The 57671-nt window shown below is 39.8% G+C and carries 56 protein-coding genes and 1 pseudogene (2 of these 57 cut by a window edge); 53 read left to right on the forward strand and 4 right to left on the reverse strand.

Going from position 1 to position 57671, the window contains the following annotated elements; genetic code table 11:
- From BLV53_RS08005 to BLV53_RS08115, 23 genes are all read left to right on the forward strand, one after another.
- Positions 1 to 167: the 3' portion of a flagellin N-terminal helical domain-containing protein gene (locus BLV53_RS08005; RefSeq protein WP_090299648.1), read on the forward strand. It extends 1474 nt beyond the left edge of the window; 167 of the gene's 1641 nt are visible here — the last part of the coding sequence; the start codon falls outside the window, past its left edge; it ends in the stop codon at positions 165 to 167.
- A 62-nt stretch (positions 168 to 229) separates the two neighbouring features.
- Positions 230 to 706 carry a flagellar protein FliS gene (locus tag BLV53_RS08010; RefSeq protein WP_090299652.1) on the forward strand — a complete coding sequence of 159 codons (477 nt, stop codon included), beginning with the start codon at positions 230 to 232 and terminating at the stop codon, positions 704 to 706.
- 265 nt (positions 707 to 971) lie between these two features.
- The gene (locus BLV53_RS08015) at positions 972 to 1397 is read left to right on the forward strand and encodes a prepilin peptidase (protein WP_090299655.1); all 426 of its coding nucleotides are present in this window, start codon (positions 972 to 974) and stop codon (positions 1395 to 1397) included.
- On the forward strand, positions 1394 to 2386 hold the full coding sequence (locus BLV53_RS08020; protein WP_090299658.1) for a hypothetical protein: 993 nt from the start codon (positions 1394 to 1396) through the stop codon (positions 2384 to 2386). The genes BLV53_RS08015 and BLV53_RS08020 overlap by 4 nt, the downstream gene beginning before the upstream one ends.
- A 28-nt stretch (positions 2387 to 2414) precedes the next feature.
- Positions 2415 to 3587, forward strand: a complete 1173-nt coding sequence (locus tag BLV53_RS08025) for a CpaF family protein (RefSeq protein ID WP_242879055.1) — start codon at positions 2415 to 2417, stop codon at positions 3585 to 3587.
- Between the two features lie 71 nt (positions 3588 to 3658).
- On the forward strand, positions 3659 to 4282 hold the full coding sequence (locus BLV53_RS08030) for a type II secretion system F family protein (protein WP_170830796.1): 624 nt from the start codon (positions 3659 to 3661) through the stop codon (positions 4280 to 4282).
- Positions 4283 to 4294: 12 nt separating this feature from the next.
- Positions 4295 to 5524 carry a type II secretion system F family protein gene (locus tag BLV53_RS08035; protein ID WP_090299668.1) on the forward strand — a complete coding sequence of 410 codons (1230 nt, stop codon included), beginning with the start codon at positions 4295 to 4297 and terminating at the stop codon, positions 5522 to 5524.
- Positions 5525 to 5551: 27 nt separating this feature from the next.
- On the forward strand, positions 5552 to 5731 hold the full coding sequence (locus BLV53_RS08040; protein ID WP_242879056.1) for a Flp1 family type IVb pilin: 180 nt from the start codon (positions 5552 to 5554) through the stop codon (positions 5729 to 5731).
- Entirely contained in the window at positions 5731 to 7224 is a 1494-nt protein-coding gene (locus BLV53_RS08045; protein WP_090299670.1) for a DUF5702 domain-containing protein, read from the forward strand. The genes BLV53_RS08040 and BLV53_RS08045 overlap by 1 nt, the downstream gene beginning before the upstream one ends.
- Before the next feature lie 22 nt (positions 7225 to 7246).
- Complete coding sequence (locus tag BLV53_RS08050; protein WP_090299673.1) at positions 7247 to 8206, forward strand: TadE/TadG family type IV pilus assembly protein; 960 nt, start codon at positions 7247 to 7249, stop codon at positions 8204 to 8206.
- A 27-nt stretch (positions 8207 to 8233) separates the two neighbouring features.
- The gene (locus tag BLV53_RS08055; protein WP_090299675.1) at positions 8234 to 8671 is read left to right on the forward strand and encodes a prepilin peptidase; all 438 of its coding nucleotides are present in this window, start codon (positions 8234 to 8236) and stop codon (positions 8669 to 8671) included.
- Positions 8668 to 8874, forward strand: coding sequence for a hypothetical protein (locus BLV53_RS08060; protein WP_090299677.1), 207 nt, complete (start codon positions 8668 to 8670; stop codon positions 8872 to 8874). Before BLV53_RS08055 ends, BLV53_RS08060 begins: the two co-directional genes overlap by 4 nt.
- Entirely contained in the window at positions 8874 to 10004 is a 1131-nt protein-coding gene (locus tag BLV53_RS08065) for a DUF6382 domain-containing protein (protein WP_090299680.1), read from the forward strand. Before BLV53_RS08060 ends, BLV53_RS08065 begins: the two co-directional genes overlap by 1 nt.
- Before the next feature lie 86 nt (positions 10005 to 10090).
- Positions 10091 to 12661, forward strand: a complete 2571-nt coding sequence (gene secA / locus BLV53_RS08070; RefSeq protein WP_090299683.1) for a preprotein translocase subunit SecA — start codon at positions 10091 to 10093, stop codon at positions 12659 to 12661.
- Positions 12662 to 12715: 54 nt separating this feature from the next.
- Complete coding sequence (locus BLV53_RS08075) at positions 12716 to 13516, forward strand: class I SAM-dependent methyltransferase (protein WP_090299685.1); 801 nt, start codon at positions 12716 to 12718, stop codon at positions 13514 to 13516.
- A 71-nt stretch (positions 13517 to 13587) separates the two neighbouring features.
- On the forward strand, positions 13588 to 13848 hold the full coding sequence (locus tag BLV53_RS08080) for a HicA (protein ID WP_090299688.1): 261 nt from the start codon (positions 13588 to 13590) through the stop codon (positions 13846 to 13848).
- 3 nt (positions 13849 to 13851) lie between these two features.
- The gene (locus BLV53_RS08085) at positions 13852 to 14208 is read left to right on the forward strand and encodes a type II toxin-antitoxin system HicB family antitoxin (RefSeq protein ID WP_207646226.1); all 357 of its coding nucleotides are present in this window, start codon (positions 13852 to 13854) and stop codon (positions 14206 to 14208) included.
- Positions 14209 to 14472: 264 nt separating this feature from the next.
- Positions 14473 to 14979: a QueT transporter family protein gene (locus BLV53_RS08090; protein ID WP_090299689.1), complete on the forward strand. Its 507-nt coding sequence runs from the start codon at positions 14473 to 14475 to the stop codon at positions 14977 to 14979.
- A gap of 160 nt (positions 14980 to 15139) precedes the next feature.
- Positions 15140 to 15631, forward strand: coding sequence for an RNA polymerase sigma factor (locus BLV53_RS08095; RefSeq protein WP_090299692.1), 492 nt, complete (start codon positions 15140 to 15142; stop codon positions 15629 to 15631).
- Positions 15624 to 15920: a zf-HC2 domain-containing protein gene (locus BLV53_RS08100; RefSeq protein ID WP_090299695.1), complete on the forward strand. Its 297-nt coding sequence runs from the start codon at positions 15624 to 15626 to the stop codon at positions 15918 to 15920. Before BLV53_RS08095 ends, BLV53_RS08100 begins: the two co-directional genes overlap by 8 nt.
- On the forward strand, positions 15920 to 16237 hold the full coding sequence (locus BLV53_RS08105) for a zf-HC2 domain-containing protein (RefSeq protein WP_090299698.1): 318 nt from the start codon (positions 15920 to 15922) through the stop codon (positions 16235 to 16237). Before BLV53_RS08100 ends, BLV53_RS08105 begins: the two co-directional genes overlap by 1 nt.
- A 12-nt stretch (positions 16238 to 16249) precedes the next feature.
- Positions 16250 to 17389 (forward strand): hypothetical protein, encoded by a 1140-nt coding sequence (locus BLV53_RS08110; protein ID WP_090299700.1) that lies wholly within the window; start codon positions 16250 to 16252, stop codon positions 17387 to 17389.
- Positions 17390 to 17540: 151 nt separating this feature from the next.
- A complete protein-coding gene (locus BLV53_RS08115; RefSeq protein ID WP_090299702.1) occupies positions 17541 to 18581 on the forward strand; it encodes a hypothetical protein in 1041 nt (346 codons plus the stop codon).
- A gap of 1 nt (position 18582) precedes the next feature.
- On the opposite strand, the gene BLV53_RS08120 is transcribed toward BLV53_RS08115, so the two are convergent.
- Positions 18583 to 19440 carry an AraC family transcriptional regulator gene (locus BLV53_RS08120; RefSeq protein WP_090299704.1) on the reverse strand — a complete coding sequence of 286 codons (858 nt, stop codon included), beginning with the start codon at positions 19438 to 19440 and terminating at the stop codon, positions 18583 to 18585.
- Between the two features lie 130 nt (positions 19441 to 19570).
- On the opposite strand from BLV53_RS08120, the gene dapF reads away from it, so the two are divergent.
- From dapF to BLV53_RS08150, 6 genes are read left to right on the forward strand one after another with little or no spacing between them, the layout of a single operon-like run.
- On the forward strand, positions 19571 to 20404 hold the full coding sequence (dapF, locus tag BLV53_RS08125) for a diaminopimelate epimerase (protein WP_090299707.1): 834 nt from the start codon (positions 19571 to 19573) through the stop codon (positions 20402 to 20404).
- A 2-nt stretch (positions 20405 to 20406) separates the two neighbouring features.
- On the forward strand, positions 20407 to 21879 hold the full coding sequence (locus tag BLV53_RS08130; RefSeq protein WP_090299709.1) for a UDP-N-acetylmuramoyl-L-alanyl-D-glutamate--2,6-diaminopimelate ligase: 1473 nt from the start codon (positions 20407 to 20409) through the stop codon (positions 21877 to 21879).
- The gene (gene dapA, locus BLV53_RS08135) at positions 21866 to 22759 is read left to right on the forward strand and encodes a 4-hydroxy-tetrahydrodipicolinate synthase (RefSeq protein ID WP_090299711.1); all 894 of its coding nucleotides are present in this window, start codon (positions 21866 to 21868) and stop codon (positions 22757 to 22759) included. The genes BLV53_RS08130 and dapA overlap by 14 nt, the downstream gene beginning before the upstream one ends.
- A gap of 1 nt (position 22760) precedes the next feature.
- Complete coding sequence (locus BLV53_RS08140) at positions 22761 to 23420, forward strand: rhomboid family intramembrane serine protease (protein ID WP_242879057.1); 660 nt, start codon at positions 22761 to 22763, stop codon at positions 23418 to 23420.
- Positions 23421 to 23471: 51 nt separating this feature from the next.
- A complete protein-coding gene (locus BLV53_RS08145; protein WP_090299713.1) occupies positions 23472 to 24467 on the forward strand; it encodes an SCP2 sterol-binding domain-containing protein in 996 nt (331 codons plus the stop codon).
- An 8-nt stretch (positions 24468 to 24475) separates the two neighbouring features.
- A complete protein-coding gene (locus BLV53_RS08150; protein ID WP_090299714.1) occupies positions 24476 to 24889 on the forward strand; it encodes an HIT family protein in 414 nt (137 codons plus the stop codon).
- Here the strand turns inward: BLV53_RS08150 and BLV53_RS08155 are convergent.
- Positions 24878 to 25936: an undecaprenyldiphospho-muramoylpentapeptide beta-N-acetylglucosaminyltransferase gene (locus tag BLV53_RS08155; protein ID WP_090299716.1), complete on the reverse strand. Its 1059-nt coding sequence runs from the start codon at positions 25934 to 25936 to the stop codon at positions 24878 to 24880. The genes BLV53_RS08150 and BLV53_RS08155 overlap by 12 nt on opposite strands.
- 180 nt (positions 25937 to 26116) lie before the next feature.
- On the opposite strand from BLV53_RS08155, the gene BLV53_RS08160 reads away from it, so the two are divergent.
- The 14 genes from BLV53_RS08160 (at position 26117) to BLV53_RS08225 (ending at position 41009) form a co-directional block, all read left to right on the forward strand.
- Positions 26117 to 27337, forward strand: coding sequence for an SH3 domain-containing protein (locus tag BLV53_RS08160; RefSeq protein WP_090299718.1), 1221 nt, complete (start codon positions 26117 to 26119; stop codon positions 27335 to 27337).
- Between the two features lie 121 nt (positions 27338 to 27458).
- A complete protein-coding gene (gene argF, locus BLV53_RS08165) occupies positions 27459 to 28451 on the forward strand; it encodes an ornithine carbamoyltransferase (RefSeq protein ID WP_090299721.1) in 993 nt (330 codons plus the stop codon).
- Positions 28444 to 29217 carry a biotin--[acetyl-CoA-carboxylase] ligase gene (locus BLV53_RS08170; RefSeq protein ID WP_090299722.1) on the forward strand — a complete coding sequence of 258 codons (774 nt, stop codon included), beginning with the start codon at positions 28444 to 28446 and terminating at the stop codon, positions 29215 to 29217. Before argF ends, BLV53_RS08170 begins: the two co-directional genes overlap by 8 nt.
- 16 nt (positions 29218 to 29233) lie before the next feature.
- Positions 29234 to 29560, forward strand: a complete 327-nt coding sequence (locus tag BLV53_RS08175; RefSeq protein WP_090299723.1) for a DUF6145 family protein — start codon at positions 29234 to 29236, stop codon at positions 29558 to 29560.
- 12 nt (positions 29561 to 29572) lie between these two features.
- Positions 29573 to 30343: a type III pantothenate kinase gene (locus BLV53_RS08180; RefSeq protein WP_090299724.1), complete on the forward strand. Its 771-nt coding sequence runs from the start codon at positions 29573 to 29575 to the stop codon at positions 30341 to 30343.
- A 14-nt stretch (positions 30344 to 30357) separates the two neighbouring features.
- The gene (gene dusB / locus BLV53_RS08185; protein WP_090299726.1) at positions 30358 to 31341 is read left to right on the forward strand and encodes a tRNA dihydrouridine synthase DusB; all 984 of its coding nucleotides are present in this window, start codon (positions 30358 to 30360) and stop codon (positions 31339 to 31341) included.
- Between the two features lie 113 nt (positions 31342 to 31454).
- Complete coding sequence (greA, locus tag BLV53_RS08190) at positions 31455 to 31934, forward strand: transcription elongation factor GreA (protein WP_090299728.1); 480 nt, start codon at positions 31455 to 31457, stop codon at positions 31932 to 31934.
- A 95-nt stretch (positions 31935 to 32029) separates the two neighbouring features.
- Positions 32030 to 33415 carry an MATE family efflux transporter gene (locus tag BLV53_RS08195; RefSeq protein ID WP_090299730.1) on the forward strand — a complete coding sequence of 462 codons (1386 nt, stop codon included), beginning with the start codon at positions 32030 to 32032 and terminating at the stop codon, positions 33413 to 33415.
- 110 nt (positions 33416 to 33525) lie between these two features.
- Positions 33526 to 35553, forward strand: coding sequence for a lysine--tRNA ligase (lysS, locus tag BLV53_RS08200; RefSeq protein WP_090299732.1), 2028 nt, complete (start codon positions 33526 to 33528; stop codon positions 35551 to 35553).
- Between the two features lie 624 nt (positions 35554 to 36177).
- Positions 36178 to 36462, forward strand: a complete 285-nt coding sequence (locus tag BLV53_RS08205; RefSeq protein WP_035764954.1) for a type II toxin-antitoxin system Phd/YefM family antitoxin — start codon at positions 36178 to 36180, stop codon at positions 36460 to 36462.
- Positions 36459 to 36776 (forward strand): type II toxin-antitoxin system RelE/ParE family toxin, encoded by a 318-nt coding sequence (locus tag BLV53_RS08210; protein WP_090299734.1) that lies wholly within the window; start codon positions 36459 to 36461, stop codon positions 36774 to 36776. Before BLV53_RS08205 ends, BLV53_RS08210 begins: the two co-directional genes overlap by 4 nt.
- Positions 36777 to 36990: 214 nt before the next feature.
- Positions 36991 to 37605: a TetR/AcrR family transcriptional regulator gene (locus tag BLV53_RS08215; protein ID WP_090299736.1), complete on the forward strand. Its 615-nt coding sequence runs from the start codon at positions 36991 to 36993 to the stop codon at positions 37603 to 37605.
- Between the two features lie 25 nt (positions 37606 to 37630).
- Positions 37631 to 38338, forward strand: coding sequence for an ABC transporter ATP-binding protein (locus tag BLV53_RS08220; RefSeq protein WP_090299739.1), 708 nt, complete (start codon positions 37631 to 37633; stop codon positions 38336 to 38338).
- A gap of 1 nt (position 38339) precedes the next feature.
- A complete protein-coding gene (locus BLV53_RS08225) occupies positions 38340 to 41009 on the forward strand; it encodes an ABC transporter permease (RefSeq protein ID WP_170830797.1) in 2670 nt (889 codons plus the stop codon).
- A gap of 85 nt (positions 41010 to 41094) precedes the next feature.
- Here the strand turns inward: BLV53_RS08225 and BLV53_RS08230 are convergent, their stop codons facing one another.
- Complete coding sequence (locus BLV53_RS08230) at positions 41095 to 41703, reverse strand: TetR/AcrR family transcriptional regulator (protein WP_090299743.1); 609 nt, start codon at positions 41701 to 41703, stop codon at positions 41095 to 41097.
- A gap of 206 nt (positions 41704 to 41909) precedes the next feature.
- Here BLV53_RS08230 and BLV53_RS08235 point away from each other — a divergent pair, with 206 nt between their 5' ends.
- The 9 genes and pseudogenes from BLV53_RS08235 to BLV53_RS08275 all read left to right on the forward strand — a co-directional run bounded on the left by BLV53_RS08235 (position 41910) and on the right by BLV53_RS08275 (position 49927).
- Positions 41910 to 43724, forward strand: a complete 1815-nt coding sequence (locus BLV53_RS08235) for a family 43 glycosylhydrolase (protein ID WP_090299745.1) — start codon at positions 41910 to 41912, stop codon at positions 43722 to 43724.
- 280 nt (positions 43725 to 44004) lie between these two features.
- Positions 44005 to 45063: a Fic family protein gene (locus tag BLV53_RS08240; protein ID WP_090299747.1), complete on the forward strand. Its 1059-nt coding sequence runs from the start codon at positions 44005 to 44007 to the stop codon at positions 45061 to 45063.
- A 270-nt stretch (positions 45064 to 45333) separates the two neighbouring features.
- A pseudogene (locus BLV53_RS08245) lies at positions 45334 to 45651 on the forward strand (ATP-binding protein); the annotation flags it as partial.
- A gap of 151 nt (positions 45652 to 45802) precedes the next feature.
- The gene (locus BLV53_RS08250) at positions 45803 to 45994 is read left to right on the forward strand and encodes a helix-turn-helix domain-containing protein (RefSeq protein WP_090299750.1); all 192 of its coding nucleotides are present in this window, start codon (positions 45803 to 45805) and stop codon (positions 45992 to 45994) included.
- A gap of 153 nt (positions 45995 to 46147) precedes the next feature.
- The gene (locus tag BLV53_RS08255; RefSeq protein ID WP_090299752.1) at positions 46148 to 47503 is read left to right on the forward strand and encodes an AAA family ATPase; all 1356 of its coding nucleotides are present in this window, start codon (positions 46148 to 46150) and stop codon (positions 47501 to 47503) included.
- Positions 47504 to 47505: 2 nt separating this feature from the next.
- Positions 47506 to 48207 (forward strand): RloB family protein, encoded by a 702-nt coding sequence (locus BLV53_RS08260; RefSeq protein WP_090299754.1) that lies wholly within the window; start codon positions 47506 to 47508, stop codon positions 48205 to 48207.
- Between the two features lie 127 nt (positions 48208 to 48334).
- Entirely contained in the window at positions 48335 to 48577 is a 243-nt protein-coding gene (locus BLV53_RS08265; RefSeq protein ID WP_090299756.1) for a type II toxin-antitoxin system Phd/YefM family antitoxin, read from the forward strand.
- Positions 48561 to 48986 carry a type II toxin-antitoxin system VapC family toxin gene (locus BLV53_RS08270; protein WP_090299758.1) on the forward strand — a complete coding sequence of 142 codons (426 nt, stop codon included), beginning with the start codon at positions 48561 to 48563 and terminating at the stop codon, positions 48984 to 48986. The genes BLV53_RS08265 and BLV53_RS08270 overlap by 17 nt, the downstream gene beginning before the upstream one ends.
- Before the next feature lie 14 nt (positions 48987 to 49000).
- The gene (locus tag BLV53_RS08275) at positions 49001 to 49927 is read left to right on the forward strand and encodes a glycoside hydrolase family 25 protein (RefSeq protein ID WP_090299761.1); all 927 of its coding nucleotides are present in this window, start codon (positions 49001 to 49003) and stop codon (positions 49925 to 49927) included.
- 60 nt (positions 49928 to 49987) lie between these two features.
- Here BLV53_RS08275 and BLV53_RS08280 read toward each other — a convergent pair whose 3' ends face one another.
- Complete coding sequence (locus BLV53_RS08280; RefSeq protein WP_090299763.1) at positions 49988 to 51577, reverse strand: hypothetical protein; 1590 nt, start codon at positions 51575 to 51577, stop codon at positions 49988 to 49990.
- Between the two features lie 231 nt (positions 51578 to 51808).
- Here BLV53_RS08280 and BLV53_RS08285 point away from each other — a divergent pair, with 231 nt between their 5' ends.
- Positions 51809 to 57671 carry the 5' portion of a non-ribosomal peptide synthetase gene (locus BLV53_RS08285; protein ID WP_090299765.1) on the forward strand. 71 nt of this gene lie beyond the right edge of the window, so 5863 of the gene's 5934 nt are visible here — the first part of the coding sequence; it begins with the start codon at positions 51809 to 51811; the stop codon falls past the right edge of the window.

The following is a 57671-nucleotide window of genomic DNA, read 5'->3' on the forward strand; positions in this document are numbered from 1 at the left end:
ATACAACTGAAGAAAACATGACATCAGCTATTTCTCGAATTGAGGATGCTGATATGGCCACCACCATGGTGGAATACACAAAACTCAACGTTTTGGAGCAGGCAGGTGTTTCTGCACTGGCTCAGGCAAATGAATTACCACAGCTTGCTTTACAGCTACTACAGTAAAGTGACACAGGCAAATGACAACTTCGAACCAGTGAATTTGCCGAAATAGGAGTAGTAATAATATGAACAAAGATAAGATTTCAGCTTTTACCTTAAAGATAGCGTCAAGCAATGGATGTGGTTTAATTTCTGTTCTTTATGAAATATATAGAGAATATGAAAGCGAGGCGCTAAGCTATTTTGAGGCTGGCAAAGTGAATGATGCCGTAGCGGCATTAAAGAAATGCGCTGAGGTAGTCAATCATCTCCAGAAGGATTTAAATTTTAACTACGAGGTAAGCAGAAATCTGTACGCACTGTACGATTATGTACAGCGAAACGTTTCGAAATCTATTTACAAGGCAAATTCAGATGGTCTTTTAGAAGCAAAGAGAGTGATGGATGATTTAGGAGATGCCTTTAGTACGATAGCAAAGAATGATTCATCAGCTCCCGTAATGAGAAATACCCAATACGTTATGGCTGGTCTGACGTACGGGAAAGGTACACTTAATGAACACCTTATGGGTAATCAGAGCAGCCGTGGCTTTTGGGCATAATTACAAGTGAATGTTATAAAAATGAGAGATTTCCAATTTGGAAATCTCTTTTTTAATGCCAGAGAGTAAATAGGCTAGTGAGTATTTAACATCAAAATGGGTATTAAACCAGGTTTTTAATGTAAAAAGTAAACAAATTATTAAAAAGTTATTTTTTACAAAAATTCATATGAGCCGTAATGTCATACCCATTTCAGTAGGCAGCATATATACTCCTTGTGTTCAAAAATGATAGCAAGGAGGTGATTGAAAGACGCAGTTTCTATTGATCTGGAGTATTCTGACCTGCGGCGTTGTATTTGATGCCAGGGGGTATAGGATTCCAAATCAGCTGATTATATTGGGATATTTAGCAGGCTTGTTTGTGAACTTTGAAGCCTACCAGGCAATCGGCATATTCATATTTTTAGGAAAGGCTATAGCACCAGTGCTTTTACTGTTTTTGCTGTACTGTTGTAAGGGCATGGGATCAGGTGACATCAAATTATTTTCTGTAATGAGTACTTTAGTGGGTATGAAAATTACTGTGGATGTGTTTGTCATTTCGGTGATGCTTGCTGGCGTCGCTGTGCTTGCGCTTTTTCTATACGAAGGAGGAATTAATTTAAAGAGAAAGCTTCATTACTCATACTACATAGCGGCCGGGTTTTTCGTCACCGTAATTAGAATGAAAGGATGGAGCCTATTATGAAAAGTTTGGAAATCGCTTTGTGTGATTTGAATTCAGATTACATTCTGAAGGTTGCAGGCCAATTGATGGAAAAAGCTCAGGTTGTGGTCCATGTGTTTACCACACCGGAAGGTCTCTTTTCCTGCGAGAATGATTTTGATGTGTGCGTTCTTACAAAGGAGTTTGAGGAAATTGCCGGTTTCAGACCAAAAGGGAGCAGTGGCCATAAATACTTTATTTGTGAAACCGAAAGTGAGGATTCAGCTTGTATTTACAGGTATCAATCTATAGACAAAATACTTGATGCAATCATTGAACTTCGGGAAGTAGGCCAGAAAACCAGTGCGAAAAAGTCTAATGATATTTCTAAATTTATAGGAGTTTATTCTCCGGTGTGTCATGAACTGCAACTGCCATTTTCCATGGCGCTGGGACATGTTTTAGGTGCCGATGGAAGAGTACTGCTTTTGGATCTAGAAGAAATTTCGATTATCAGGTCACTTGTGGGAAAGGCCAACGAAAGAAATGTCATGGATCTTCTATTTGAGATAAGTACTGGCCAGTCATCAGTTGATTTATCAAGGTATACAGAGACATTTATGGGTTTTGATTACATTGAACCATTTTTAAATCCCAACGAAATAGGTGAGATAGATGAGGATACCTGGCTTAAGCTGTTTGAGCTTTTAGCAAAATCAGAGTATTCCCATATAGTTGTACTATTTGGAAGGGCTGTAAATGGTTTCTCAAAACTTTTAAGTGTCATGAACCAGCTGTATGTGCTTAGCCGTCCAGGGGATTATTTCAGGAAAAGTCAGGATTTATTTTTGGATTATCTGGAAAGAATCAACATGGAACTGGAGGCAAAGTGCGTAAGTCTGCCTATGTCAGCTGGCAATCTTGCCGATGGAACCTACCAGATGGAGGAGTTGTTACAGGGCAACTTAGGAATGTATGTAAATAAAATTCTTAAAGCACAGGCCAGTAATACTTTAGAAAACTATGGTTAAGCTAGAAGAAGAGATTCGTCAGGAGGTCATGAACGAAATAGATTTGAGTTATGACGTGTCTGACGAAGAAATATTAGAACTGATTAAAAACAAAATTATTGAAAAATCCAAGACAGTTCCGGTTTCGCTAGGGGAAAGGCGCATAGTACAAACCCATGTGTTTAATTCCCTGAGAAAACTGGATGTTCTTGAGGATTTGCTAGCCGATGAGGAAATCACTGAAATAATGATAAATGGACCTGAAAATATCTTTATAGAAAAGAATGGTAAGGTGATTCATTCAAAGGAGCGATTTTCTTCAGAGGAAAAGCTGAATGACATTATCCAAAGCATAGTGGCAAACAGCAACAAAATTGTAAACGAGTCAAACCCAATAGTGGATACCAGGCTTGCAGACGGTAGCCGTGTAAATATAGTGCTGAAGCCTGCAGCGGTGGACTATGCCATTTTATCCATCAGAAAGTTCCCCAAGGAACAGATGACCATGGAAAGGCTAAGGAGTTTTGGCTCTATTTCAGGGGAGCAGATTGAGTTTTTGAAGAAGCTTGTAGCCTCAGGGTACAACATATTTGTATCGGGAGGCACCGGCAGTGGAAAAACATCCTTTTTAAATGCGTTGGGAGAATTCATCCCTGCAGATGAAAGGGTAATTACAATAGAGGACTCTGCGGAGCTACAGTTAAAAAATGTGGACAATCTGGTGCGCTTGGAAGCCAGAAACGCAAATCTTGAGGGTAAAAATGAAATAAGTATTAGAGATTTGCTAAAATCGGCACTTCGAATGCGTCCAGACAGAATAATAGTTGGAGAATGCAGAGGTGCAGAAGCTTTAGAGATGCTTCAGGCCTTTAACACAGGGCATGACGGCAGCTGCTCCACAGGTCACAGCAATTCCTGCAAGGATATGCTCTCAAGACTTGAAACAATGGTGCTAATGGGTGCTGAAATTCCACTGCCTGCAATAAGACAGCAGATAGCCTCAGGTATAGATATCATTGTTCAGCTTGGCAGACTTAGGGATAAAAGCCGAAAGCTTCTTGAGATTACAGAGGTGGAAGGCCTGGAAAATGGCGAGATTAAGTTGAATCCGTTATATCAATACAAAGAGCTCAGCGAAGAAAATGGAAGGATTATAGGTGAATGGCAAAAGGTAGGAAGTTTGATTCATACAGAAAAATTAGCCTCAAACGGGATGATGTAACCCCTTTTATGCAAGGGTTTCTACTGACAGTGGTTATAGCCTTTTTGTTTTACAGGCATATAGCAGGGCTTTTGGCAGGTATACTTGTAATTCCATTTTGGTTGAAGCTAAAAAATGAGGAAAAACAGGCTGAAATTTTGGCAAAAAAATCTTTGGAATTTAAGGAATACATGATGCTAATTGTGGCAGGCCTTCAGACAGGTTATTCTCTGGAGAGGGCAGTTAAACAGTCTGAGGATGAGCTAAAAAAGCTGTTTCCAGAGGGCTCCGTCATACTTCCCTACATTCGTATCATGAATCAAAAGATATCCATGAATATTCAGCTGGAGCAGGCCTTTGACGAATTCGCAAAGGCTATTGGATTAGAAGAAGCCATAAGTCTTTCAGAAATAATCGGCTTTGCCAAAAGAAGTGGTGGCGATTACAGCAAGAACATCAGGGACACAGCCCTAAAGATAGAGGAAAATTTGTCCATAAAACAGGAGATAGAGACTATTACGACAGAGAAAAGGCTGGAACTTAAGGTCATGTGTGTGATGCCAATGGGAATACTTGCTTATATTTCCCTGACATCTAAAAGTTTTATCGCTCCTCTCTATGGAAACCTGGTAGGGGCTGGGGTTATGACAGCCTGCCTTATAGGCTACGGTTGTTTCATGATGCTTGGCAGAAAGATCATTGATATCAAGGTTTAAGGGGAGGCTGAATTGCTTAAGAGTTTTGAATTAACAAAAAAGCAGCTTATAGAAATAGTTGTTGTGATATTTGTGGTTGGCCTTGGAATTCTAGTTTTTGACTTTGTGAATGCAAATTATGGATTCGATGGAACTGTCAGGAGAAATGAGGCCGGTGCAGGTCCATCTTCAGAAAATCTTAGAGTGGATTTTAAAGATAACACCAAGGATTTTACTGTGGAAATATCTGATAAGAAGCTGTCTAAAAAGGAACTAAAGAAAGCCTTTGATAAAGCTATTGCAGAAATAGATGAAACTTATTTAGGCCAGAATAAATCAGCAAATGATGTATGCCAGGACCTTGATTTAAGGGATAGTTATGTAGATGGCTTGATTGCAGCGGATTGGAAATTTGACTACTACGGCATTATAGCCTCCGATGGAACCTTGAATCAGGATGATATCCCCGATGAAGGGGTTGTGGTAAACATCACAGGAATGCTTAGCTACGAGGATGAAGAGAACCTATACAGTTTTTCTGTGGTGGTTAATCCTAAGGGGATAGATACTTTAGATGGGCAGATTGCAGCTATAAATAAAGCTATAAAAAATGAGGATGAGAGTAGTCGCGGTAAGGAAAAGATGAAACTACCCAAAGAGGCTTCCGGGATGAAGCTATCCTGGAAGAAAAAGATGAATTATCGTGGGCTGCAGCTGATTATCTTAGGTATGGTTACTGTAGCTGGCATTCAGATTGGAAAAAAGCGAGATGCAAAAAAACAGCTTGAAGCCACTGCCCATGAAAAGGATATGGACTATCCTCTTATTGTAAGTCAGCTGTCAATTCTCATGGGAGCTGGCATGAGCTTTAGAAAAGCACTGGAGCGAATTTCAGTTAAATATGTGAATGGCCTGAAAAACGGAGCTAAGCCAAGAGCTGGTTTTGATGAAATACTTATGACCTATCGCAAGATTACCGATGGTAGAAGTGAAATTCAGGCCTTGGAAGAACTGGGAAAAACCTGTGAAAGCAAAGAATACAGAAAGCTATCAATGATGCTTGTTCAGAATTTGAGAAAGGGATCAAGGGATTTGCTTGAGGCTCTGGAAAAAGAAGAGAAATATGCCTTTGAGCTAAGAAAGCAAAAAGCAATCAGGGCAGGTGAAGAGGCATCTACAAAGCTTTTAGTACCTATGGCAGGAATGCTTTTTATAGTGATTATTATTTTGGTTGTTCCGGCTATTTTGCAGATGAATTTATAAACATAAAAAGAAAGTTGAGGAAGAAAAATGAACTATTTAATGAATAAGATAAAGAACTTTGTTGTTGAAGAGGATGGAATTGGAACAGTGGAAATGATTTTGATTTTGGTGGTACTTATCGGAATCGTTCTTATATTCAAGGACAATCTAAATTCACTTGTAGCAGACATTTTCAGAACTATTAAAACACAGGCAGGAAGAGTGTAGTGGCAAAAGGATCACTATCGGTTTTCTTTGCACTGATAATGACGGCTGTTATGGGGCTGATTTTCACCATGGGCGAATGCATTAGGCTATACGAGCTTAATGACTTCGCTCAGGAGTATACCGATATGGCGGTAGAAAGTGCCTTATCGGAATATAATCCATATCTTTGGGCCAATTATAAGTTACTTGCCATTGATTTAGGCTATGGCAGTAACTCAAAAGGTCCAGGGATTATGGAGCAAAAGACCCTTGATTACTGCAAATACAATTCTAGCGTAGAGTCGGGCCACAATTTTGCAAGACTAACCGCTGATAGCTGTATGATTCAGGATTATACCCTGCTATCTGATAACAATGGGGCAGGGCTAATGACACTTGGTGTAAAGGCTGCAAAGGAAGGACTTGCAACTCAGGTAATTGATGGTATTCAGAGCAAGGTGGATAGTATCAACAACATAGAAAAGGTGTCGGTGGAGGATAAGGCAAAGTCAGGAAAGCAATCCTTAGAGGAAGCCAAGGCAGCCAATTCTGCCGCGAAATATGCAGCAGAACATGATGATAATCCCGATACCCATGCTTCAGATTATCCTGATCCTGTGGAAGTGGAAGAAAATCCTTTAGATATATTTGAAATCCTAAAGGAATCATTTTCAAAAAGCGTTTTGTCATCGGTTACAGATGTGGAAAAAGTGTCTGACTTAGAGATGGATATTGCAAATGCCCCATCTCACAGGCAGCTTCAAAGTGGAACAATGGATATGGAAAGCTCATGGGAGCTGACAGACAAGGCGCTTTACATAGATTATTTGATTACAAATTTTGGCTATTTCGGTAATTCAAAGCATGATGGGATGAAGTATGAGGTGGAATATCTTCTTTCAGGAAAACATACGGACCCACAGGCTTTGGCATCGGTAGTAGAGCAGATTCTTTTAGTTAGAGAAGCGGCAAATTTCTATACCATCACCCACACACCTTCACTTGAGGCACAGGCGGAGGGCGTAGCCATGGCTATAGCTGCATTCGCGGGGAATCCTGCAATAGAAGGGATAGTGAAAAGCGGAATAATAGCAGCCTGGGCATATGCTGAGTCTACTCTTGATGTGCGCTTGATTTTAGCTGGTGGGAAAGTACCAGCTGTTAAAAACTTAGATCAATGGACAAGCGACGTGTGGCATTTAGCCGGAGTCACAAACGTAAATTACATGGCAAAGGACTGCGGCGGAGGAATAGGCTACAAAGACTATTTAATTGCATTTTTAGCTTTAAGGTCAAATGAAACACTTTCAATGAGAGGCTTGGATATTCTTGAAAACGCTCTAAATTCCACAGAAGACTACAAGGATGTGAAGGTGGACAATCTATTGCTTGCAGCAAACGTCAGGATGGGATACTCGGCAGAAGAGATGTTTTTATCACTATTATCATCAGTTACGCCTGATGATGTCATGGATTCATATTTCCTGGAAAAGGAAAAGTTTATTAGTTATTAAACCAGAGAGGAGGTGTAAAAAGGTGTCTCTATTCTATAAAAAACCATATCTGATTGCACCAGATATGCATGGTGGCCCGCCAGCTGCCAAAAGAACTATCAAACATTTCTCTTTTATAAGCCAAATTCAAGGTCAAAACAATATTTACCAGCCAGAGATGCCTTTTTATGCCTCCTCTAAAAAGGCAAGCTATACCATAGAGGCGGCAGTTATCATGCCATTATTTATCACTCTGATGGTATTTGGAATGTTTATTTTCAGACTGCTACAGGTTCAGTCGGGAGTGCAGCAGTCAATCAATGCGACCAGTCGCACTATGTCTGTAGCATTAGGAAATCTGGCAAATTCAGGGACTTCAGATACAGATGTGGATACAAGTGACGAAGAACCTACCATAGAAGGCCTACTGTCAGAGGGTGTTTTAATTGGTGCCGCAGCGGCAAAGACTGCAGTGGAAATGGAGGACAGGCATGTGCCCATAGAGTTTATAGATGGTGGTGCAGCAGGATTTAGTTTTCTAGGTACATCTTTTGAAGGAAACTATGTGGATATCAAAGTAGATTATCAGATGACCTTTCCTGTAGGCCTGTTAGGCCACTATACATTTGATGTATCCCAGCGGGCCAGAACAAGAAAATGGGTAGGCTACGATAAGACAGAGGATTTCACCGACTCTAGATATGTGTTTATAACCGAAAAAGGTGAACATTATCACATGAATTATCATTGTACTTATCTGAATCCTTCTGTACACAGGTTGCCGATAGAGGAATTGGAAGCAGCCAGAAACAAGGGAGGAGCCAAATACTATAGGTGCGAAAGATGCAAGGGTAAAACCACAAGGGGATTCGTATTTGTAACAGATTACGGAACCTCTTTCCATGGTGATATTAATTGCAGTGAAATCAAGCACAATATTAAAAAGGTGCTATATGAGGAAGTGAAGGACATAATGCCTGCCTGTAGCAAGTGCGGACATTAGTTGGAAAAAATATGGAGTAAATGATTTATGGAAGCGTTTGGATTGGCCGTGTTTTATGGCCTTACAGCAATTGACGATGTTAGGACAAAAAGCATAAGAGTATTGGAAGTGATTATATTTGCGGTGATAGGGGTATTGATTGATGTGATTTTAAAACCTTACTCCTGGGTAAGCATTGCAGGTGGAGTGGCAGTTGGCGCAGTTTTATATATTATAAGCATTCTGACAAAAGAAAAAATCGGCAAAGGGGATGCCGTGATAGTGATGGTCTCAGGGCTTTACCTTGGTTTTATGAACACCATGATAGTGCTATGGCTGGCCTCATTACTTGCTGCTATCGTTGGAGTAATAATGGTTAGATGCCAAGGGCATCAGATTGATGTTGAAATACCCTTTGTTCCATTTTTGCTTGTAGCATATGCGACAGTGTTTTTGGTAGGACAGCTAGGAGGGCTGATGTTATGAGATTAAAAGGTAGCTATACAGTAGAAGCATCAATGATTATTAGCTTTAGTTTTTTGGTATTTGGGATGGCAGTATGCATTGGTTTTGAGCTGTTTAAAAGTACAGTGGAGTATGTAAGCTACAAGCCAGATACCTTTGACGCTGTACAAGCATTTAGATTGAAGGAAGGAGTAGTTGGCATTTTTAATGCCATAAGGAATTGATGATGGATATAAGTTATAAGAGACAACACAATGAAAGCTTTATGGTGGTTGAACTTGAGGATACAGTGTCAACCTACGAGGAAAAGATGATAGAAGAAAATCAAATATCCTCACTTCTGACAATCACAAGGCTGAATTTTAACGGATGTATGCAATATCACTACAATATCAGCAGAAAAGAAAATCTGGAGGATTTCTTAGATTCTCACGATTTAAATTTGGACACATTCAGAAGGTTTGTAGTCAATCTAAAGCTGGCATACGCAGAACTGGATAAATATTTGATTGATGAAAGGCATATTTGGCTAGATAAGGAGTCAGTGTTTTTTGAGAAGGGTGCAGACAGTTTCAAGCTAAGTCTATGCTTTTATCCAAAGGATATGGGTACCATGCAAGAACAGTTCAGATTCATTATGGATTACATTCTTAAGAAAGTGCCATCCGCAGACAGAGAATTTTCAAGAATCATCTATGAAATATATGATTTATGCCTAAAGGAAGACTATACATTAGGAGAAATTCTCGAATATCTGCAGCCAAAAGAGTCGGAAGTTGAAACAAAGGTGGAAAGCATCAACCTTAGAGACGATTTCCTGGTAGAGCCTACAGAAGAATTAAGGGCTGATGACTATCCCTTAGGTCAGGAATTTGTATCAGATTTAACTTCATTTCAAGTGCTGGAAAAGCCAAGCATATTTGGGAAATTCATATCAGGCGCAAAAGGGTTTTTAACTAAAAAAATAGAGTTCAAGGATGAATATTTAGAGGAAAGTGAAGACTTTATCATAGAGCCTGATGCAGAATTTGAAGAAAAGACGGTACTATTATCTGAAACAAAGCCTGTAGGCAGGCTGGTTTATGATGGCCAGGACGGAGAAAATGATTTTCTTGTGACAAAGGATATTTTCAGGATAGGAAAATCAAAGTCTTGTGATGCCGTGATTTCAGCCCCTACAATCAGCCAAAATCATGCAAAAATAGTCAGAGAAGGGGACGATTATTTCTTAAGTGATATGAATTCCACAAACAGTACCTTTCTAAACGACGAAGAGCTTGTGTACAGAAGACCTGTAAAGCTGAAAATTATGGATAAAATCAGGTTTGCAAATGTGAGCTATACTTTTATGTAAACGTTGAGAAACTAACCTGTTTCTGTTAAAATAATACACAGTTTGTGGGATTTTAAGGGTATCCCAATAGGTTAGGAGATAAAATAATGAACATTATTGATAAGGTGTTTGGTACACATTCGGAGCGAGAGCTTAAGCGCATTAAGCCTATCGTTGATAAAATAGAATCATACAAAGATGCTATGGGGGCTCTTTCTGATGAGGAGCTTAAAGCTAAAACTACAGAATTTAAAGAAAGACTTGCTAAGGGTGAGACCTTAGATGACCTCCTTCCAGAGGCATATGCTACAGTTCGTGAAGCCGGCAAGCGTGCTCTTGGAATGGAGCATTTCCGTGTTCAGTTAATCGGTGGTATCATTCTTCACCAGGGCCGTATCGCAGAGATGCGTACCGGTGAAGGTAAGACTCTTGTTTCTACACTTCCTGCATACCTGAATGCACTTGAGGGCAAGGGTGTTCACATCGTTACTGTAAATGATTACCTGGCAAAGCGTGATGCTGAGTGGATGGGCGAGGTTCACCGTTTCCTTGGTCTTACAGTTGGTGTAGTTCTTAACGATATGACAAAGGAGGAGCGTCAGGCAGCATACAATTGTGATATTACATACATCACAAACAACGAGCTTGGTTTTGATTACCTCCGTGACAATATGTGTGTTTACGAGAAGGACCTTGTTCAGAGAGGCCTTCACTACTGTATCATCGATGAGGTTGACTCAGTTCTTATCGATGAGGCACGTACACCACTTATTATTTCTGGTCAATCAGGAAAGTCTACAAAGCTTTATGAGCTTTGCGATGTTTTAGCCCGTCAGCTTAAGCGAGGCGAGGATCTTCCAGAATTCTCAAAGATGGATGCCATCATGGGCGTTGAGAGAAATGAGACTGGAGACTTCATCGTAGATGAAAAGGACAAGGTAGTTAACCTTACAGCAGAGGGTGTAGAAAAGGTTGAGAAATTCTTCCACATTGAAAACCTTGCAGACCCAGAAAACCTCGAAATTCAGCACAACATCATCCTTGCACTTCGTGCTCACAACCTTATGTTTAAGGATCAGGATTACGTTGTTTCAGATGGTCAGGTCATGATTGTAGACTCATTTACAGGTCGTATCATGCCAGGTCGTCGTTATTCAGATGGTCTCCACCAGGCTATCGAGGCCAAGGAGCGCGTTGAAGTTAAACGAGAGTCTATGACTCTTGCCAGCATCACATTCCAGAACTTCTTCAACAAATACGATAAAAAGGCTGGTATGACAGGTACAGCGCTTACAGAGGAGCAGGAGTTCCGTGATATCTACGGCATGGATGTTGTAGAGGTTCCTACTAACCGTCCTGTTCAGCGTATCGACCATGATGATGCTGTTTACAAGACAAAGGCAGAAAAGTACAAGGCTGTAGTTGAAGAAGTAAAAAAGGCTCACGCCAAGGGGCAGCCAGTACTTGTAGGTACTATAGATATAGATATTTCAGAGCTTGTTTCAAAGATGCTTCGTAAAGAGGGAATTGAGCACAATGTATTGAACGCTAAGTTCCATGAGAAGGAAGCTGAAATCGTAGCCGAGGCCGGAAAGCATGGTGCAGTTACCATCGCTACCAACATGGCAGGTCGTGGTACCGATATCAAGCTCGATGAGGATGCACGAGCAGCCGGTGGTCTCAAGATTATTGGTACAGAGCGTCACGAGTCACGTCGTATCGACAATCAGCTCCGTGGACGTTCAGGTCGTCAGGGTGATGTTGGTGAGTCTCAGTTCTTTATCTCACTTGAAGACGACTTAATGCGTCTTTTCGGTTCAGAAAGACTTATCAATATGTTCAACGCTCTCGGTGTTCCAGAAGGAGAGCAAATCAAGCATAAGATGCTTTCAGATGCCATCGAAAAGGCACAGAAGAAGATTGAAGAGAACAACTTCTCAGCTCGTAAGAACCTTCTTGATTACGATCAGGTAATGAACGAGCAGAGAGAGCTTATATACGCACAGCGCCACAGAGTACTTATGGGCGAAGACATGCACGACCAGATTCTTGGTATGATTCGCGACAAGGTGGATGAGTGCATTGAAAAGACAATCCCAGACGATGTTGAAAAAGAGCTTTGGGAGCTTCAGGAGCTTAATCATCTCCTTTGCCCAGTAATTCCAGTTCCTGTTATGAATCAGCTTTCTATTGGAAATATTAAAAGCAAGAATGAGCTCAAGGAGAAGCTTACAGAAATCGCTCTCAAGATGTATGCAGACAAGGAAAAGGAATTCGAGCAGCCAGAGCAGTTCAGAGAAGTTGAGCGAGTTATTTTACTTCGTGTTATCGACCGTAAGTGGATGGAAGAGATTGACGATATGGAACAGCTTCGTCAGGGTATCCGTCTTCAGGCATATGGTAACCGTAATCCAGTTGATGAGTACAAGGCAGCCAGCTACGATATGCTTGATGCCATGAACGCATCAATCATCAATGATACACTTACAATGCTTTACAGAATCCGCATTGAAAAGAAGGTAGAGCGTGAGGAAGTGGCAAAGGTTACAGGAACAAACAAGGATGACACATCTGCCCGCGCACCGAAGAAGCGTGAGGATAAAAAGGTCTTTCCTAATGATCCATGTCCATGCGGAAGTGGTCTTAAATACAAGCAATGTTGTGGTAGAGCAAAATAATCTAGATAGAGTAGGGCCTCATACAAAGTATGAGGCCTTTTTTAGAGGTGTTAGATGAATCAATTAGAAGAATATTATAACAAATTCAATGAGGACAAGCGCTTAAGCAGTCGTCACGGCATTATGGAATTCACTGTGACTATGAAATATGTTCACAAATATTTAGAGCAGCTTGCAGCTGAAAAATCATTGGAAAAAGCTGAAATAAAAATATTAGACATTGGCGCAGCAACAGGCGGCTACAGCATCCCTTTATGGGAAGAAGGCTATGATGTCACAGCTGTAGAATTGGTAAAGCATAACATTGGAAGACTTAAGGCTAAGGGTACTGGTGTAAAAGCATATCAGGGAAATGCCCTTAAGCTCAAAAGATTCGAAGACAATACCTTTGATTTAACTCTTCTTTTTGGCCCAATGTATCATCTTAAAACCACAGATGAGCAACTTCAGGCTCTGCGAGAAGCGAAGCGAGTAACAAACCCAGGAGGATATATTTTAGTTGCCTACGTTATGAATGAGTATGCATTCCTCACCTATGGAATAAAGGAAGGCCACGTATTGGAAAACATAGCAGATGGAAAGCTTGACGATACATTCCATGTTCGCCCAGGGGAAGATGACCTTTATATGTTCATGCGCACCGAGGATATAGACAGCCTGAATGCCGAAGCAGGTCTTACTCGAATGCAGATAATATCCCCAGATGGCCCGGCAAATCACATGCGTCGAGAGGTAAATGCCCTTACAGAAGAGCAGTTTAAACAGTTTATAAATTACCAAATGTCGGTATGTGAAAGAGCAGATTTACTTGGAGCCAGTGCACATACAGTAGATATATTAAAGAAGGAAATATAATGACTTGAGGGGTATTTGAAAATAATAGAAAGGATGTTATAATGTAACTAAATATTAGTTGCAGTTTTCAAATGCCAAAAAAGAAGGATTTAATAGAAAAGCTATATAGAAAACCATATCCAAAAAACTTTACAACCAGAGAATTAGATGCTCTTATGAGCAAATGTAACTGTGAGAAATATCAAGGTGGTAGAGGGTCTGGAATTGGATACTATCATATTATTACAGGGAGACAGCTTCAATTTGATGGTCCTCATCCCGGAAATGAATTATACAAATATCAGATTGATATGATTAAAAAATTTATTAAAGATATTGGAGAAAAGGAGTAGCTTATGAAATCAGATATGATGAAATATAAAGGGTATCGGGCAACCATAGGCTATGATAGTCGGGATAATATTTTTGTTGGGCAGGTTTTTGGAATTAAAGATTCCTTAAATTTCCATGGAAGATCAATTGAAGAATTAGAGAAGTCTTTTCATGACTCAATAGATAATTATTTAGAAGTGTGCGAGAAATATGGAAAAATTCCTGAAAAGGAGTACTCAGGTACATTTAATGTAAGGACTACCCCTACAATACATGAAGAGGCAGCAGAGTATGCGGCAGAGAATGGATTTACTCTAAATCAGGTGGTGACTATGGCTATGGAAATGTTCTTGGTAAATAAGAAAAGAGCAGGAATATAGACAAAGTGAATAAAATCACAACAATATAATTGTATAATTTATACACAGCGTCAGTGGTTTTTTCTGAAAATCGTGGTATTCTATAGGTATAAAATGGAAAACAGGCTATAGGAGGTTTTACCATGAATATTTTCAAAGAATTATTTGACAGCGAAAACGGTACAGTAATGACTTTTATAGAGTATTTAAAGAGCAGCTACATCGACTAAGTCGAGTAGCTGTTTTTAGGCATAAAAGTTTAATAGATTGGAGTATTTAATTAACATGGGTAACAAAAATGGAAAAAATAAGGCGTTATTTATAACCCAAGCAGCCATGATTGCAGCCCTTTATGTGGTACTAACATGGGTGGCCAACACCTTAGGTTTGGCTAACGGAGCCATTCAAGTGAGATTTTCCGAGGCGCTTTGCGTTCTTCCAGTGTTTACCACAGCTGCAATCCCAGGATTATTTGTTGGATGTTTGATTTCCAATATTATCAATGGCTGTGTAATATGGGACATTATTTTTGGAAGTATTGCAACACTTCTTGGCGCAGTAGGAACTTATTATCTTAGAAAGACAAAGTTCATATTTACTCTGCCACCAGTAATCGCAAACATGGCAATAGTTCCATTTGTTTTGCAGTACGCGTACAAGGTAGAGGATGCGTATTGGTTTTTAGTAGTTACAGTAGGAGTTGGTGAAGTGATTAGTGTATGTATCTTAGGATTTATCCTAAAATTAGCTTTAGCAAAAAATAAAAAAGCAATATTTGAACAGGACAACTAAAAACTAGCAATTAATAAAAGGTCTGTGATTATCTTTTTAGCAAGATGAATCACAGGCTTTTTTTCTATAAAAATAATTAAAAAAAATGTAACGAATACAGAAAAAAGTAGACTAATATTGTAGAATCAAAAAAGTGAGTAAGAAAGGAGGAAGCCACAGCTTGAATATAAAGAAAATATGTGAAGAATACTATCCGCTTGTGTTAGGCTACCTTCTTACCCTTGCTAATGGAAACAGAGATTTAGCCGAGGATTTGACACAGGATACATTTTACAGAGCAATTAAAAATATCGATGGGTTCCGAGGTGATTGTAAGGTTTCGACATGGCTTTGTCAGATTGCAAAGTATACGTTCTGGCAGTATCTGGATAAATCAAATAAATACAAGCAGGTACCGCTGGATGAGGTGATGAATATTTCAGCAGGTGAGCTGGTGGAAGAAATGTACATCAGAGAAGAAACTAATAGAGCTTTATACGAAAGTATAGAAAAACTTGATAGCCTGACAAAGGATGTAATGCTATTTAGATTGACTGGTGAAATGTCATTCAAGGAAATAGGTGAGCTGTTGGATAAAACAGAAAACTGGGCGCGAGTAACCTTTTATCGAGGAAAGGCAAAAATAGGAAAGGAGATGAATAGCTATGAGTAAATTTGAATGTGAATTAGTTAATGATCTTCTTCCAGGTTATGTCGATAAGAAAACATCTATTGAAACTAATAAGTTTATTGAAGAGCATTTTAAAAGCTGTGAGGAATGCAGAAAACTGTACGAGGCAATGATTGATGAGGTGAGTATTGAGAATCAGCCTATGCCTTATCAGAAAAAATTCAGAATTAACAGCATAGGAAAAATGATGTTAATAGTTTTAGGTTATCTAGTTGTTGTGATAATTGGATTAGTAGTTTTCACCTACATAATGGTAAACGGGGTGATTTAATGGAAAAGAAAAATATTTCGTGCAAAATAATAGAAGATTTGCTGCCTTCATATATGGATGAAATACTGTCTGAAGGAGTTAATGAGGCGGTGCAAATTCATTTGGATAGCTGTGAATCATGCAGAAAAAAACTTAGTGAATTACAGCATCAGCTGGATGAGGGAAAAGCCCAGACAGAGAAAAACGAAGCAGCTTTTATAAAGGGAATTAAGAGATATAAGCATTATGTAATTGGTATGGTTATAGGAGCAGGAATACCAATAATGGCGTTGCTGCTGTTTATTCTATGGGTAATGGTTATATCAATGAACAGTTAAAAGGAGCAGGAAATGTTACAGAAGAAGGGCACAAAAATTGCAATTGGTATCATAGGTGGATTGATTATTGGTCTAATTACAGTGATAGCTGTTATCTTCATATTTATTTTATTGTTCTTTTTCGGAGGTCCACCAAAGGTAACAAAGAACGTTGAAAAATATGAGCAGACAATGGAAGAGAATCTTACACGTGAATATGGAAAGGCTAGAACAGAATTCATAACTTTTCCTAAGGAGATTCCTGAAAGTGCATTTGAACAGGAAACAAAGCCAGAATTTTATAATTCTTTTCAGGACACTTGGGATGACCCTACTTACGAAGTGTATTTAAAATGTCAGTATAGCGATGGCGAATACGAAAGCGAGATAGAAAGGCTTAGCACACTAGAGAAAACCTACACTAAGTATGATGATAGAAAAAAGACACTGAAAAAAGACAACACGGATAGATTTAATTATCCAGCCTATATAGCAATTGATCACAATGATTATTCTTATGAGTATGCGCTAGATTTAGGTGATAATAGTATTGCATATATTTATGTAGCATATAAATCATCTGAGAAAAACCTAAAAAAGATTCCAAAGGAATATCTACCTTCCGATTATGAGGAAAGTTTGACGCTAGAAAATGGTAGTCATATGAATACAACGTATGAGGATAGCAAAGCCTATAACATATATGAGGTTCCATTGCATAAAGGAAATAGCGCTGTTCATGGATTGAGCGCTTACAATATAGTGGAACTGCAAAATGCGTGTGATGGTATTTCTGGACTAGCGATTTTCCCAGATGATATAAGTAATCTAAAAGATGGTTCATTTGTATATAGAAGTGATAATGAAAAAGTACTTGTAGTTTTAGAAGCTGTATACTCTCAGGGCGATTATAAGATAGAAGAAGACAGATTAAAAGATGAAGAGTATATGTGCGCCACATATGATGATTCAAACTATAACTATCCAGCTTATGTTTTGCGAGCAGGGGCAATAACGGGTCTTCCAGAGGATATTATGGAGGAAACTGATAAAGCAGATATTCATGAATATGCTCTTATGGACAAACCTAACAACAAGATAATATATGTTTTAATAGCCTATCCAAAAGAGCAGGAATTGAGCCTGTACGAGGATTATTTGGCAGTAAATTAAAATGACAGCGAGGCCTGTGGCTCAGCCTTTTTACGAGGGCTGAGTTTTTTGTTGCCAAAACCTGTAATAAGTTATAAGATAAAGACAAACCTGTAATAAGTTATAAGATGATTCAAAACATGTAATAAGTTGTAATACGAGGAGGCGGGTTATGAATAATCCTTTTAGCTTAGATTTTGGAACAGAGCCTAATTTATATATACCTAGACATGCAGAACAGAACAATATAATCAGTACTTTTAATTCAAGTGTACCATCAACCCATATGTATTTAATACTTGGTGCGAGAGGATCCGGAAAAACAGTACTTATGACATCGGTTTCACATGAATTAGCCAAACAAGATGATTGGCTTCATGTGGATTTGAGTGTTGAAAAAGATATGTTGAATTCTTTGGCTGCAAATCTGTATAAAAAAACTCAAGGTAAATTTCCAAAAATCAAGTTTGAGGTGTCTATTAAGGGAGTATCTGTATCAGTTGATAAAGAGGAAAAATATTCAGATATTCAGTTAGATATTGACAACATGCTTGAGACATTGGCAAAGAAAAATATAAAAGTTTTAATTACTATAGATGAGGTTATAAATTCTCAGAATGTTAGGGAGTTTACAACATATTATCAGCACTGCTTAAGAGAAAAATTACCTGTGTTTGTTTTAATGACAGGGTTATACAAAAATATTAGAGCATTGCAGAATAATCGTTCACAGACATTTCTAAAGAGGGCTCCTAAGATTTTATTAGGTGCTCTAAACATTAGGAGAGTAGCAAAGCAGTATGAGGAAATATTTAAAATTGATGAAGCTGCCTCATTTGAAATTGCGAAACTCACGGCAGGATACTCATACGCATTCCAAATACTTGGATACTTTCTTTATGCAGAAAAGAAGACAACAGTAGATAAAGATATATTGTTTGAATATGAAACAAATCTTGAGGAATGCTCTTATGAAAAGATTTGGGAGGAATTATCTCCAGGAGAGCAAAATGTTGCAAAAGCCATCGCATCTTTAGAAGATGGGACAACAGTTAAAGCTGTCAGAGATAAGCTTAAAATGGATTCAAACATGTTTTCCACATATCAAAATACATTGATTCATTCTGGAATTCTTACTACAACAGATGCTTCTTATGGAAGATTAAATTTTGCGCTACCATATTTTAAAGAATTTGTACAGAATCATATTTAGTTTAAAATGACAGCGAGGCCTGTGACTCAGCCTTTTTACGAGGGCTGGTGCCATAGGTCTTTTTGTATGCCCTCAGGAAGGTGGAGTAGGTTCCAAAGCCTGCCTGCTCGCTGGCATCCACAATTGGGGCTCCCGCGTCAATGAGAGCCTGGGCTGCAGAAAGGCGCTTCATGGTGATGTAGTTTCCTATTGTGTAGCCGGTCTCATCTTTGAAGGTGTGCATAAGGTAATAGCGTGACAAGAAGAATTTGGCGGCCAAAATATCCACAGACAGATCTGAGGTTAAATTCTCATTGATATATTGAATAATAGAATTAATCTTTGTGCCTGAGTAGCTGGTGGAGATATATTCTACTTCGTCGCTGATGGCTGCCCGATTCAGCTGAACCATAAACTCTAAAAAAAGCACCTGCATAAAAAGTTCATTTGCGTAAGCATTTTTGCCTAGGTTACTTATCAAAGCATTTACAGATGCAGCCACCGGTGAACTTTTAAAAGAGCGAAGTCGCAAAACATGAGAGTTTTTTTCCATTGCATTTCTAAAGCAGTAAGATAAATCATTTTCATCCTTAGCGTATTCAGCCAGAAATTCCTTAGATATATAGATAATGATTCGCTCATAAGTGGAATTATCGTGAAAGATTGGGCGGTGAACTTCGCCCGCATTAACAAACACAATGTCATTTGCCTGTAAATCGAAATTCTGACCTTCTATGGAATAGGAAGTATTTCCTGACAGGTGAATTAAAACCTTGTGGAAATCGTGATAATGGAAATCAATTTCACCAAGATTCGAATCTGACAAATGAAAGATTTTGAAGTTTGAATAAAGATAACCCTTTTTGTTGTATTCGCTCATATGTATATGATAATTGCTAAAAGCACTATTTGCAATATTTTAAACACTAACTGACATTATATCATTAGAAAGTGCGGTGTATACTCAAATTAAGATAAAAGAACTGTCGATTAGATTCGAAAGGACAACTATGAAATTTACAAAAATGCACGGCTGTGGAAATGATTATGTTTACGTAAATCTTTTTGAGGAAAAGTTGGATGACCCAGCATCAGTTTCAATTAAGGTAAGCGACAGACATTTTGGAATTGGCTCAGATGGCTTGATTACAATTGGTCCATCAGAAAAAGCAGATTTTAGAATGAGAATATATAACGCAGACGGCTCAGAGGCTGAGATGTGTGGAAATGGTATCAGATGCGTTGCCAAATACGTGTATGATCATCATCTTACAGATAATACAGAAATTACTGTAGAAACAGGAGCCGGAGTGCTTACACTAATTCTTTATCCAGAAAATGGTAAGGTGCAGCAGGTGCGAGTGGATATGGGTGAGCCAATCCTTACACCAACAGAGATTCCAGTAGTAGCCGAGGGTGACAAGGTTATAGATGAACCAATCGAAGTAGGCGGCAAGACTTGGAACATGACCTGCGTTTCTATGGGAAATCCACACGCTGTTGTTTTTGTGAATGATACAGAGCATTTTGAGCTTGAAAAATATGGTCCACTTTTTGAAAATCATGAAAGATTTCCAAAGAGAACCAACACAGAGTTCGTTCAGATAATTTCCAGAACAGAAGCCAACATGCGAGTTTGGGAGCGCGGAAGTGCTGAGACCTGGGCTTGCGGAACAGGCACATGTGCCTGTGTTATGGCGTCTATTTTAAATAAAAAGACAGAAGATAAAGTCCTTGTACACCTTAGGGGCGGAGATTTGACTATTGAATATGACCGCGCGACAAATCATGTGTTCATGACAGGACCAGCAACTGAGGTATTTGAAGGAGAAATAGAGGTTTAAAAATGAAATTAACAACTCTTTTAGAAGAATTAGATTATGAATTATATGCAGGAGATCTTGATAAAGAAATTTCCACATTGGTATACGACTCTAGAAAGGTAGAGAAGGATAGCGTGTTTGTTTGCATCTCAGGTACAGTAAGAGATGCACATGATTTCATCCCAGATGTAATCGAAAAAGGCGCAGGAACAATCATCATCGAAAAGGATGTTGAGCCCGTAGAGGGAGTGACATACATTAAGGTGGCTAACAGCCGCCAGGCACTTGCATACACATCAGCTGCATACTTTGGTCATCCAGCTAAAAAGCTTAAGACCATCGGTATCACAGGTACAAAGGGCAAGACTACTACAACCTACATGGTTAAATCCATCCTTGAAAAAGCTGGTATCAAGACAGGTCTCATTGGAACAATTGAGTCTATCGTAGGCGAGGAGCGCATCCCTGCTGTCAACACTACTCCAGAGTCATACCGAGTTCAGGAGCTTTTTGCACAGATGGTTGATGCTGGACTTGATGCAGTAGTTATGGAAGTTAGCTCACAGGCGTTGATGCTTCACAGAGTGTCAGGCTTCACCTTTGATATTGGAGTATTTACAAACCTTGAGCCAGATCATATTGGTGAAAACGAGCACAAGGACTTTGAAGATTATATGCACTGCAAGAGCCTTTTATTCCAACAGTGCAAGACAGGTATCTTCAATGGAGACAGCGAGCATATTGAAGGCATCTTAAAGGGTCACACTTGTGAAGTAATTAAATACGGTTATGGCAAGGATAATGACCTTATCGCTGAAAATGTAGAGCTTCTCAATGAAAATGGCGCATTAGGTGTTAAATACCATATTTCTGGCAAGGAAAACATGGATGTAGAGGTAAACGTCCCAGGAACATTTTCTGTATACAATTCTCTTACTGCAGTGGCTATTTGCAAGCAGTTTGACGTTGCTGAGGACAAAATTAAGGCTGCCCTTAAGGATGTTCATGTAAAGGGACGTATCGAGCTTATTCCTGTATCAAATAAATTTACAGTAATGATTGACTATGCACATAATGCAATGGCACTTGAAAGCCTTCTTACTACACTCAAGGCTTACGAGCCAGGCAGACTTGTGTGCATGTTTGGCTGTGGTGGAAACAGAGCAAAGAGCCGCCGCTATGAAATGGGCGAGGTTAGCTCAAAGCTTGCAGATTTAACAGTTGTTACATCTGATAACCCACGTAACGAGGAGCCTATGGATATCATTAGCGATATTTTAATTGGTGTGAAAAAGGCTGACGGCGAATATGTTACAGTTCCAGACCGCAAGGAAGCTATCAGATATTGTCTTGTAAATGCAAAAGAGGGAGATATCATAGTTTTCGCTGGTAAGGGACACGAGGATTATCAGGAAATAAAGGGTGTAAAGCATCACATGGATGAGCGTGAGCTTATCGCAGAAGTTATGGAGGAGAACGGCAATGACATTATTTAAGGGTGCAGGAGTAGCACTTATTACTCCATTCAATGAAGATGAGACCGTAAATTATGACATGCTTGGAACTCTTATTGACAGACAGATTGAGGGGGGCACAGATGCTATCATTGTGTGCGGCACCACAGGTGAGCCTGCTACAATGACAGAAGAAGAAAAACTTTCTGTTATCGAATACACAGTAAAAAGAGTAAATCACCGCATCCCTGTAATTGCAGGTGCAGGTGCCAATTCAACAAGACTTGTTATCGATTTCTCAAAGAAGCTTGAGGCTCTTGGTGTAGATGGACTTCTTATAGTTACACCATTTTACAATAAGGCCACACAGCAGGGCTTATACGAGCACTACACCACCATTGCCAAGGCTATCGACCTACCTATCATCATGTACAATGTGCCATCTCGCACAGGTTGCAACATTTTACCGGAAACAGCCATGAAGCTTGGCCTTGAAAATAAAAATATCGTGGGTATCAAGGAAGCTAGTGGAAACATTTCTCAGATTACAAAGCTTGCAAGCCTGGTAAGAGGCTGTCTTGATATCTATGCAGGAAACGATGACCAGATAGTTCCTATCCTTTCTCTTGGAGGAATCGGTGTAATTTCAGTACTTTCCAATGTTGCGCCAAAGGGAACTCACGACATGGTTATGTCGTATTTAAACGGAGAAGAGGGAAAAGCCCGCAAGCTTCAGCTTGACTATCTTGAGCTTGTAGATGCCCTTTTCTGCGAGGTTAATCCAATCCCTGTTAAATCCACTATGAATATGTTAGGATTTAATGTAGGAAGCCTAAGACTTCCTCTTACAGAGATGGAGGATAAGCATAAAGTGGCAATGAGCCAGCTGCTCAGCCGAATGCCACAGGAAATGCTTGCATAGCGTGAAAAGTAGAAATAGTGATTTTATAAAACCTCAGAACGGACCAGTTACATTTATTTTGGTGGCAATTAATATAATTGTCTTTATTGTGCTGGAACTGATGGGGAACACAAACGATGGAGAATTTATGCTGCTAAACGGCGCGATGAATCCATCGTTTGTTTTATATAGGCATGAATGGTACAGACTTTTTACCTGCATGTTCATGCATTTTGGAATTAATCATCTGGCAAATAATATGCTTCTGCTGTTTCTGCTGGGGCAGATTTTTGAGAGAGCAGTAGGAGCAACCAGGTATTTAGGAATATATTTGGGGTCAGGCTTAGCTGGTTCCTTTTTGTCATTCTTTTATATGTGTTTAATGGGAAAAAACGATATTGTGGCCGGAGCATCAGGGGCTATATTTGGAATAATAGGCGGAATGATAATTGTGGTCATTTTCAACAAAGGGAAATATAGTGGCATAAGCACCAAAAGAATGATATTCATGGCTCTTCTAACTCTTTATTTTGGATTTACCACAGCTGGCACCGATAATGTTGGCCATTTGGGAGGCCTGGTAGCTGGAATTATTTTTACAATCATCACTTACGGCATACCTACAGCGTTAAAACATGTGATAGAAAAAGGTAAAACCAACAGTTCCGTTGATTTTGAGTAGAAAAATCTCTATACTTTTAAGTAACCAATGTTGATAAAGAGGGGTAATTTTATGAAGGTAAACATTTACTATGGGGGACGTGGACTTCTAGAGGACCCAACACTTTATGTAATAGGAAAAATGCAGCAGGTACTTACAGAGCTTCAGGTTGAGGTGAATCTGTATAAAATTTTTGAGCAGAAAAACGCCATTTCCATGTTGCCACAGACTTTGAAGGATGCGGATGGTATCATCCTTGCCACCACAGTTGAATGGCTGGGAATAGGCGGATATATGAACCAGTTTCTGGACGCTTGCTGGCTTTATGCGGACAAAACAGCACTTGCCTCTACTTACATGCAGCCTGTAGTTATGTCCACTACCTACGGCGAGAGAGAGGCTATGGTTACTCTTGAAAATGCCTGGGAAATCTTGGGTGGATTGCCTTGCTCAGGCTTTTGCGGCTATGTGGAAGATGTGAAGGAATTCCGCGAAAATGCAGATTATGCTCACATTATTGAAAAAAAGGTTGAGACACTTTACCGCACCATTTCACAGCACACAAAGGGTCTTCCTACTAGTAATCAGGCCGTAACCCGCAGCATTCTTCGCACGCAGCAGCTTGATCTTTCTCCACAGGAGACAGAGCAGCTTTCCAAATTTGTTTCTGACGAGGAGTATGTTCAGACTCAGAAAGCAGATATTGCGGATTTAACCAGCCTGTTTAAGGACATGCTTGGAAAAAATAAAGAAGACAGTGGTGGCGAATATATAAAGGATTTCAAGGAGAATTTCAAGGGAAATTCAGAATTTTCCGCTAAATATCTTTTTATGATTGAGGGCAAAGAAAAACCTCTGTTTCTTGGAATTACAGGCAACGAAATGGATTGCCACTATGGAAAGGAAGAAAATATTGATGTTTACATGAAACTTTCATCAAGCATCATGGACAATATTGTGGCGGGCCGTGAGACCTTCCAGAGAGCATTTTCCGTAGGAGATATGACAGCAAAGGGCAATTTCAGAACCCTTAGAATGCTAGACGAATTATTAACTTTCAGCGCATAGGAGGAAACATGAAGGACGAAAAATGTATTTTTTGTAAGCTTGCAAATGGAGATATTCCAACAAATTTTATATATGAGGATGATGATTTCAAAGTGATTTTAGACGCAGGCCCTGCAACAAAAGGACATGCACTTATTTTACCAAAAAATCATTTCGCAAATCTTTTTGAGATTGATGAGGAGACAGCTGCTAAAGCACTTCCTCTGGCAAAGAAAATCGCAAAGAACATGATGGATAAGCTGGGCTGCGCAGGAATTAACCTGGTACAAAATAATGGTGAAGCTGCCGGACAGACAGTTCACCATTTTCATATCCATGTGATACCTCGTTATGAGGGTGATGACAAAGCTATGTGTGCTTGGAAGCCACAGGAGCTTAAAGAAGCAGATGCTAAGGAGCTTGTTGAAAAATTAAGCTTGTAATATCAAATCCATAATGACCTTATTGGCGTCCAGTAGATTGCTGGATGCCATTTTTTCTTTAATCGCATCTCTGCGAGAGAAAACATCCTGAATGCTTGAAAGTAAAAGCTCGGAAGTAAGAGTCTCTTCCTGTAAAACAGTGGAAAAGCCCTGCTTTTCGTAGCTGTTGGCATTTAATATCTGGTCACCTCTACTTGCAGCAGCAGATAATGGAATCAGGATATTTGGAATCTTAAGAGCAAGAATCTCGCTGATTGAGTTAGCACCGGCGCGGCTAATCATGATATCTGTCATAGCAAAAATATCATTGAGCTGTTCACTAATGAACTCATATTGTTGATAACCGGCCTTTTCTTTAATGTCTTTGTTGATATTTCCCTTGCCCACAAGGTGCACAATCTGGAAAGTCTTGAGCAATTCGTCAAGGGACTCCCAAACTGCATTATTAATGAAACGAGAACCGATGCTGCCGCCCATAATAAGAAGAACCGGCTTGTCCTCAGCAAATCCACAGAATGAAAGTCCAGCCTCTCTAGAGCCGCTGAAAAGTTCCTGACGGATAGGAGAGCCTGTGTGGACAGCCTTGCCCTCAGGAAGATACTGCATAGTCTCAGGGAAATTGCAGCAAACCTTTGTAGCAAAAGGAATGGCAAGCTTGTTTGCAAGACCAGGTGTCATATCTGACTCGTGAATGATGGCAGGAATATGCTGACGTCCAGCCGCCATAACAACTGGCACAGAAACAAATCCACCTTTAGAAAATACCACATCTGGCTGAATGTGCTTTAGCAGCTGATTTGCCTCAGAAAAGCCCTTGATTACACGGAATGGGTCAGTGAAATTCTTCCAGTCGTGATAGCGTCTAAGTTTTCCGGAAGAAATGCCGTAGTAAGTGATTCCAGCGTCTTCTACAAGCTTTTTCTCGATGCCATTGTAAGAACCGATGTAGGAAATTTCGTAACCGGCCTTCTTTAATAGAGGAACTAATGCCAGATTAGGAGTAACATGTCCGGCAGTTCCACCACCAGTCATAACTATTTTTTTCATATATTTAATCCTCAAAATGTTTATATTTTCATAACCAGTAATTGGCTACAAATTCTATAATATCAAGACATTTTTAAATGTCAAATGGCGAAAATTTGACATTTAGGGCCAGAAGTGTTATATTATGTCACGTAACAACTTCGTAATATTTAAACATATTTCGTAAAAAAGTGGAGGCTTATGAACAAATTAAGCAATAATCTTTCTGCAATGTACACACATTATCGTAAAAAAATAAACAAGCGTACCAAGCAGTCAGTGGCGCTTGCGCTTTCTACAGCTCTTTTGATTACAGGGGCTTATATCGACCAGCCTACTAAATTAACTGTAGATGTTTCTCCAAAACCAGCCAGCACGGCAGGTGTATTTGCTGCGGTGTCAGCTATGGATCTCAGCGTAAGTTCATCTAATTTTGATTTTGCATCTGCAGATGTTACAGTAGTTGCAGCTACTTCAGACCAGGTAGATCCAGATAAAGCAGACATCTACGACGAATGGGCTGACAAAATAGTAGCTGATGTTGATGATTTCCTCTATGTTCGCGCAGAGGCAGATATAGCATCTGAGGTGGTAGCAAAGCTTCGCAAGGGCGATATGGCTACACTCGTAGATGTTTTCGATGGTTGGTACGAGATTGAGTCTGGAAATGCTCACGGATATGTATCAGCTGATTATTGTGTTACAGGAATTGAGGCATATGAGCTTGCACTTGATGTGTGCGACACATATGCAACTATAGATGTTAATGGTCTTCGTGTCAGAGATGAGGCATCAGAGGATGCTAAAATCGTCACAGCTGTTTCAAAGGGAACAAAGCTTGAGGTAGACACAGAAGCCGAGGAAGTAGAAGGCTGGGTAGCTGTTAAATACGACGGCAAAAAAGGCTACGTTAAGGCTGATTATGTTCAAGTAGATTTGGCTACAGGCGAAGCAATCACACTTGAGGAAGAGGCTGAGGCCATAAGGGCAGCTGAAGAAGCCGCAGCCAAGAAAGCTGCAGAGCAGGCAGCACAGAAAGAGGCCGCTAAAGCTGCAGCAGCGCAGACAGCATCTGCAAAGCAGTCTGTTATTGCATCAGCTGATGACCTTACACTTCTTGCAGCAATCATCCAGATTGAGGCCGGCAGTGAGTTATACGAGGGACAGGTTGCTGTAGGTGCAGTTGTAATGAACAGAGTTGTAAGCGGTTCATATGCCAACTCTATCGAGGGAGTTATCTTCCAGAAGGGGCAGTTCTCTACATCCCGTATGTCATCAGTTGTGGCAAATGGTCCAAAGGCTTCATGCGTGCAGGCAGCACAGGAGGCCATGGCAGGTGTAGATCCTACAGGAGGACTTACCCACTTTAGACGTGCAGGTTCCAAGTCAGGCTACATCATTGGTAACCACGTATTCTACTAATTGTTAATATTATTCAAAAATATACGAGCTCTTGGTCTTTACCCAAGAGCTCTTTTGTGTTATGATGCATAATAAATCACAACTAATGAATATTTATACATAAGAACGATGGAGGTGCGTTATGTTAAAAGGTAAGAATTTTTTAAAGATGCTTGATTTTACACCAGAAGAGATTAATTATTTAATCGATTTATCTCTGAAATTAAAGGAAGAAAAGAAGCAGGGAAAGTCACAAAAGGACTATATGTCAGGAAAAAACATTGCCCTGATTTTCGAAAAAACATCTACCCGCACCCGTTGTTCCTTTGAGGTAGCTGCCTATGATATGGGAGTTTGTGTAACATATCTGGATCCATCAGGCTCTCAGATTGGTAAAAAAGAATCAATGGCAGATACAGCTCGTGTATTAGGCCGCATGTTTGATGGTATTGAGTACCGTGGTTTTGAGCAGACAAAGGTGGAAGACTTAGCTAAATATTCAGGCGTGCCAGTATGGAACGGTCTTACAAACGAGTCACATCCTACACAGATGATTGCAGATATGATGACCATAAAGGAACATTTTGGAAAATTACAGGGAATAAAATTTGTATATATGGGCGATGCCCGCTATAATATGGGTAATTCACTAATGGTTACATGTGCAAAGCTTGGAATGGATTTTGTAGCCTGCACCAATAAAAATTACTTCCCTGAGGAAGGCCTTGTAAAGCAGTGCCAGGAAATCGCAAGTCAGACAGGAGCTACCATCACTCTCACAGAGGATGTGGCAGAAGGCTGCAAGGATGCAGATGTTATCTACACAGACGTATGGGTTTCAATGGGCGAGCCTGACGAGGTTTGGGCAGAGCGTATTGAAGAATTAAGCCCATATCAGGTAAATGCAAAGGCATTTTCTTATGCAAAGGAGGGTGCAAAGTTTATGCACTGTCTACCTGCATTCCACGACCTAAATACAACCATTGGTAAAGAAATATACGAAAAATTCGGTATCGACTGCATGGAAGTTACCGATGAAATATTTGAAAGTGAGCGTTCTATTGTCTTTGATGAGGCAGAGAATCGTATGCATTCAATAAAGGCAGTTATGTACGCAACATTGGGAAATGCTTAAAGAACTAGACTTTGAATACTATGAATCAGTAGATTCAACCAACGACAGAATAAAAGTAAGAGCGCATGATGGAGCAGGCCAGGGACTAATCATTTCTGCAGGTACTCAGACAGCTGGAAAGGGACGAATAGGTAGAAAATGGGAATCCCCAACACAGGATTCCATTTCTACATCTATTCTTTTAAAACCAGAGGAGATAAACCTAGAAGCTGTTGCCACTATCACCATAATAGCAGCAATGGCGGTAAGAAGTGCCTTGGAAAAGACCTGTGGCCTGAAGCCTATGATTAAATGGCCAAATGATATTGTCTTAGATGGCAAAAAAATATGCGGTATCCTCACCGAAATGGAAATGAAGGACGGCAAGGTGTGGTTCGTAACCTGCGGAATAGGGGTGAACGTCCATAATGCTGGTTTTCCAGAGGAGATTGCATACAAAGCCACATCTGTAGATTTAGAGCTAAAAAAGCTTGGAAGAAACGAAAAAAGCAGCAGAAAAGCCATTACTACAGCCATCTGGGAGAACTTTAGAGAGTATTACAATATCTTCCTTGAGACAGCAGATTTGACAGGACTTAAGGAAGAATATGAAAGAAACCTTGCTAATCGTGGCGAACGTGTTAGAATAGAAGCTCAGGAAAACTCCTATGAAGCTAAAGCTATCGGCATCAACAATCATGGTGAGCTGATAGTTGAAGTGGATGGAAATAGACAAATCATACGCACCGGAGAGGTTTCGGTGAGAGGAATATACGGTTACGTTTAATTAGATAGGTAGGAAAATGGAAGAGGTAACATTATGCGGCGCAAGCTGCTACACTAAAAAATACTATTTAAATCCAGATTTTGAGGGCCTCCCTCCAATGGTAAAGGATGAGCTGAAAATCATGTGTGTCATGTACACCGAAGAGGTCAGCGGTACTATCCAGCTTATATACGAGGAGGATGGTGCACTTAGAATTCAGGTGGACCACAACGAGGATGACCTATTGTACGATGAAATCGGCTCTGCCCTTGAGGTAAAGAGAATGCAAAGAGAGCGTACAGAATTATTTGAGGCGCTTGAAACATATTACAAGGTTGTGTTCTTAGGCGAGACCTTTGAATAGAAAGGAATAATCATGTTACTTACAATAGACGTTGGAAATACAAATATCACAATGGGTGTGTTCGATGGCGAGGAATTACTTGGCTCATTTCGTTTCACAACCAAAATAAATCGTACATCAGATGAATTTGGTATAGTTATTCGTGAAATTCTTAGCTCTAACAATTTGGACTATTCAAAGATTGAAGATGTTATTATCGCATCTGTAGTACCAAATGTTATGCACTCACTGACAAGCTCAATCATCAAATATTTTGATATTCAGCCTATTATCGTTGAGGCGGGCATCAAGACAGGTATCAGAATTGCTACAGAGAATCCAAAGCAGATAGGTGCAGACAGAATCGTAGATGCAGCAGGTGCTTATGAGCTCTACGGTGGCCCTGTTTTAGTTCTTGATTTTGGAACTGCTACTACATACGATTTGGTGGACGAAAAGGGCGCATTTGTTTCAGGTGTAACAGCCCCTGGAATTCGTATCAGTGCTCGCGCACTTTGGGAAGATGCTGCAAAGCTTCCTGAAATAGAAATCAAAAAGCCTGAGAAAATCCTTGCAAAGGAAACCATTTCTTCTATGCAGGCAGGTCTTGTGTACGGACAGATTGGACAGACTGAATACATTGTCAGCCACATGATAAAGGAAAGCGGTTATGAGAATGTAAAGGTTGTAGCTACAGGAGGTCTTGGCAATCTTATCGCCAGTGAGACAAAGTGTATCGACATCTACAATCCTAACCTTACACTTTATGGTATGAAGTTTATTTACGATAAGCAAAAGAGATAATTAGAAATATATACATGATTGAAAAATTAACAATTGGAAATGTAACATTAGACAATAATTTAATTTTGGCACCAATGGCAGGCGTAACAGACCTGCCATTTCGTTTGCTATGCAAGGAGCAGGGGGCAGCCCTATGCTGCATGGAGATGGTCAGTGCCAAAGGGATTTATTATAATAACAAAAATACTGAAAGTTTGCTCACAGTAGACGAAAGAGAGCGTCCTGTAAGCCTGCAGCTGTTTGGCTCAGACCCTGAAATCATGGGGGCCATGGCTGCAAAAATCCAGCATAGAAATTTTGACATATTAGATATCAATATGGGCTGCCCGGTGCCAAAGGTGGTAAATAACGGAGATGGTTCAGCTCTCATGAAAAATCCTGTTCTTGCGGGACAGATTATAGAGAGTATGGTTAAAGCCACTGAAAAACCGGTAACGGTTAAAATTCGAAAGGGTTTTGACGATGAACATATTAATGCAGTAGAGATGGCCCATGTGGCTCAGGAGTCAGGTGCAGCTGCTGTTGCGGTTCATGGCCGTACCAGAGAGCAGTACTATTCAGGGAAGGCTGACTGGAGCATCATTGCAGATGTAAAGCAGGCGGTGTCCATACCAGTTATTGGAAATGGTGATATTCTTGATGCTAAGGACGTAATCGCCATGAAGGAGCAGACAGGTTGCGATGGATTCATGATAGGCAGAGGTGCCCAGGGAAATCCATGGATATTCCATCAGATTCTCCACTATTTTGAGACTGGTGAACTGATAGGAAAACCACCTATGGAAGAGATGGTTAAAACCATGCTTCGTCATGCCAAGCTACAGATAGAATTCAAAGGAGACTATCTGGGAATTCGTGAAATGCGTAAGCATGCAGCCTGGTACACAGCAGGCTACAAGGGCGCCAGCAAGCTACGTGGTGCCATCAATAATGTGGAAAGCTACGAGGATTTAGAGAATTTATTTGAAGAATTTATGAACCATTATGGGAATTCTTGACATCAATAATATGGTGGCTTATAATCACTAAAGTTACAGAGAATTACAAGAAGTTTTGCCTTTATTTTTAAGGGAAAATCAATAACAATAAATCCGAATGAAAGGAAAATTTTATGGAAGCAAAGAAGAATTTACTTACCGCTGAAGGACTTAAAATATTAGAGGACGAACTTGAGGATCTCAAGGTTAATAAACGTAAAGAAGTATCTCAGAAGATTAAGGAAGCCAGAGAGCAGGGTGACCTTTCAGAAAACGCTGAGTACGATGCTGCAAAGGACGAACAGCGCGATATCGAGGCTCGTATCGAAGAAATCGAGAAAATCCTTAAGAACGCTGAAGTTGTTACAGACGAACACGACACAAAGAACATTAACATCGGTTGGACAGTTAAGCTTCTTGACGTAGAGTTCGACGAGGAAGTTGAATATAAAATCGTTGGTTCTACAGAGGCAAACAGTCTCAAGGGCAAAATCTCAAACGAATCACCAGTAGGCAAGGCTATCATTGGACACAAGGCCGGCGAAACAGTCACAGTAGAGACAGAAGCAGGTGAATTCCAGTACAAGATTCTTGAGGCAAATAAGTCTAAGTAATACGTAGGATAATAATACGTCGCAATCCGGTGTTGGGTTGCGGCGTATTTTTGTTTATTGATATTCACTTTTATTTCATCCAAAGGAGGGACATAATGCTAGCAAAATTAAAGAAAAAATACATTGGTGACAAGGCGTTTTATAGAAGATATATTTTCCTTGCTACGCCTATGATTATCCAACAGGCCATTACAAATTTTGTAAGCTTTTTAGACAACCTTATGGTAGGTCAGTTGGGCCAGGAAGCTATCTCTGCAGTTGCCACAGTAAACCAGCTAAATTTTGTATTTTCACTGGCTATATTTGGCGCAGCTTCAGCAGGCAGTATTTACGGTGCCCAGTATTTCGGCAAAGGCGACCACAAGGGGCACATGTATACATTCCGTTTCAAGCTGTATGCTACATTGCTTGCCACAATCCTAGGAATAATTTTGTTTATGGCCCAGGGTAGTAATCTTATCTCTCTGTTCCTTACAGAAAGTGAGGGGGCATCGCCAGAGCTTGCATTATCTCTTGGTATGGAATACCTAAGCATCATTCTAGTGGGACTTATACCATTTGCTGTAAATCAGGCCTATGCAACAAATATTAAAGAAACAGGTCAAACAGTTATTCCTATGATTGCCGGTATGGTGGCCGTTGCAACCAATGCAGTGCTTGACTACTGCCTAATTTTTGGATTTGTTTTCTTCCCAAAGCTTGGGGTACAAGGAGCAGCCCTTGCAACAGTAATCGCCAGATATATCGAGTGCGCAATAGTAGTGGTATGGGCTCATACACATAGATCCTTGAATAGATATCTTGAGGGTGCATATCTGGGATTTGGTCTTCCAAAGGACATATTCAGACAGATTATGATAAAGGGTGCACCACTTATGGTAAACGAGGTGCTTTGGGCTGCCGGTGTTAGCGCTGTAACACAGAGTTATTCAGTGCGTGGCATGAACGTGCTGACAGCATTAAGCATTTCAAATACTGTTGGAAATTTGTTTAACATCGTATTTATCCAACTTGGTGCTTGTATCAGCATCATAGTAGGTCAGTACTTAGGCGCCGGAGAGCTTGAAGAGGCCAAGGATGCAGACAATAAGATGATTGCCTTCAGCGTATTTTGCTGCACCATCATGGCAATAATCATGTTTGCAATCGGAGGCCTGTTCCCAAGAATTTACAATGTTGACCCTGAGATAAGACATCTTGCAACACGATTTATTGCAGTGGCAGCTATTTGGATGCCATTTTGTTCATTCAGTCACTGCTCATATTTCACACTGCGTTCAGGAGGAAAGACACTTGTTACATTCCTGTTTGACTCAGTGTTTACATGGGTTATTATGGCTCCGCTTGCATTTGTGCTGGCACATTATTCACCACTTGGCATTGTTGCGGTATATTTCTTTGTTCAGGGAACAGAGCTTATAAAAAATATATTGGGATATTTCATGGTAAAAAGTGATGTATGGCTGGTTCAGATGGTTTAAGAAAGCCCTTTTTCATAAGGCTTCACACCTTGACATGCATTGTAACCCTAGCTATAATTTAGTAGTTTAAGAACAAGTAAAATAATAGTTTAAATAGATAAGGAGTAAATATGGCAGAACAGGATATTAACCAGTTACTTAAGGTTCGCCGTGAAAAGCTTTCTGCACTTCAGGAGGCAGGTAAGGACCCATTCCAGATTACAAAGTTTGACCAGACACATCACACAGATGAGGTCATCTCACTTTACGAGGAGCATGAGTCAAAGCTTTTAGCAGGCCGTGCAGCAGTTAATACTGACGGCATGGATGAAGAGGCTGCAAAGCAGGCAGTTAATGATGATTACAATGAGCGTCGCTCAATCATGGATGCACAGCCAATCCACGTTAGCATCGCAGGACGTATGATGTTCAAGCGTGTTATGGGTAAGGCAAGCTTCTGCAACATTCGTGATCGCAAGGGTGATATCCAGGTTTATGTTGCCAGAGATGCAATCGGCGAGGAGCCATACGCAGATTTCAAGAAGTCAGATATCGGTGATATCTATGGTATCAAGGGCTGGGCTTTCAGAACAAAGACTGGTGAGATTTCTATCCACGCTGAGGAGCTTACTTTACTGTCAAAGTCTCTTCAGATTCTTCCAGAGAAGTTCCATGGACTTACAGATACAGATATGAGATATCGTCAGCGTTACGTTGACCTTGTTATGAACAAGGATTCACGTGAGGTATTTGTTAAGCGCTCACTCATGATGAAGGAAATCCGCAACTTCCTTGCAGAGCGTGATTTCATGGAGGTTGAGACACCTATTCTTGTTTCAAATGCAGGTGGTGCAGCAGCTCGCCCATTTGAGACACATTACAACTCACTTAATGAGGATGTTAAGCTTCGTATCTCTCTTGAGCTTTACCTTAAGAGACTTATCGTAGGTGGATTCGAGCGCGTTTATGAAATCGGTCGTGTATTCCGTAACGAGGGCGTTGATACTCGTCATAATCCTGAGTTCACACTTATGGAGCTTTACCAGGCATACACAGACTACGAGGGCATGATGGAACTCACTGAGACTATGTTCCGTCGTCTTGCTGAAAAGGTTGTTGGTTCTACAAAGATTTCTTACAACGGAATCGAAATCGACCTTGGTAAGCCTTTCGAGAGAATGACTATGACAGACGCTGTAAAGAAGTTTGCAGGCGTTGATTTTGATACTATTGCTGATGATGAGGCAGCAAAGGCTATCGCTCGTGAAAAGGGCGTAGAGTTTGAAGAGCGTCACAAGAAGGGTGATATCCTTAACCTCTTCTTCGAGGAGTTCTGCGAGGAGAACCTTATTCAGCCTACATTTATTACAGATCATCCAATCGAGATTTCACCTCTCACAAAGAAAAAGCCTACAGACCCTACAAGAGTAGAGCGTTTCGAGCTCTTCATCAATACATGGGAAATGTGTAACGCATACTCAGAGCTTAATGACCCAATCGATCAGCGTGAGCGTTTCGCTGCTCAGGATGCTAATGCAGAAGCTGGTGACGATGAGGCTGAGCACACAGATGAGGACTTCTTAAATGCGCTCGAAATCGGAATGCCACCTACTGGTGGAATTGGGTACGGACTTGATCGTTTGTGTATGCTTCTCACAGACAGCCAAGCAATCCGCGATGTGCTCCTGTTCCCTACTATGAAGAGCCTTGATGCACCAAAGAAGAGCGCTGCAGCTGCTGATGACAAGAGCGGTTTCTTCGCTCCAAATTCAAGCATTGATTTCTCAAATGTAGCAATCGAGCCATTATTTGAGGAGCAGGTTGATTTTGACACATTCTCAAAGAGTGATTTTAGAGCAGTAAAGGTTAAGGCTTGCCAGGCAGTACCTAAGTCTAAAAAGCTTCTTCAGTTCACACTTGATGATGGAACAGGCACAGATAGAACAATCCTTTCAGGAATTCACGAGTTCTACGAGCCAGAGGAATTAGTTGGTAAGACACTTGTAGCAATCACAAACCTTCCACCAAGAAAGATGATGGGCATCGAGTCTTGCGGTATGTTACTTTCAGCAGTAAACAACCTTAAGGATTCAGATGGTGAAGAGCTTCACCTTCTTATGATTGATAACCACATCCCAGCTGGTGCGAAGCTATATTAAATAAGAGCATTAAAAATCTTCTTGGATAGTAATATCCAAGGAGATTTTTTTAATAAAAAGATGATTAAGCATTAGCTAATAGACTCAGGAATATGACATATTAATTGTGCAAGCAGTCTTGCACAATTACAGGTTGAGAAACATCTGATATGATGATGAGGAGCTTTAAATTTTTAGGGGAAAGTAGACTTCTCTTCTAATGAAGCATGCTAAAATAGGTATTTTTAGTTTTTAGGAAATTGAACAAGAGAAGCAAGGAGTTTCAAATGGCTAATGACGATAAAACAATGGAGAAGAAGGTCTTTTTCTTTTGATTGCCCCAGAACAATGAGCCTAAGGCATAAGCCACCTTGACCAAAACGGCATAGAAAAAGCTAGGAGTTGCCGCTCCTAGCTTTTTTGCTTCACTGTTGAAACTCTTATTTCATTTCTTGCCTAAAATTATTATAACAAGTGAATTGGATAAGTCAATATAGAGTAAAAGCATTAAAGTATTTTTTAAAAATCTAATAAGTATAAATATAGCAGCGTGAGAGATTTTGCTATTTTAAGGGTTATGACATGTCTTTAAAGCATAGACATATTATGATATAATATGTCTATATAAGCAAGGAGGTGCCAATCATGTTTGCATTACAAGAGACAATCAGACCATCAGCTGATTTGAGAAATCATTATAACGATATATCTAAGCAGTGCAGGGAAGAGAAAGAGGCAGTTATCATTACTGTAAACGGCAGAGGCGATACTGTGTCTCTTTCATATGAGGAGTATAAGAGAATCAAGGCAAGGCTTGAGTTGCTGGAAATTCTTGCAGAGGCAGATGAGGATGTTAAGAATGGACGTGTAGCGCCTATTCAGGATACATTTGATGACCTTAGGAGTATCCTGAAGGAGGGACTGAATTGAAATACAAGATAATTCGTACTGATACCGCAGATTCCCTCATCAGAAAGATCATTCTTTATGTGGCAGAGAACTTTGGCAACGATGTTGCTCTGGAAAAGCTCGATGAGCTTGAAAAAGATATCATGTCGCTTGGAGATGATCCTTATATAGGTGTTGATCCAAAGTATGCGGTTCTTAGAAGGCAGGGCTACAAGGTCTTGATAACAAAGATGGATCTCGTGTTTTACAAGATTGATGAGAAAAATAAGGTCGTGACGGTCTATGCCGTTGTTGACCATAGACAGGACTACCTCAGTATAATCAGAGGTTTGTAAAACTGAATAACATACATGTTGATTGGTAGGGACGTTCATTTTTGAGCGTCCCTTTTTGAAAGAAAATTGGCATATAGTTTAGCTCTGTTTTTCGTTATTAAGATGTTTTTTATGAAAAAAATTATTATCTATAGGTTTGACATGACTAACCAAAAGTTATAAGATAACAGTGTTATGTAGATAACGCCGTTATCTTTTTTATTAGGGAGGAAATATGTCAACAAAGGAAAAGGAAGAAACCAAAGCAAAAATCATTGCTGCAGCTAAAGAAGAGTTTTCTGAGTACGGGTTTGAAAAATCTTCTTTAAGAAGGATATGTTCAAAAGCTGAATGTACTACAGGAGCCATTTATTTTTTCTTCAAAGATAAAGATGAACTTTTTTGTGCGATTGTAAACCAAGTGTTGCTGCCGGTACAGGAGGCTGTTGCTGGGCATATTTTAGAGGATAAAGAAAGTACCAATCATCTTTTAATTGATTCTGATTTTGAGCATGAAATCAGTTTGGCAGATAAACTCGTAGATATTTTATATTCTCATCGCGAGGAAGCATTGATTCTTTTGACAAAATCTGCAGGATCTTCATTGGAGAAAGCCCCAGATATATTTGTTGCACAGCTGGAAAAAGAATATGGAGAGCTTGCTGAAATTTATGCAAAACAAGAAGGCAAAAAAGTAGATAAATATATGGTGCATTGGCTGTCCCATTTACATGTGGAAGCATATATTCATTTAGTTACCCACGAAGAGGATGTTAATGAAGCAAAGAAAAGAACTAGAAAAATTATGCTCTTTTTAGTTAAGGGCTGGCTGGAATGTGTACTTATGTAATTCCAAGAAGTTAAGGAGGAGACAGGTGAATAAAGTATCTTTAAGAAATGTATCAAAGGTTTATAACGTGGGAGAGAAGGAATATCGAGCTTTAGACCATGTAGATTTAGACATTGAGGAAGGCAAATTTGTAGTAATACTAGGTCCTTCAGGAGCAGGAAAATCTACACTACTAAATTTGATTGGCGGTATGGATACCCCGACCGAAGGAGAAGTAATTGTAAATGGCGAAAATATAACAGGCTACTCTGAAAATAAGCTAAGTGATTTTAGAGCCGAATCGGTAGGTTTTATTTTCCAGTTTTACAATATTCTTCCGTCTCTTACAGTAAAAGAAAATGTGGAGCTGATTAATGAAATAGTAAAAAATCCTTTGGATGCCACCGAAGCACTAGAGGATGTTGGATTATCTGAGCACATGTACAAGTTCCCTAATCAGTTGTCAGGTGGGGAACAACAGCGTGTGTCTATCGCTCGTGCTATCGCAAAAAATCCAGCGTTGTTACTATGTGACGAACCAACAGGAGCCCTTGATTCTCAGACTGGTGTAATGATTCTAAAGATTTTAAAGAAGCAGACAACAAAAGAAAGAGGCAATAACACGGTTATCATCGTTACACACAATGCGCTTATTGCAGATATAGCAGACGTTGTTATTCGTGTAAAAAACGGAAAGATTAAGAGTGTGGAAGAAAATGAAAAACCAGCAAACATAGATGAGGTTCAATGGTAAAATGCTTAGGAAAAAAATATTCAGAGAAATAAAGGGAAACTTTGGTCAGTTTTTTACGATATTTGCCATGATATTTTTGGCGATTATGGCTTATTCAGGAATCAATGCTTTTTCTGATGGATTGAAATACTCGTCGGTTGAATTCTATGAAGAGAATAATTTGCAGGATTTATGGCTATATGGTGAAAACTTTACAGATGATGATTTGGAAAAAATCAGGGCTTTAGATAATGTTGCGGATGTAGAAAGATATTTGTCCATGTCAGGTTCTGTTGATGTAAATAACTCAGAGGGCTCGGAGACTGAAAACATTCCAGCAGAGCTGAATTTTTTGGATAAAGAGGATGACAAAAAGAATATTTCCACCTTATATCTGAGAGAGGGTGAGGAGTATAGCCGGGATAAAGATGGCGTTTGGATTGGATATTATTTTGCTAAAGCCAGAGGAATTCAGGTTGGAGATGAACTGACATTTTATGTTGAAGGCTACAGATTTAATGAGGTAGTTAGAGGAATCGTTTCGACCCCGGATCATGTATATACAGTATCGGATCCTACTGTTATTTTTCAGGATGCCGCTGATTTCGGATGGGCATATTTGTCTATGAAGGAATTCCCTGGTGAGTATCTTTATGACGAGATTCTCAAAGAAGATGATATCGTAGAATATTTGGATTCAGCAGATGACATAAAGAAGGCCGTGGATACATATTCAGCTATGGGAGTCGATATAGAATCTATAAAAAAGCAGCTGGATATAGATGAGGATGTGGATCTTGAGACAGCATTGGAGAAAGCAAGCCTAATAAAGGATGGAAGAGCTGATATATCGGATAAAGCTGAATTTATTAAAGCTTTAGACCCTGATTTTGATTTAGATGAATGTCTGGTATATCCAAACGCCATAGTTGATGTGGCAGGAACAGCCCCAAATCCATATGTTAAATCAAAAGAGCTTGATGAATTTGAAAGTAAACTGAAGTCAGTTAAAAATGAATTGTATGAGCTTGAGGACATTTCTGTTAGTGCAATTACCGGTAGAGATGTATGGCCATCTTATGCATCTTTGAAATCTGAGTCAGAAGAAGGTGATACATATTCAGGTATGTTTACTTTTCTGTTTGTTTTTATTGCAGGGCTCTCAGTTGTGACAACAATGAGTCGTTTCGTAAAGAAGCAGCGTGTGCAGATTGGAACATTAAAGGCCTTGGGCTTTAGAAATAATCGAGTCACTATCCACTATATTGCATATGGATTTTGGGTAAGTGTTATAGCTGCAATTTTAGGTCTTGTAATTGGCGGACCTTTGCTTGGCCAGCCATTTCTCAATATGGAATTATCAATGTTTGACCTGCCAGGAGCACATCGATGCATCCTCAGCAAAAACTATATTCTTGCAGCTATTATTGTCATCGTAATTACAATGATTACTTATATGTCCATAAAAAGCATTCTGAAGGAATCAGCAGCTCAAACCCTTAGACTTGAAGTTCCACATATCAAAATTAAAGCAAAAGAAGGTGGTAAGGGAATAAGCGCCAAGCTACCATTTTCTGTAAAGTGGAATATGAGAGATATTCTAAGAAGCAAATCCAGAAGCATTATGGCTATTGTTGGTGTAATGGGTTCAACTCTGCTTATAGTAATGGCGTTTGGTATGCAGGATTCCCTCAATCATTATCTTGAGTGGGAGTTTGATAAGATTCAGGCCTACAACTATAAACTTACATTGTCGGAAAACGTATCGGATGATAGATTAAATGAATTATTTGATACATATGGAGATGCAACCAGTCAGACAGTTGCCATTGAATACAGGGATTCTGAAGGCAATATCGTCACTTCATCTATAACTGTAAATGATTCTGACGGATACTTGAGAGTTTCTGACCATGATACAACAACCTATGATATTAATGATGGAATTCCAGATAACACGTATGGTGATATAAATAAAGCGGGGGCACTGTTTGCTACGGAGAAACTGCTTAAAGAAAATGGATATTCATTAGGTGATACAATCAAATGGAGAATCATGGGCGAGGATGATTGGAATGAAACCGAAATTGTAGCCGCCTACAGAGATCCTCAGAGCCAGCAGTTTTCTATGACAAGAGCCGCATTTGAAGGCTTGGGCGAAGATTATATCTGCGATACCATCTACACAAATGAAGACTTAAGTAATCTGACAGATGCAGATATAGATGGGGTATCTACGATTTCATCTATTGAATCTTTGAAAGAGCAGATGAATGTTATGCTTGAAATGATAAGCAGCATGATAATTTTATTAATCACTATATCCGCTATCCTAGGCTTCATCATCATCTATAATATGGGAATTCTTGCTCTCAGTGAAAAGATGTATCAGTTCGCAACCCTAAAGGTGTTGGGATTCAGGTTTAAAAAGCTGGCGTTTATTTATACCCAGCAGAATCTATGGCTTACGATAGTAGGAATCATACTTGGCTTACCACTGGGCTATGAATTTACCGATTGCATGTTCAAATACGCGATTGGAGATAATTACGACTTCTTTGCAAACATAGATTTATCGGCTTACCTCATTGCTATAATAGGAACACTTATAATTATGTTTGTAACAAGCATTGCGTTGTCGCGAAATCTTAAAAAGATAGATATGGTTGCAAGCTTGAAGGCTAATGAGTAAAAAGGTGTTACGGCCGTTATTTTGGAAACTCACATGAACTGGGTGGACAACGACCCGGTAAAGAGCATTGAAGCGAGTTCACAATTTATGAACGAACATTTTTAAGCGTGGCTGAGGCGAGGAAGATAATGCTATGTGCAATGTCTTCCTCACTTTCTTTATATCCGGTTTTGCACCAGTTTTCTATTATGCTGGCACTTCCTGCAGAAATATATGAAAAGAGGATATCTTTTGTAATTCCTGAAGTTAAATTCTCATAAGGCGACATGGAATTTGAGAACATTTCATAGAGCATATCCGTTATTTTTGAAGTGAATCCGGAGCTGTCGGGGTATATCAGATGCTTTACGGAGGGTGAATCAGTGAGGTTTTCACGTATATATTTAAGTGTCTGGGCAATCGAAATGTCAAAAGAAGTATCCTTGGCATTTTGCAGCTTTGATTTCAGCTCATTTACGGCATCTTTCTGCAATTCATCCACAAGGTTGGGAACGTCAAGATAATGCTTATAGAAGGTTGCCCTGTTTATTTCCGCAAGAGTGCATATGGATGTTACCGTTATCTTTTCGTACCCGGTTTTTTGCAAAAGCTCGTAGAAAGCCGATCTTATACGCATCTTGGTATATCGTACACGGCCGTCCTCTTTTTTGGCATTTTCTGTTTTGCCAGTGTGATTGCTCTTTATATCAGACATATTCAACATTTCCTCCTATTTTGTTTGATAAATAACACTTTCTTATGTATTGATGGTTGAAGAGACCTATTGTGATATCTATAATCAATATATAAAGATAATATACATCTGTTGCATATATTTCAAGCGTTGTTTAAAGATATAACAAAGATGGGGAACTCTAAAGTTCCCCGGCATAGAAGAGAGAAAGGTTAAGGGAGGAAACTATGACTTATGTATGTAATCCGGTAAATATAAACTACAGATATCAGTTTAATGCTGATCCCAGAAGACACGGAGAGATTCAGATCTGTCGCGAAGCTGCAGATCCATCAATGATTTTTTATAAAGGAAAGTATTATATATTTGCGTCCATGACTCTGGGGGTATGGGTTTCTGAAGATATGGCAGTCTGGGAAAATCACAGGCTTCCGGATTCACTTCCCTTATATGATTATGCCCCGGATGTGAGAGTGATGGGAGATTATGTGTACTTTTGTGCATCAAAACGTGATGAAAACTGTGACAGATACAGGACAAAAGACATCTTGAACGGCGCCTATGAAAAAATACCCGGAAATTTTCCTTTCTGGGATCCGAATCTTTTTATCGATGATGACGGTAGAATCTACTTTTATTGGGGCTGCTCAAATATGACTCCGATTTACGGATGCGAGCTTGACCCGGAGACAATGCTTCCTGTTGGGGAGAAGGTTTCACTGATTCATGGCAATCCGTCAAAAAACGGGTATGAAAGAGTGGGAGAGAATAATTCTCTGCTTCCTGCAACCGATGAAGAGATCGAAGAGAAGTTTAAGGGCTTTCTAAAGCACCAGGGACTTACTGAGGATATGGTTCCGGAAAATACCAAGCCCCTTATAAAAGGAATGTTTTCCAATAAGCCATATATCGAAGGAGCCTGGATGGACAAACATGACGGAAAATACTACCTTCAGTATGCTTTTGCTGGCACACAGTACAATACCTACGGTGATGGTGTTTATGTCTCGGATGCGCCTCTGGGGCCCTTTACCCTTGCTGAGAATAACCCATATTCTTATAATCCCGGCGGATTTTTCCCGGGAGCCGGACACGGTTCTACCATGGAAGATAAGAACGGGAATTTCTGGCATACAGCTACCATGAGAATAAGCGTAAACCATGACTTTGAAAGAAGAGTGGGAATCTGGCCTGCAGGATTTGATGAGGACGGAGAGCTGTTCTGTAACCAGCGCTACGCAGACTGGCCTATGGAAATAAAGAACATGAAGCAGGATCCGTGGAAAAAACCTGATTGGTATATCCTCAGCTACAAGAAAAAGACATTTTGCTCATCATCACTTTCTGATTGCCCTTGTGAAAATGCTGCGGATGAGAATGTTCAGACAATGTGGTGCCCTCAGACAAGCAGCGCTGATGAATGGCTTATGATTGATCTGGGAAAAGAATATGATGTATATGCAATTCAGGTAAACTTTGGCGATCACAAGCTTGATATTCCTGTTCCCGGAAAGATACAGGGGACTTCTCAGGCACGATATATTGATGAGACCACTTATACTACCGGTTGGAAACTTGAAGGCTCCTGCGGCGGGAAGGATTTCTTTACAATAGCTGATAAGACCTCGGCTGAGACAGATCTTACCCATGATCTTATCGTAATTGATAATGGGCACAAGATGCGCTATGTTAGGATTTCAAATATGCACGTTCCCTATTCTCAGATTCCTGCAATCTCAGGGCTGAGGGTGTTTGGTATCGGAGATGGAGCTACTCCGGACAAAGCAAAATTTGCTGTTTCAAGACTTTCCGATATTGATATGACTGTCAGCATAGAACCGCATGCGGATACAGTAGGTCACATGATCCTATGGGGAAGCTCTCCCGAAAAGCTGTATCACAGCAGGATGGTTATGGGAGATGAAGCTATAGCTGAGCCCATTCGCATAGGAGCCCTGGTATCGGGGAGGGATTATTATGTCCGTGTTGACAGCTTTAATGAGAGCGGTATTACAGAGGGAATAGTGCAATTTTGTCATTAAAGGGAGAAAGGGCTCACTTCCCGGTCATTTCGCCATAGTAGTAGGTTACTGGCAGACAAACTAAAGAAGGTGATGAACAGCTATATGATAGAGATACTGTGAGGTTTTTATTAATATATATAATACTGCCATCTACATACAGTAGTAGATAAAAACTATATACTATTTTGCATATACAGGCCCAAGTATCTGCATATAAATGGAGATTTTATATGCAGATAAAATTGAGAATCTGCATATTTTAATGTATATTATATGCAGATACTATTGGAGGTGTGATATGCATAGATATGATTATTCTTTTCTAGATGAAGGAATGTTACCCGCTGGAATGGTTAACTTAACAGCAACAATAACCGCGTTTAATGCCATATCTTCCGAGCGGAAGGATTCAAATAATAGTGTATATACAGAGCTTGAGAAAATTGCCAGAGTGCAGTCTGTAAAGGGATCCAATGCTATCGAAGGAATCATTACTACAGATGCAAGGATTAAAGAAATTGTAGATGGAAATAGTGCTCCTTTGAGTCATAGCGAAAGGGAGATTGCTGGATACAGAGATGCGTTAGATGAGATCCATAAAAATCATCAGTCAATGAGTTTTAACGAAAATACAATTTTGCAAATACATCGGCTGATGACAGATTTGGCGGGATATGAATTATCTGGCAAGTATAAAGTTGATGATAACCTAATAATGCAGGTTGACGAAAATGGTAGACGAAAAGTTCGATTTACACCAGTAACTGCAAATGAGACGAATGATGCAATGGAACAACTTATATTAGCTTATATGGATGCCAGGGATAATCCGAGGATAAATAATTTACTGTTGATTCCTTGTGTAATCCTTGATTTTCTTTGTATCCACCCTTTTACTGATGGTAACGGACGTGTATCAAGACTGCTCACAATACTGCTTTTGTACAAGAGTGGATATGATGTTTGCAAATATGTTTCTTTTGAGCAACAGATAAACGACTCAAAAGAATTATATTACGAAGCTCTGCATGATTCTTCTCAGGGGTGGCATGAAAATAAAAACTCATATTTTGAGTTTATGAAGAATTTTTTATCTACACTGTATAAATGTTATAAAGAGTTAGATAAGAGATCTTCAACTGTAAATGGTAAAAGACTTAAAAAAAATGAAAGAGTAGAACAAACAGTACTAAATAGTGTGCTACCAGTATCAAAATCGGAAATATGTGAAGTGCTCTCAGATGTTAGTCCAACAACGGTAGAGGCAGTTCTTGGAAAAATGGTAAAGAATGGCTCTATAAAAAAGATTGGTCAGGCTAGGGCAACAAAGTATGTCAACGCAAAGTACGTAGAGTAATAAAAAAGGAAATAGCAAATGCGAAATATTGTAATCAGAGAAGCGACAATAGTGCAGCTATTCACCTTCCTACACTTAAGATAGAGGCAAAATAGTAATCGTAGTAACACATGATGAGGAATTCATAGATTTATGCTGCGATGAAATCTATAATTTGGCTTGAAACAAAATCAGGTATGATGGTGAGGTGATGCTATTACCTAAAAATGCGTCTGGCCGCAAAAAATGGTAATAGAAATTTGACTTTGCATGATGATTGGAGTATTCCACTTAGCAAGAGGATATTCTGTGGATGTTGGTATGGTGGAAGTGAACCAGAAGAATAGTGAAGGCAAGAATGTGAGAAAACAATTGGAAGTAGATTTTGTGACCAACATGGGAAATCAGCGTTACTATATTCAGGTTGCATACGATCTTTCTACAGAAGAAAAACAACAGCAGGAATATAATTCTTTTAGAAATATTCCTGACTCATTCAAAAAAATAGTAATTGTAAATGGAACTTCAAAACCATGGAGAAATGATGAAGGCTACGTAATCATGGGAATGAAGTATTTTCTTTTGAATAGTGAAAGCTTGGATTTTTAAAATAATGCAAGTGTTGTTGCACCAATATACCGGAGGAACAGTCTTAGTACTGTTCCTTTTGTTCTCTGCGCTTTTTTACTCCATGGACCTCAGAGATAAAGCTGCTATCCATATTCTGTTCCTGCCTCGTGACCGGAAAGCGAGGAAAAAGATGATTGCAACATCTGATAAAGTAACACTGGGACAGAGACTAAAGACAGCAAGAATCAGAAAGCACATGACTCAGGAGGAGCTTGCGGAAGAAATGCGTACCACAAAGAGCATAATCTCTTATTATGAGAACGACCACGGCGATATGAAGCAGATCATGCTGGTGCAGATGAGGGCAGTTGCAAGATTTTAATCTTCTGAAGGTGTGAAAATGCGACTGAAATGGCGATATTTGCCACTTTGCATGACTACATAGAGAAAAAATCTCTAAATAAGCAAATTAAATATTGAATTTTACAATAGAAAGCCTATAATTAAAGAACACCCTGGAAAGGAGGCGCTTATTATGTTGGTCAAATTATCTGTAGAAAACTTTAAATCGTTTGATCAAAAGGAAGAATTATCAATGATTTCTTCCAGCAAGATGCAGGGAAATAAGAGCCATCGTGTAAAAATCAAGCAGACACAATTGTTGAAGAATGCAATTGTTTATGGGGCAAATGCTTCTGGTAAATCTAATCTTGTTGTTGTATTTAATTTTATTAAAGCTGCTTTGATGGAAGGACTACCTGTTGGTTCAGCAAATGATTTTTGCAGGAACAGACAGGAAAATAAAAATCGCGAAAGTGTTTTTGAAATCCAATTTACTGTGGGTGATACTTTTTATGCCTATGGTTTTTCTGCAATACTCAGTCATAGAAAGATTACTGAGGAATGGTTGTATGAACTTATGCAGGATGGTAGTGCTCATAGGCTGTTCATAAGGGAAGGCAGCAATGCACCGGTTCTTGGTGAAACTGTAAAGCTGTCGACATCTGAGAAGAGCAGATTCAGCGTTTATTCAGAGGACTTTGCAGGTCAGGATGCGCAGCTGTTTTTGACTGAGATGAACCGTGGAAAGAAATATCCAGAGAATTCCAAGCTGATATTCTTTGTGGAAGCTTTCAGCTGGATTATGAATAATATCATCGTCATCAATCCAAACATTGGTATTTCAAATACTGAAGCATATTATAATGATGAATCATTGGACAATATCAGTAGGCTGATTCAGACTTTTGATACTGGTGTTACAGAGATAAAAACAAGACAGATTACTATAGATGAGATGGGCAAGATGATTCCTGCTGAAGTTGTTCAGGGAATTTTTTCGCAGTTGAAAGCTCAGCTTCAGATGAGTAACCTTCCAATCATTCAGATGACCTGGAGAGTTGAAGGTGGTTTCTTTAATATTCGCATCAAAGAGGGTGAGGAACCTGAGATTTCTACTCTTGTCCTTAAGCATGGCAAATCTGTTTTTGACTTTAATTTCTCTGAGGAATCAGATGGAACAAAGAGATTGTTTGATTTGATAGATATGCTCCTTACAGAGCGGCCTGATACTGTTTTTGTTGTTGACGAGTTGGAGCGCAGTTTGCATCCAAAGCTTACAGAACATTTTCTTAAACTTTTCATGGAAGCTCATGATGGTGTAAGAATGCAGCTTGTGTTTACTACTCATGAAGATACGATAATGGATCAGAGTCTTTTCCGTAGGGATGAGATATGGTTCGTTGAAAGAGATGCTGACAACGCCAGCAAGATTTATTCTCTGGACAGATTCAAGGAAAGATATGATAAGAAGCTGAGTAAGGCATATCTTGAAGGAAGATACGGTGCTATTCCTGTGTTTAGGCAGTTTTCTTTCCGGAAGGGAGAATAAGTATGCCTGTACATACATATACGAACTGGAATCAGCGTCCATCAGATCGGGAAGAGCAGATTGAGCCATTTAGAAAATATTTTTTCATTTGTGAAGGAGCTAATACTGAGACTTTTTACTTCAAACACCTGATTGATTTAAGGAAGGAACTGGGGATTCATCCTCTGATTGATATCAGATTGTGGGAAAAGACAGAAGAAGACAAAAATATTTCTTTTGTAAAGAGACTAGTTGATTTCGCTGAAGAGCAAAAGATGAATCCGGATAATGGATTTGATGCTGATAGAGATAAAATGGTCATTGTTTTTGATGGTGATATCTTTGAAGCAAAGGTCCAGGGATATGATGAACTGCTTGCAGCAATTGAGAAAAATGATATTGCGGCGGTGACCAATCCGAATTTTGAGCTATTCTTGATTCTTCATATCGAGGGCAGCTACGAAAAATATATAAAAGGTCATGAGGAAGAGTTTTTGACAGTAGACGATAAAGACAGATATAGTCGTGCTTATTTTGTCCTTCATGAACTGACAGGGATGAATGCTAAAAAGAATCCGGAGATCGGAAACCTTGCTGATAATGTCCTTGTTGCAATTGAACAGGAGAAAAACATAAATCAGGATATTCATGATCTGAAGGGAAAGGTAAGCAGTAATATCGGAAAGGTTATCGAGGAGATAATAAACGAGAAGCCTGATATATAAGGCAGAAATATAATCGTTTAAGAAAGGGCGTTGTTTGGCAGTGATAATTCTGTTAATGATTACATGATTGAGTATTAGCTAATATATATTATAATTAAATTAGCTAATACGAAAGGAGGCTGTTATCATGGTAGAAGCAATAGCAACCGCTACAGAAATGAAAAATCAGTTTGGCAAATACTTGCAGATGGTCATAAATGGAAATGAAGTTATCGTAACTAAGAATGGACAGGAAGTAGGTAGATTTATTCCTAAAGCTAAAACAGTATCTTATCTTACAGATTCCCTCACAGGACTTTTAAAGGGGAACTATGATTATGAAGATGCTAGAGAGGAAGCTTTAAAAGAGAAATATGAAATTGCTGATTGATGCAAATATAATACTCGATGTTCTTCAGAAGAGAGAACCGCATTATAAATATTCTGCTATCATCTGGAAGTTGTGTGAAACTTGCAAAGTTACAGGATACGTTTCTGTACTTACCTACATGAACATGGTCTATATCCTTAGAAAAGAGCTCACTCCTGAGAAAATTGAAGAAGTTTACAAAGCCATTTCACTAATTTTTACCTTTGAGGATTTGACAGAAGAAGATGTAAAAAATGCTCTTATGAAAAAACATAAAGACTTTGAAAATGCTGTTCAGATGGAAACGGCTGAAAGGGTCGGAGCTGATTTTATCATCACAAGAAATGTAAAAGATTTTATGAAGAGTCCTATACCAGCATATACTCCACTAGAATTAATGCAGCGTGTAGAATTTGATGATTTATTCTAGGAGTAAAGACAATTATGCATTTTAAAAGAAAATTTGTAGTATTATTCGCGTTGTTATTATCAATAGGCCAGGTTACTGCCTGCGGGAAAAACAATGCTGGTATAGAAAAAACAAATAACGCTGAGCAGAAAGAAGTGGCAGATGAGAATAATGATGAAACATCGAGTGGTTCTGACAAAACTGATTCAGATAAAATAGAAGAGCTAGACTTCGTAGATGTCTTTGGAGAACATTATCAGACAGAGATTCTTCCTACAGTTAAGAAACATGATTATTCTTCCGAAAAATTTGTTTATGATGGACACAAACTGACATATGAGGATGAAAAATATAAGTCTCGCTTGGGTGTTGATGTATCCCGCCATCAGGGAACAATAAACTGGGAAAAAGTGAAGGCAGAAGGCATTGAATTTGCAATATTAAGAATTGGGTATCGTGGATATGGTGATGCAGGTAATATAAACTTTGATGAGCGATTTTATGAGAACATAAAAGGTGCACAAGAGGCTGGGTTAGAGGTTGGTGTTTATTTCTTCGCCCAGGCTATCAATGAAGAAGAAGCGTTGGAAGAAGCAAATTTTGTAATCGAGCATTTAAAAGGCTATGAACTACAGCTACCTGTTGTATACGATCCGGAAAGTATTCTTGATGATGTAGCCAGAACAGACAATGTTACTGGAGAACAGTTTACAAAAAATACTCTGGTATTTTGTGATGCGGTCAAAAAAGCAGGCTTTGAACCAATGGTTTACAGCAATATGCTTTGGGAAGCATTTGAATTTGATATGACACAAATAGATTCTTTACCAATCTGGTATGCAGATTATGAAAAACTTCCACAGACACCATATCATTTTGAATTCTGGCAGTACACTAACACTGGAGTGATAAATGGAATTGACGGTCCGGTGGATATTAATATTCAGATGATTGAAAAATAAAAAAGTGCCCTCGCTACTGGTTTCCCAGCAACGAGGGCACTTTTCAAATCAAGAAATCATTTATGGCACATAAACCTGTACAAAGTTGTAAAGCTCGCCATCAACAGCCCCAAGCCATACTAGCATGCCATTAGTCATATAGTATTCGTCCACATCTTGCATTGAGTCAGGGTAGTTGTCACCTTTGAATTCTCTTCCCAGAAGAAATTCTTCCGTGAGAGTATCACCTGAGTCTGGGCCGCCTTTAACAAACTTTTGAAGAGTGATTTCACAGTTATCCTTGATTGCAAAAGTAACATTTTTCTCGATAAGTTTTCTCACAGTGCCCTCTGACATCATTGGAACGACAGTGTAGAGTTCCTCGTAATCCTGTTTTTCAAGAGCATAATAGAAGTCATCGTCACCGCCCTTTACAAGGAATTTAGAATATCTTGAAGGGGTTAACACATCAGCTTTAAATTCTTCATCTGTTGCATATTCAATCTCTTTATTTACATCCTCAAAACTTACAGCTGTAAATTGTGTGCCATTTACTGAAAAGATGTTGTCGCCAATCTTTGCATTTTCAACGTCCGTAGCCCTGATTCTTTCTTCTCGGTAAATATCTCCGGTTAAAGATTTCTCATCAAATTTGGTTACCTGCATTAACAGATTGTTGTCGTTGTCATAATATTTTTGAGCTTCAAAGGTTTCTGGAGAGGCATTTCCCAAACATGAAAGAGATATAGTTTCATCCTTTTCAGCAAATTTTAATATAGGAAAAGCGGCTTCATCCCAACTAAATGTGCTTTCTGATACATCATCTGCCGATGCAAAGCTGAAAGTGATATCTGTTCCATTGACCTCATAAGTGAATGGAAGACCGGAAAGCCCATCAGGTGTTTGAGTGGAGCCTGTGGTGTCACTGTCAAAAATGTAGAAGCTTGAGATGTTGTAAAGGTCATCGCCTTTGTATGCAGCGTATACGGCGCCAGCAAGCTGAGGGATGCCGTCATCTGTTATACCAGCTTTTGTAAATCCAAGTACATTGGCACTTTGGTATTCATCAGATAGCTCATCGAACAAAGAAGAATCTTCTACGATTTCTGTAGTATCATCTTTGTAGTTGTGATAAACACCATCTTCTGAGGCCATATAGTCGACGGCTGATTCTTCTATAGTAATAAATTTGCCAGTAGCCTTGTCCACGTGACCTTTTATTGTGGAGTTACGCATTGATAATATAAGGTTGTTGTCCTCAGTTACTGCGATAGGATAAGCTGTTCCACCGCTTTGGACAGTGGTGATTTTTTCAAGAGAACCGTTATTTTCTACAAATATGGTAGCTTCATAAGTTCCAAGCACCCCATCTCCATTATCAAAAATATAGCTAGTTACTAATAATGCATCTTCGCCATCCGATATAGGCGCGTAAGCGTATGATTGTCCTGGATGGAGATTTGAGATAAGCTCCTCAAAGTTTTTAGGTTCAGTAGATTTTTCACTGGAATTTTCAGTTGTCTCGCCCTTAGTTTCTTCCTTTGAAGTTTCAGTGGAAGTGTCTGTGGCTGTTTTTCCACAACCAGTGATAGTAGATGCTGCCAACACTGTAGACAGCGAGATAATAAGCATTTTTTTTATAATAGGATTACTTACATTGTCTCCATACATTTGCGAATCTCCTCTTAACTTTAAGTTTGCACAATATTTTTTATTAATTGTTCTTTCCAAATATAAAATATCATACTCAGTGTCACAGAAATATCACACTACAACAACCCCCATGAAAGAATATATGTCTGAAAATGTGAAAAAAATGTGACGATTTCAGAAAATATAGAAATATCCTTCAATAATATCTATAATACTTGACAAAAATATGAAAGAGGGGAGTATATTTTCATGGACGATTTGCTAAGCCGGATTCGAATGAATGTGAAAGAAAATCCGGATATGACAATCATTATTGATCAGGGGGAGAATAATTATTTTACGTACAAGTCACTTGATTTGTATGCGCGAAAAATCGCCACAAAGCTTGTTCGTAAGGGTGTTTCGAGAAACGATTTCGTCAGCATCGAGATGATGCGCACAAAAGAGTATGTAGCAGCAATGTACGCAGTATGGCTGGTTGGGGCAGCGTTTGTTCCGCTGTCGTCTTCTTATCCAGAGGAAAGAAGAGCATTTATTCGCGATAACTGCCATGCCAAAACTGTGATCAACACAAGTTTTCTAAAAGGAGTTGAGAGCGAGGAAATATTCCAAAATGATGTTGTTTCCGATCCACAATCACCAGCTCTGGCTATTTACACTTCCGGTTCCACAGGCAAACCTAAGGGAGTGCTGCATTCTCATGCTAGTATTGAGGATTCGGTATTCCGTTACATTGCCTCAATTCCAAGTACAAAAGGCTCTCACACTGCACTTGGCGCACCATTTACTTTTGTTGCTTCTGTGCAGGGAGTCTTTACACCACTAGTCACAGGTACTGTATCCTATCTGATGCCATTTGAGGCTATGCGCGACCCGATTCTTCTGGCAGATTTTATTGAAGAAAATCAGATTAATCGTACATTTATCAGCCCAAAGATGCTCAAGGTGTTTAAGCCAAAGGGAGATAGTCTGAAAATGGTTTTCACTGGCAGTGAGCGCGTGTCAGATTTCTATACGGACATGTTTGAAACATACGTCGCCTACGGCCAAACAGAGTCAGCCGGCGCAGTAATGTTTTTCAAAATTGATAAATCCTACAATAATACCCCGATTGGAAAGCCGGTCGAGGGTGTTCGCATACACATTTTGGATGAGCAGGGCAGTGAGGCTGATGAAGGTGAGCTGTGCCTTGCAGGCATATTTGCAGATGGCTATATAGACCTTCCTGAGCAGACGAAAAATGTCTTTATAGATAATCCATTTGCAAAGCAGGATGGTTTTGCAAAGCTTTTAAAAACCGGTGATATTGTAAAAAAGGGCGAAGATGGCAATATTATTTACTTAAATCGTAAGGATTGGATGGTGAAAATCAACGGTCAGCGTGTGGAGCCGGGAGAAATAGAGACTATCATTAGGCAGACTCCAGGGATAAAGGATGCTGTCCTGAAGGATTTCAAAAATCAGTACGGGCAAGTGTACCTCGTTGCCTACTACATAGAAAATGAGCCTGTGGATGCCGCCGACATCAAAGAAGCAATAGGACGGAAGCTACCGTCTTATATGGTTCCAGCATTTTTCGTCAAACTTGATTCATTTCCTATCAATGCCAACGGAAAACTGGATAGAAATGCATTGGTCGAGCCAGAGACCGGGGCTTTCAAAAATGATTACGCTGCACCAGAGACGGATATGCAAAAAGCGCTTTGTGCTGCCTTTGAATCTGTGCTTGCTGTTGAAAATGTAGGTATCGACGATGATTTCTTTGCCCTGGGAGGAGATTCAATCAAGTGTGCCCTGGTATCAGAGGCCTGCAGTAAATATATGATTAAGACTGCAGATATATTTGCCGGAAAAACTCCTCGCATGATTGAGCGCTTGTTATTACAAAAAGCTAGTGGGAAGAAACATGTAAAGAAGGCTAAAAAAGCGAGAATTTATCCTCTAACTCCACTAGAACGTGGCATGTATCTTGAACAGAAGATGCATGAGGATTCCACTGTCTATAATCTAAATATTGCTGCGATCATTAAAGGCTCAGATTTCGAGACTGTAAAACAATCTCTAAGTGAGGTTTTCAAAGCTCACGAGGCCTTTACATCGTATTATGGTGAGGAAAAAGGGCTGCCTGTACGCATTCTTTCTGACAAGCTACCAGAAATCGTTGAGAAGTCAGCTGCAACTCGTGAGGAAGTTATCGCCATTATCGACAGTTACGCTGAGCCTTTCAATTTAAATGCAGAAATACCTGTCCGCCCGACACTTTATGGAGTGGCTGATGGCAGCATTATTTTGCATATGGCAATTCATCATATAGCCTTTGACGGAGGTTCTGCCAAGACCTTCGTGAAAGAGCTCATTGATGGTATTGAGGGAAGAAAAGTCACAGCAGATGGAATTGACCTTTCGGACCTGTATGATGATAGCCTGGCCGATAAGTATGAGAGCGGTATGTCCTTCTACCATGAGCTATTTGCAGATGGTGTGCCTGTAAATGAAATGCCGGTCAAAGGAAAACGGCCAAAGGTACATCCACTATCTGACAGAGAAATCAGTTTTGATTATGATAATGCACAGCTTAAAGGAATTGATAACATTGCAAGACGTTTCAGCGTTACAGAGTTTGAATTAATTTTTAGTGCGGTGTCTATGGCGCTTGGAAAATATACTGCCTCTGAGGATGTTGTGCTTGGCATCCCTACCAACATGCGCCCAGAGGATGGAGATAATGTAATAGGTATGTTTGTCAACACAGCACCCGTTCGTGTGAAGCCAAAGCGTGATGCTGACATAAGCGAATATCTTGCCGCTGTCAGCACTGCAGTACGAAATGCCACTTATGGTGCATATCTTCCATTTGAAGATGTTGTAGCCGAATTCGTAAAACAGCGAGACGAATCCCGCAACCCGATTTTTGATGTAAGTGTCAATTATATGGTAAATCCGCCTGCATATGATAATAATGGCCTTTCTGTAGAGTTATACGCTCCACTTCAGAAGATGGGTCGCGATATCGGTATTGTAATCAGAAAAAGTGAAAAAGGCCTGCATTTCATGGTGCAGTATTCAACCGAACTGTTTGAGGATGAGGTGATAGAAAATTTTGTTGGCCAGATACAGCACACTCTTTCCCTTCTGGGTGGTGATGTGAAAACTGTTCGCGATGCCCTTTCATTGCCTGATAATCAAAGGTCTCGTCTTGAGGCATTTAAGACAGAAGCTACCGCAGAAATTCCTATTACTTTGCTACATAAGCTTTTCGAGCATAGTGCCTGTGAAAATGCAGATAAGACTGCACTGATTGCAAGGGACGTCAGACTTTCATACCAGGAATTAAACGATAGGGCAAATATAGTAGCCCATAATCTGATAGCAAGAGGTATCAAGACAGGGGACAGCGTAGCCCTGTTACTTCCAAGAGAAAGCTGCTTTTTTGCATGTATGCTTGGTGTAAATAAAGCAGGCGCTGCATTCATACCATGCGACCCACAGTATCCGGCAGACAGAATCAACTATATTATTGAGGATTCCGGAGCAGCATTTATTATCACTACTGCTGATAAGCTTTCAGATTATCCATCAGAAAAAGCAATCGACGTCAAGGATTTGATGACAGGTGATGCAAAGAATGACCCTGATATTTCAATGAGCGACGATGAACTTAGCTACATTATTTACACCTCAGGTTCCACCGGAAAACCTAAGGGAGTAATGCTCAGACATAAGGGCATATGCAATTACCTTATGCCACATCCTGCAAATACACATATGCATTATCTGAAGGAGAACACCTCCGTGTATCTGTCTGTTACAACTGTGTCCTTTGACATGTCCTTCAAGGAGCATGCAGCAGCATTTTGTAACGGGAAAACTCTGGTTTTTGCAGCAGAGGATGAAATGAATGACCCACGAGCATTGGCTACCTTAATGGAGCAGTACAAGGTTGATTGTTTCAATGCCACACCATCAAGATTGCAGCAGTATCTGGAATATGAGCCTTTCAGGAAAGCCCTTTCTAGGTGCAAGCTTGTAATGTCGGGGGGTGAAGGCTATCCAATTTCACTGCGTGATGCAATTAAAAAGTGCAGCAGTGATATACGAATCATCAACACTTATGGTCCTACTGAAATCACTGTATCCTGCAATGCAGCAGACCTTACTGATGTCGATTATGTGACTGTTGGAAGACCACTGCTTAATTACCATGAGATAATCGTAGATAAGTTTGGGGATATTGCACCATATGGAGTGATTGGTGAATTATATATCGGTGGAACAGGCGTAGCAAAAGGCTATAGAAATCTTCCGGAAAAGACAGCTGGTGTCTTTGTTAACTACGAAAACTGTCTGATGTACCGTTCTGGAGACTATGCTAAGTGGGATAATGAGGGAAAAGTACAGATTCTTGGCAGACTTGATAATCAGGTAAAGCTGAGAGGTCTTCGCATTGAGCTTGACGAGATTCAGGGACTTATTGCTATGCAGCCTCACATCAGAAAAGCAGAGGTAGTTATACGAAAACTGAACGGACAGGATAATCTGTGTGCTTACTTTACAGCTGATACCGAAATCGATGTGGATGAGCTTAGAACTGAGCTCAAGAAGCATCTGACCCATTACATGGTGCCTACTGCTTACCTGCAGATGAACGAGATGCCTATGACCGCAAACGGCAAGACTGATATCAAAAAGCTGCCGGACCCTGTTCCTGTAAACCTGGGTGAATATGTAGCCCCAGCCAATGAAATGGAGGAATTTTTCTGTCAAATCTTTGGAAAAGCCCTTCATTTGGAGCGTGTTGGAGCAACAGATGATTTCTTCGAGATAGGTGGTACATCGCTCCTGGTAACTGCAGTGGTAATGTACGCTTCGGAAAAAGGCTACGAGATAACCTATGGTGATATCTTCAAATACACCACACCAAGGGCTTTAGCGGAGCTTTTCAAAGATGGCGAAATAAATGATACAAATAAATTATTCGACTTTGATGATTATGATTACACCAAAATCAATAAACTGCTTGCTAATAATACCGTGGAAGCCTTCAAGTCTGGGCAACTTCGTGATATAGGTAATATCCTGCTCACAGGTGCTACCGGCTATATGGGTGCCCACCTGCTGGCAGAATATCTAAAGACTGAAAAGGGCAAAGCATACTGCTTAATCCGCAAAGGCAAATTCGATACGGCCTTCAAGCGACTTGAAAATATCATGTTCTATTACTTCGGCTCAACCTATGAGAAGGAACTTAATGAGCGAGTAGAAGTAATGAACGGTGATGTAACCGATTACAAGTATTTTGAGCCTATGGAGAATCTTCCAATCAACACGGTGTTTAACTGTGCAGCCAACGTGAAGCATTTTTCTAACGGAACTGATATAGAGGATATCAATGTAGGTGGAGTGACCAATTGTGTCAGACTGTGCAAGAAAAACGGTGCAAGATTAATTCATTTTTCCACCATATCTGTATCGGGTACAACAGAAGATGTGACAAAGCTCAGCCGCAGGGAATTGGACGAGCAGTCCCTTTACTTTGGCCAAACACTGGATAATAAATATACATCTTCAAAGTTGATGGGAGAGCGTGTGGTACTTGAGGCAGTGGCTGAAGGCCTGGATGCAAAGGTAATTCGTGTAGGAACCCTTGCGGCTCGTGAGTCGGACGGAGAGTTTCAGATCAATTTCCTGACCAACAATTTTATGGGAAGACTGCGCTCTTATAGCTTGCTTGGATGTTTCCCATACAACATGATTGAAAATCAGGTATGCATGGGAGCAATAGACCGTTCCTGCGAAGCCTTTCTCAAGCTTGCAAAAACACCTGGGGAATGCTGTGTGTTCAATGCGGTAAACAACCATACTCTTCCTCTCGGTGACATTATCCGCCGGATGAATCACAATGGAAGTCATATTAACTTTGTGGAGTATGATGAATTTGCAGAGGTTCTGAAGGAAGCACAGAAGAATCCAGATAAAGCGGCTATTCTTTCAAGTATGACAGCCTACATGAACACTGCCCACGGCAAGAAGATATCAGCTATTCCGTACAAGTGCCATTACACCACCCAGATACTTGCCCGCATGGGATTTTTCTGGAATGCCAGCAGTGAAA

It is taken from the genome of Pseudobutyrivibrio sp. ACV-2 (assembly GCF_900107545.1).
Classification (GTDB): domain Bacteria; phylum Bacillota; class Clostridia; order Lachnospirales; family Lachnospiraceae; genus Pseudobutyrivibrio.

What these genes read in the sequence shown, in the direction of transcription:
- BLV53_RS08255 (WP_090299752.1), top strand. Translation starts at nt 46,148, where the DNA reads ATGTTGGTCAAATTATCTGTAGAAAACTTTAAATCGTTTGATCAAAAG.
- BLV53_RS08195 (WP_090299730.1), top strand. Translation starts at nt 32,030, where the DNA reads ATGCTAGCAAAATTAAAGAAAAAATACATTGGTGACAAGGCGTTTTAT.
- BLV53_RS08145 (WP_090299713.1), top strand. Translation starts at nt 23,472, where the DNA reads ATGAAGGTAAACATTTACTATGGGGGACGTGGACTTCTAGAGGACCCA.
- BLV53_RS08060 (WP_090299677.1), top strand. Translation starts at nt 8,668, where the DNA reads ATGAGATTAAAAGGTAGCTATACAGTAGAAGCATCAATGATTATTAGC.
- BLV53_RS08090 (WP_090299689.1), top strand. Translation starts at nt 14,473, where the DNA reads ATGGGTAACAAAAATGGAAAAAATAAGGCGTTATTTATAACCCAAGCA.
- BLV53_RS08055 (WP_090299675.1), top strand. Translation starts at nt 8,234, where the DNA reads ATGGAAGCGTTTGGATTGGCCGTGTTTTATGGCCTTACAGCAATTGAC.
- secA (WP_090299683.1), top strand. Translation starts at nt 10,091, where the DNA reads ATGAACATTATTGATAAGGTGTTTGGTACACATTCGGAGCGAGAGCTT.
- BLV53_RS08260 (WP_090299754.1), top strand. Translation starts at nt 47,506, where the DNA reads ATGCCTGTACATACATATACGAACTGGAATCAGCGTCCATCAGATCGG.
- dapA (WP_090299711.1), top strand. Translation starts at nt 21,866, where the DNA reads ATGACATTATTTAAGGGTGCAGGAGTAGCACTTATTACTCCATTCAAT.
- greA (WP_090299728.1), top strand. Translation starts at nt 31,455, where the DNA reads ATGGAAGCAAAGAAGAATTTACTTACCGCTGAAGGACTTAAAATATTA.
- BLV53_RS08080 (WP_090299688.1), top strand. Translation starts at nt 13,588, where the DNA reads ATGCCAAAAAAGAAGGATTTAATAGAAAAGCTATATAGAAAACCATAT.
- dapF (WP_090299707.1), top strand. Translation starts at nt 19,571, where the DNA reads ATGAAATTTACAAAAATGCACGGCTGTGGAAATGATTATGTTTACGTA.
- argF (WP_090299721.1), top strand. Translation starts at nt 27,459, where the DNA reads ATGTTAAAAGGTAAGAATTTTTTAAAGATGCTTGATTTTACACCAGAA.
- dusB (WP_090299726.1), top strand. Translation starts at nt 30,358, where the DNA reads ATGATTGAAAAATTAACAATTGGAAATGTAACATTAGACAATAATTTA.
- BLV53_RS08020 (WP_090299658.1), top strand. Translation starts at nt 1,394, where the DNA reads ATGAAAAGTTTGGAAATCGCTTTGTGTGATTTGAATTCAGATTACATT.
- BLV53_RS08280 (WP_090299763.1), bottom strand. Translation starts at nt 51,577, where the DNA reads ATGTATGGAGACAATGTAAGTAATCCTATTATAAAAAAAATGCTTATT.
- BLV53_RS08040 (WP_242879056.1), top strand. Translation starts at nt 5,552, where the DNA reads ATGAACTATTTAATGAATAAGATAAAGAACTTTGTTGTTGAAGAGGAT.
- BLV53_RS08265 (WP_090299756.1), top strand. Translation starts at nt 48,335, where the DNA reads ATGGTAGAAGCAATAGCAACCGCTACAGAAATGAAAAATCAGTTTGGC.
- BLV53_RS08075 (WP_090299685.1), top strand. Translation starts at nt 12,716, where the DNA reads ATGAATCAATTAGAAGAATATTATAACAAATTCAATGAGGACAAGCGC.
- BLV53_RS08120 (WP_090299704.1), bottom strand. Translation starts at nt 19,440, where the DNA reads ATGAGCGAATACAACAAAAAGGGTTATCTTTATTCAAACTTCAAAATC.
- BLV53_RS08110 (WP_090299700.1), top strand. Translation starts at nt 16,250, where the DNA reads ATGTTACAGAAGAAGGGCACAAAAATTGCAATTGGTATCATAGGTGGA.
- BLV53_RS08025 (WP_242879055.1), top strand. Translation starts at nt 2,415, where the DNA reads ATGAACGAAATAGATTTGAGTTATGACGTGTCTGACGAAGAAATATTA.
- BLV53_RS08130 (WP_090299709.1), top strand. Translation starts at nt 20,407, where the DNA reads ATGAAATTAACAACTCTTTTAGAAGAATTAGATTATGAATTATATGCA.
- BLV53_RS08010 (WP_090299652.1), top strand. Translation starts at nt 230, where the DNA reads ATGAACAAAGATAAGATTTCAGCTTTTACCTTAAAGATAGCGTCAAGC.
- BLV53_RS08085 (WP_207646226.1), top strand. Translation starts at nt 13,852, where the DNA reads ATGAAATCAGATATGATGAAATATAAAGGGTATCGGGCAACCATAGGC.
- BLV53_RS08270 (WP_090299758.1), top strand. Translation starts at nt 48,561, where the DNA reads ATGAAATTGCTGATTGATGCAAATATAATACTCGATGTTCTTCAGAAG.
- BLV53_RS08275 (WP_090299761.1), top strand. Translation starts at nt 49,001, where the DNA reads ATGCATTTTAAAAGAAAATTTGTAGTATTATTCGCGTTGTTATTATCA.
- BLV53_RS08170 (WP_090299722.1), top strand. Translation starts at nt 28,444, where the DNA reads ATGCTTAAAGAACTAGACTTTGAATACTATGAATCAGTAGATTCAACC.
- BLV53_RS08105 (WP_090299698.1), top strand. Translation starts at nt 15,920, where the DNA reads ATGGAAAAGAAAAATATTTCGTGCAAAATAATAGAAGATTTGCTGCCT.
- BLV53_RS08175 (WP_090299723.1), top strand. Translation starts at nt 29,234, where the DNA reads ATGGAAGAGGTAACATTATGCGGCGCAAGCTGCTACACTAAAAAATAC.
- BLV53_RS08225 (WP_170830797.1), top strand. Translation starts at nt 38,340, where the DNA reads ATGCTTAGGAAAAAAATATTCAGAGAAATAAAGGGAAACTTTGGTCAG.
- BLV53_RS08250 (WP_090299750.1), top strand. Translation starts at nt 45,803, where the DNA reads ATGATTGCAACATCTGATAAAGTAACACTGGGACAGAGACTAAAGACA.
- BLV53_RS08215 (WP_090299736.1), top strand. Translation starts at nt 36,991, where the DNA reads ATGTCAACAAAGGAAAAGGAAGAAACCAAAGCAAAAATCATTGCTGCA.
- BLV53_RS08205 (WP_035764954.1), top strand. Translation starts at nt 36,178, where the DNA reads ATGTTTGCATTACAAGAGACAATCAGACCATCAGCTGATTTGAGAAAT.
- BLV53_RS08235 (WP_090299745.1), top strand. Translation starts at nt 41,910, where the DNA reads ATGACTTATGTATGTAATCCGGTAAATATAAACTACAGATATCAGTTT.
- BLV53_RS08230 (WP_090299743.1), bottom strand. Translation starts at nt 41,703, where the DNA reads ATGTCTGATATAAAGAGCAATCACACTGGCAAAACAGAAAATGCCAAA.
- BLV53_RS08115 (WP_090299702.1), top strand. Translation starts at nt 17,541, where the DNA reads ATGAATAATCCTTTTAGCTTAGATTTTGGAACAGAGCCTAATTTATAT.
- BLV53_RS08160 (WP_090299718.1), top strand. Translation starts at nt 26,117, where the DNA reads ATGAACAAATTAAGCAATAATCTTTCTGCAATGTACACACATTATCGT.
- BLV53_RS08155 (WP_090299716.1), bottom strand. Translation starts at nt 25,936, where the DNA reads ATGAAAAAAATAGTTATGACTGGTGGTGGAACTGCCGGACATGTTACT.
- BLV53_RS08180 (WP_090299724.1), top strand. Translation starts at nt 29,573, where the DNA reads ATGTTACTTACAATAGACGTTGGAAATACAAATATCACAATGGGTGTG.
- BLV53_RS08065 (WP_090299680.1), top strand. Translation starts at nt 8,874, where the DNA reads ATGATGGATATAAGTTATAAGAGACAACACAATGAAAGCTTTATGGTG.
- BLV53_RS08240 (WP_090299747.1), top strand. Translation starts at nt 44,005, where the DNA reads ATGCATAGATATGATTATTCTTTTCTAGATGAAGGAATGTTACCCGCT.
- BLV53_RS08150 (WP_090299714.1), top strand. Translation starts at nt 24,476, where the DNA reads ATGAAGGACGAAAAATGTATTTTTTGTAAGCTTGCAAATGGAGATATT.
- BLV53_RS08100 (WP_090299695.1), top strand. Translation starts at nt 15,624, where the DNA reads ATGAGTAAATTTGAATGTGAATTAGTTAATGATCTTCTTCCAGGTTAT.
- lysS (WP_090299732.1), top strand. Translation starts at nt 33,526, where the DNA reads ATGGCAGAACAGGATATTAACCAGTTACTTAAGGTTCGCCGTGAAAAG.